This is a genomic window from Paenibacillus sp. EB106-05-06-XG162, from assembly GCF_058791655.1.
In genome coordinates this window covers 57,672-115,342 of record NZ_JBYTDT010000010.1, presented here as the reverse complement: position 1 = coordinate 115,342, position 57,671 = coordinate 57,672, and the positions used below count along the sequence as shown (strand labels likewise).

General features: G+C 47.7%; 42 protein-coding genes (2 of these 42 cut by a window edge). 35 read left to right on the top strand and 7 right to left on the bottom strand.

Annotated elements, in window-relative coordinates; genetic code table 11:
- A protein-coding gene (locus AC3WU2_RS20200; protein WP_492456862.1) for a carbohydrate kinase family protein crosses the window boundary here: on the top strand, positions 1-299 show its final stretch. It extends 661 nt beyond the left edge of the window; 299 of the gene's 960 nt are visible here — the last part of the coding sequence; the start codon falls outside the window, past its left edge; it ends in the stop codon at positions 297-299.
- 346 nt (positions 300-645) lie between these two features.
- Entirely contained in the window at positions 646-1,761 is a 1,116-nt protein-coding gene (locus AC3WU2_RS20195) for an aminopeptidase (RefSeq protein ID WP_492456861.1), read from the top strand.
- Positions 1,762-1,840: 79 nt separating this feature from the next.
- Here the strand turns inward: AC3WU2_RS20195 and AC3WU2_RS20190 are convergent, their stop codons facing one another.
- Positions 1,841-2,815 carry a C40 family peptidase gene (locus AC3WU2_RS20190; protein ID WP_492456860.1) on the bottom strand — a complete coding sequence of 325 codons (975 nt, stop codon included), beginning with the start codon at positions 2,813-2,815 and terminating at the stop codon, positions 1,841-1,843.
- A gap of 181 nt (positions 2,816-2,996) precedes the next feature.
- On the opposite strand from AC3WU2_RS20190, the gene AC3WU2_RS20185 reads away from it, so the two are divergent.
- The 5 genes from AC3WU2_RS20185 (at position 2,997) to AC3WU2_RS20165 (ending at position 8,438) form a co-directional block, all read left to right on the top strand.
- Positions 2,997-4,058, top strand: coding sequence for an alpha/beta hydrolase (locus tag AC3WU2_RS20185; RefSeq protein WP_492456859.1), 1,062 nt, complete (start codon positions 2,997-2,999; stop codon positions 4,056-4,058).
- 165 nt (positions 4,059-4,223) lie between these two features.
- Positions 4,224-5,852 (top strand): spore germination protein, encoded by a 1,629-nt coding sequence (locus AC3WU2_RS20180; protein ID WP_492456858.1) that lies wholly within the window; start codon positions 4,224-4,226, stop codon positions 5,850-5,852.
- 22 nt (positions 5,853-5,874) lie between these two features.
- Complete coding sequence (locus AC3WU2_RS20175; RefSeq protein WP_492456857.1) at positions 5,875-6,972, top strand: GerAB/ArcD/ProY family transporter; 1,098 nt, start codon at positions 5,875-5,877, stop codon at positions 6,970-6,972.
- Position 6,973: 1 nt separating this feature from the next.
- On the top strand, positions 6,974-8,188 hold the full coding sequence (locus AC3WU2_RS20170) for a Ger(x)C family spore germination protein (RefSeq protein ID WP_492456856.1): 1,215 nt from the start codon (positions 6,974-6,976) through the stop codon (positions 8,186-8,188).
- A gap of 13 nt (positions 8,189-8,201) precedes the next feature.
- Entirely contained in the window at positions 8,202-8,438 is a 237-nt protein-coding gene (locus AC3WU2_RS20165) for a hypothetical protein (RefSeq protein WP_492456855.1), read from the top strand.
- A gap of 17 nt (positions 8,439-8,455) precedes the next feature.
- On the opposite strand, the gene AC3WU2_RS20160 is transcribed toward AC3WU2_RS20165, so the two are convergent.
- The 3 genes from AC3WU2_RS20160 to AC3WU2_RS20150 form a co-directional block, all read right to left on the bottom strand.
- Complete coding sequence (locus tag AC3WU2_RS20160) at positions 8,456-9,337, bottom strand: SPL family radical SAM protein (RefSeq protein ID WP_492456854.1); 882 nt, start codon at positions 9,335-9,337, stop codon at positions 8,456-8,458.
- 24 nt (positions 9,338-9,361) lie between these two features.
- Positions 9,362-9,631: a zinc ribbon domain-containing protein gene (locus AC3WU2_RS20155; RefSeq protein ID WP_492456853.1), complete on the bottom strand. Its 270-nt coding sequence runs from the start codon at positions 9,629-9,631 to the stop codon at positions 9,362-9,364.
- A gap of 68 nt (positions 9,632-9,699) precedes the next feature.
- Positions 9,700-10,590: a helix-turn-helix transcriptional regulator gene (locus AC3WU2_RS20150; protein WP_492456852.1), complete on the bottom strand. Its 891-nt coding sequence runs from the start codon at positions 10,588-10,590 to the stop codon at positions 9,700-9,702.
- A 178-nt stretch (positions 10,591-10,768) separates the two neighbouring features.
- Here AC3WU2_RS20150 and AC3WU2_RS20145 point away from each other — a divergent pair, with 178 nt between their 5' ends.
- The 26 genes from AC3WU2_RS20145 (at position 10,769) to AC3WU2_RS20020 (ending at position 49,504) form a co-directional block, all read left to right on the top strand.
- Complete coding sequence (locus AC3WU2_RS20145; RefSeq protein WP_492456851.1) at positions 10,769-11,185, top strand: HIT family protein; 417 nt, start codon at positions 10,769-10,771, stop codon at positions 11,183-11,185.
- 12 nt (positions 11,186-11,197) lie between these two features.
- Entirely contained in the window at positions 11,198-11,587 is a 390-nt protein-coding gene (locus tag AC3WU2_RS20140) for a hypothetical protein (protein ID WP_492456850.1), read from the top strand.
- A 139-nt stretch (positions 11,588-11,726) separates the two neighbouring features.
- Positions 11,727-13,112: an Ig-like domain-containing protein gene (locus AC3WU2_RS20135; protein ID WP_492456849.1), complete on the top strand. Its 1,386-nt coding sequence runs from the start codon at positions 11,727-11,729 to the stop codon at positions 13,110-13,112.
- Between the two features lie 211 nt (positions 13,113-13,323).
- The gene (locus tag AC3WU2_RS20130; RefSeq protein ID WP_492456848.1) at positions 13,324-14,301 is read left to right on the top strand and encodes an aldo/keto reductase; all 978 of its coding nucleotides are present in this window, start codon (positions 13,324-13,326) and stop codon (positions 14,299-14,301) included.
- Between the two features lie 348 nt (positions 14,302-14,649).
- Positions 14,650-16,464 carry a sensor histidine kinase gene (locus tag AC3WU2_RS20125; protein WP_492456847.1) on the top strand — a complete coding sequence of 605 codons (1,815 nt, stop codon included), beginning with the start codon at positions 14,650-14,652 and terminating at the stop codon, positions 16,462-16,464.
- Position 16,465: 1 nt separating this feature from the next.
- Entirely contained in the window at positions 16,466-17,986 is a 1,521-nt protein-coding gene (locus AC3WU2_RS20120) for a response regulator (protein WP_492456846.1), read from the top strand.
- A 148-nt stretch (positions 17,987-18,134) separates the two neighbouring features.
- Entirely contained in the window at positions 18,135-19,601 is a 1,467-nt protein-coding gene (locus AC3WU2_RS20115) for an ABC transporter substrate-binding protein (protein WP_492456845.1), read from the top strand.
- A gap of 81 nt (positions 19,602-19,682) precedes the next feature.
- Positions 19,683-20,621: an ABC transporter permease gene (locus AC3WU2_RS20110; RefSeq protein ID WP_492456844.1), complete on the top strand. Its 939-nt coding sequence runs from the start codon at positions 19,683-19,685 to the stop codon at positions 20,619-20,621.
- A gap of 27 nt (positions 20,622-20,648) precedes the next feature.
- Positions 20,649-21,566, top strand: coding sequence for a carbohydrate ABC transporter permease (locus AC3WU2_RS20105; protein ID WP_492456843.1), 918 nt, complete (start codon positions 20,649-20,651; stop codon positions 21,564-21,566).
- Between the two features lie 204 nt (positions 21,567-21,770).
- Complete coding sequence (locus AC3WU2_RS20100; protein ID WP_018757451.1) at positions 21,771-23,090, top strand: glycoside hydrolase family 125 protein; 1,320 nt, start codon at positions 21,771-21,773, stop codon at positions 23,088-23,090.
- Complete coding sequence (locus tag AC3WU2_RS20095) at positions 23,087-26,194, top strand: beta-galactosidase (RefSeq protein ID WP_492456842.1); 3,108 nt, start codon at positions 23,087-23,089, stop codon at positions 26,192-26,194. The genes AC3WU2_RS20100 and AC3WU2_RS20095 overlap by 4 nt, the downstream gene beginning before the upstream one ends.
- Before the next feature lie 11 nt (positions 26,195-26,205).
- Positions 26,206-28,941, top strand: a complete 2,736-nt coding sequence (locus AC3WU2_RS20090) for an alpha-mannosidase (protein WP_492456841.1) — start codon at positions 26,206-26,208, stop codon at positions 28,939-28,941.
- A 292-nt stretch (positions 28,942-29,233) separates the two neighbouring features.
- Positions 29,234-30,592, top strand: coding sequence for an ABC transporter substrate-binding protein (locus AC3WU2_RS20085; RefSeq protein WP_492456840.1), 1,359 nt, complete (start codon positions 29,234-29,236; stop codon positions 30,590-30,592).
- A 467-nt stretch (positions 30,593-31,059) separates the two neighbouring features.
- A complete protein-coding gene (locus AC3WU2_RS20080) occupies positions 31,060-31,761 on the top strand; it encodes a response regulator transcription factor (RefSeq protein ID WP_492456839.1) in 702 nt (233 codons plus the stop codon).
- Positions 31,761-33,125 carry a sensor histidine kinase gene (locus AC3WU2_RS20075; protein WP_492456838.1) on the top strand — a complete coding sequence of 455 codons (1,365 nt, stop codon included), beginning with the start codon at positions 31,761-31,763 and terminating at the stop codon, positions 33,123-33,125. The genes AC3WU2_RS20080 and AC3WU2_RS20075 overlap by 1 nt, the downstream gene beginning before the upstream one ends.
- Positions 33,126-33,152: 27 nt before the next feature.
- On the top strand, positions 33,153-33,935 hold the full coding sequence (locus tag AC3WU2_RS20070) for a hypothetical protein (protein ID WP_492456837.1): 783 nt from the start codon (positions 33,153-33,155) through the stop codon (positions 33,933-33,935).
- Between the two features lie 707 nt (positions 33,936-34,642).
- Positions 34,643-35,761, top strand: coding sequence for an ABC transporter ATP-binding protein (locus tag AC3WU2_RS20065; protein ID WP_018757458.1), 1,119 nt, complete (start codon positions 34,643-34,645; stop codon positions 35,759-35,761).
- Positions 35,762-35,774: 13 nt separating this feature from the next.
- Positions 35,775-38,741, top strand: coding sequence for an extracellular solute-binding protein (locus AC3WU2_RS20060; RefSeq protein WP_492456836.1), 2,967 nt, complete (start codon positions 35,775-35,777; stop codon positions 38,739-38,741).
- Positions 38,731-39,726, top strand: a complete 996-nt coding sequence (locus AC3WU2_RS20055; protein ID WP_018757460.1) for a carbohydrate ABC transporter permease — start codon at positions 38,731-38,733, stop codon at positions 39,724-39,726. Before AC3WU2_RS20060 ends, AC3WU2_RS20055 begins: the two co-directional genes overlap by 11 nt.
- Positions 39,726-40,640, top strand: a complete 915-nt coding sequence (locus AC3WU2_RS20050) for a carbohydrate ABC transporter permease (protein WP_018757461.1) — start codon at positions 39,726-39,728, stop codon at positions 40,638-40,640. The genes AC3WU2_RS20055 and AC3WU2_RS20050 overlap by 1 nt, the downstream gene beginning before the upstream one ends.
- A gap of 24 nt (positions 40,641-40,664) precedes the next feature.
- Positions 40,665-42,776 (top strand): YIP1 family protein, encoded by a 2,112-nt coding sequence (locus AC3WU2_RS20045; RefSeq protein WP_492456835.1) that lies wholly within the window; start codon positions 40,665-40,667, stop codon positions 42,774-42,776.
- The gene (locus AC3WU2_RS20040; protein WP_492456955.1) at positions 42,776-45,133 is read left to right on the top strand and encodes a DUF5696 domain-containing protein; all 2,358 of its coding nucleotides are present in this window, start codon (positions 42,776-42,778) and stop codon (positions 45,131-45,133) included. Before AC3WU2_RS20045 ends, AC3WU2_RS20040 begins: the two co-directional genes overlap by 1 nt.
- A 4-nt stretch (positions 45,134-45,137) precedes the next feature.
- A complete protein-coding gene (locus AC3WU2_RS20035; protein ID WP_492456834.1) occupies positions 45,138-46,007 on the top strand; it encodes a carbohydrate ABC transporter permease in 870 nt (289 codons plus the stop codon).
- Between the two features lie 17 nt (positions 46,008-46,024).
- On the top strand, positions 46,025-46,987 hold the full coding sequence (locus tag AC3WU2_RS20030) for a carbohydrate ABC transporter permease (RefSeq protein ID WP_018757465.1): 963 nt from the start codon (positions 46,025-46,027) through the stop codon (positions 46,985-46,987).
- 88 nt (positions 46,988-47,075) lie between these two features.
- Positions 47,076-48,434, top strand: a complete 1,359-nt coding sequence (locus AC3WU2_RS20025) for an ABC transporter substrate-binding protein (RefSeq protein WP_492456833.1) — start codon at positions 47,076-47,078, stop codon at positions 48,432-48,434.
- 146 nt (positions 48,435-48,580) lie between these two features.
- On the top strand, positions 48,581-49,504 hold the full coding sequence (locus tag AC3WU2_RS20020) for a helix-turn-helix transcriptional regulator (RefSeq protein ID WP_492456832.1): 924 nt from the start codon (positions 48,581-48,583) through the stop codon (positions 49,502-49,504).
- Between the two features lie 176 nt (positions 49,505-49,680).
- Here the strand turns inward: AC3WU2_RS20020 and AC3WU2_RS20015 are convergent, their stop codons facing one another.
- A complete protein-coding gene (locus AC3WU2_RS20015; RefSeq protein WP_492456831.1) occupies positions 49,681-51,075 on the bottom strand; it encodes an ABC transporter substrate-binding protein in 1,395 nt (464 codons plus the stop codon).
- A 270-nt stretch (positions 51,076-51,345) separates the two neighbouring features.
- Here AC3WU2_RS20015 and AC3WU2_RS20010 point away from each other — a divergent pair, with 270 nt between their 5' ends.
- Positions 51,346-52,323, top strand: a complete 978-nt coding sequence (locus AC3WU2_RS20010; protein WP_492456830.1) for a metallophosphoesterase family protein — start codon at positions 51,346-51,348, stop codon at positions 52,321-52,323.
- 54 nt (positions 52,324-52,377) lie between these two features.
- On the opposite strand, the gene AC3WU2_RS20005 is transcribed toward AC3WU2_RS20010, so the two are convergent.
- Positions 52,378-52,683: a hypothetical protein gene (locus tag AC3WU2_RS20005; RefSeq protein WP_492456829.1), complete on the bottom strand. Its 306-nt coding sequence runs from the start codon at positions 52,681-52,683 to the stop codon at positions 52,378-52,380.
- Between the two features lie 412 nt (positions 52,684-53,095).
- Here AC3WU2_RS20005 and AC3WU2_RS20000 point away from each other — a divergent pair, with 412 nt between their 5' ends.
- The gene (locus AC3WU2_RS20000) at positions 53,096-57,409 is read left to right on the top strand and encodes a DEAD/DEAH box helicase (RefSeq protein WP_492456828.1); all 4,314 of its coding nucleotides are present in this window, start codon (positions 53,096-53,098) and stop codon (positions 57,407-57,409) included.
- Between the two features lie 44 nt (positions 57,410-57,453).
- On the opposite strand, the gene AC3WU2_RS19995 is transcribed toward AC3WU2_RS20000, so the two are convergent.
- Positions 57,454-57,671 carry the 3' portion of an NUDIX hydrolase gene (locus AC3WU2_RS19995; RefSeq protein ID WP_492456827.1) on the bottom strand. The gene runs 268 nt beyond the window's last position, so only the last 218 of its 486 coding nucleotides appear in the window; the start codon falls outside the window, past its right edge; the stop codon is at positions 57,454-57,456.

Here is a 57,671-nt window from a genome sequence, read left to right as displayed (position 1 = left end):
TGCTGCTCGTTACGCGCGGTGGTGCGGGGAGCTTCTATCGCGCAGGCTTACGGATGGGTGGGCGAGCAGGATTCGCGGTTCAAGCCATCGATACGACTGGCGCGGGCGATGCGTTCATGGCCGGTGCACTGTACAGCATTCTGCTAGCGAACCAGCCGATATCTGCGTGGACCTCGACAGAGCTGGACGCGCTGCTGACGTTCGCAAATGCAATGGGCGGACTAGCGACAACCCGCAAGGGTGGGATCCCAGCAATGCCGACGCTTACGGAAGTGCAAGCATTCATACAGTCGAATTAATAAGAAGTGTCTCTGAAGCATGTGCTGAGCATGAATCAGGGACCTTTTTTTGATTTGAGCTGTTGCAACGGACTCACGTTCCGCTAATGGATCAAAAGAGGTATCCACAGGGGGTTCCGCGGACAGTAGATCCGTTAATTGATTAATAGGACGCAGAGAAGGATGTAATTCTAGCAAATAGCGACTCCTAGGTCCGCGTCTGCATAAATTCTAGTAGGTTAAGTGAATTTAGCGGAACCAATGTCCGTTAGGCAGTGAAGGGACTCCGAAAACAATTAAAGGAAATGAGCTTAACGTTCGCGAATATGGATAACGTTATGAAGCACTCATCAAGAGGATGTCAACCATGAAAGATCCAAGAATCGAGCAGCTTGCTAGAAACCTGATCCAATATTCCGTGAGGCTTGAGCCCGGAGAAAAAATATTAATCGAAGCGGATGGGCTTGAAGTTCCACTCGCGAAAGAATTGATTAAACAAGCGTATGCTGTGGGCGGCGTCCCATTTCTCATCATTCACAATCATGAGTTATGGCGAGAAATCATCCTGAATTGCACCGAAGAACAGATGGCCGCCATGGCTTCGTATGATGTAAATCGAGTGAACGATATGCAAGCTTACATTCTCATTCGAGCAGGGGAGAACATGAGCGAGTACAGTGGGATTCCAGCAGAGAAAATGGCAATCTACCGCAAACATTATGCGCAGCAAATCAACGGTAAACGGTATAACGATACCAAATGGTGTATTGTCCGTTATCCGAATCATGCGATGGCGCAGCAAGCGAACATGTCGCTAGAAGATATGGAGGATCTATACTTTAATGTTTGTAATTTGGACTACGCGAATATGGACCGTGCGATGGATCATTTGGTTGAACTCATGGATCGAACGGATCAAGTCCGAATTGTAGGGGAAGGGACGGACTTAACCTTCTCTATTCTAGGCATGCCATCGTTCAAGGATTCGGGGCAAATGAATCTTCCTGATGGTGAAGTATATACGATGCCGGTGAGAGATTCCGTAAACGGTGTCATCACCTACAACACCCCTTCGCTCAAAGAAGGTTTTGTCTATGAGAACGTGCGCCTAGAAATCAAGGACGGTAGAATTGTGCGTGCCACCGCGAACGATTCCGAGCGAATCAATAAACTGCTAGACATAGATTTCAATGCAAGATATTTCGGAGAGTTCGGCATTGGCGTGAATCCTTATATCGAGAAGCCGATGAAAGACACCTTATTCGATGAAAAGATATGGGGCAGCTTCCACTTCACACCGGGATGTGTTCCAGCACGATCGCCGGGCAACGAGAACTTGTCGGAGCTGCATTGGGACATCGTGCAAATCCAGAGACCAGAGTATGGCGGCGGGGAAATATGGTTCGATGATGTATTAATTCGTAAGGACGGGATGTTCGTTCTTGAATCGTTAGAGGCGTTAAATCCAGACAACTTAAAGTGACTTGGGAGTGAGTTTCGGTATGCAAATTGGTCGAACGACGCGTACTAACGAGTCCTGGGGATCTGCGGTTCTGATTTTGTTATAGAATTTCTCTAGCGGTTACATATCGGCGGAGCCAGTACGGCGTTCTCCATTTCGTAATCGTGACGCCCGGGGGAGATTGATACGTATTTAACATTCTACCGTTGCCAATATCTATGCCTACATGCCCAATTCGATTATCTGAGTAACGGTCACGCCGAAAGAAGATTAAATCGCCCGGTTCAATGTTGCGGATCTTAAGTGCTCGACCCTTGCGCGATTGTAATTCACCGGTGCGAGGCAAGAAAATGCCATTTCGTTTAAAAAGATATTGCGTGTAGGAGGAGCAGTCGAACTTCTTACTCTGCGGATACGGTGCAGCACCAAATTGATAAGGGGTTCCGATCAGCTTCCGACCGAGTGCGATGATTTTGGGAGCAAGCTCGACGTTCTGCTTGATTCGAACGGATCTGGATCGCTTTCCCGTCCGTTGTGAAGGCGAATCAAAATCTAGGGTTGGAATGACGATCTTTGTTCCGGGAGGAATGGGCTGGCGTAAATTTTTATTTTTGGACAACAGTTGCTTGACAGAGGTGTTAAGTAATTTTGCAATACTGCGCAAAGTATCACCTTGCAGTGCGATGAAAAAACGTCCTGGTTGCCGCATGTATACCTGCTGTTTATTTGTATTTGGCGTCACATCCACATTGAACAAACGGTTGATTGAGCGAAGGCTTATGAACTCCCGCTTGTTGAATGTAATAATAGGGTCGATACGAAACTTAACGCTTTCACGTATAGCTGTGGTACCCTTAAGCGGAATTGTAACAAACTCAGAACCATCTGTAACAGTTAATTGGAGGCGATTGGATCTGTAACGATCATATTCTAAGATCTCCAATACATCATTTAACGATAGATAGTAGATACAATTGTTGTTAAGGAGTGTAGTTGCCTGAAAGACCCTTTTTTTTGTGTTAAAGAAATCTTTCTGAAATAGCACCATCCTGACTTTGAGTTTCTTCGTGCCCATTTCGTAATCACCTCTTCACAGTTTACATGACTATAATATGTTCCATTGATCAACATGGTTGTTTAGACGGATAAATAGGCTCATTAAGGATGATTTCATATAGGGCTCCAATAGCGGACAACAGCATGAATATGGTTTGATGATGAATTAATTCGATTAGACGGGTGGGGGTGTTTTCAGAATGCAAATCGGTCGAACAACGCGGATCATGACAGATCGAGATCGGGAGAATCCTTTTGAGCAGGATGGAAGTAAACGACGATTTATGGTGAGTTTGTATTATCCTACGGCAGTCTTGGACAGCCCCATTGACCCAGGGTATCTGGCGCTATTTCATCCGGGTGAGGAGATTGCGATTGATTTTTTCAAGCGCTTCGGTGCAGATACCGACTATTTAACAGCATTAAGAACAGATGTGCATGAGAATGCTCCAATCATTGAAGGGGTGTATCCTGTCATTGTCCTCTCACCTGCCTTTGGCATCGAACGGGATATGTACTGGTGCCACATCTACAATCTTGTTGTGAAGGGTTTTATTGTGATAACCGTTGGGGCTACCTATGATGCGGTGTTCACCGTATTTCCGGATGGGGAACATATTCCACAATTGGAGGCATTGTCTAAACTTCAAAGTTCGGATGTCGAGGAGTGGGAGGCGCTGGTCACGATCCGAACGAAGGATCTATATTACGTGCTTGACCGGCTTCCTGAGCTCAATGACACAGATGCGTTACTTCGAAATAAGCTTGATCTAGAGCGGATGGGCCTGCTGGGACATTCCCTTGGCGGTGCGGCAGTATATCGGGTTCTGAAGGAGAATGCTTCGATCAGAGCAGGGATTCTATTAGACCCGAGTCTTCATCTTCTTGGAACAGACACTTCCCCGCTGACTACACCTATCTTACTGATGCGCCAAAATTCTTCGACTTACGAGATGCTGATCCAAAATGGATGGGATGAGGCACTTGCTCGTGACACGATGAAAGGTCAAGCATGTCTGGATCGAACTCTAGTAGGGTACAAATCCTTTATCAAAATCGATGACGCGAATCATGTTACGTTCAGCGACGTGCCAATCCACTTCAATGAGCCTGGTATCAAGGCCAAGCATCAAATGATGAGTGAGTTGATAGTGTCATTTATGCAAGAATTCGTCTGCGATCAGACTGGCGCGTATACGAAGCGCGTTGGAGCAGTATCGGGAATCAGCCTGATTGATCGGGATGGATATGAAATCAATTGAACCATTGTTGGCCCTTTCTTATGCACTAGAACCGTTCGGTAAGTTCTCCGGGCGGTTTTTTCGTGAGCTTAACCATGGACTATCACCAAATTTATGCATTAAATAGATGGATTTGGAAACGATAAGGGTACTTTTGCACACTATATCTGTTCATATGAGGGGATTATGGATATTCTCAACAACCAAGAATCGAAGGGCCAATCTGCTAACGGTGTCAATAATAACAAGACAGAGGGAAGCCAAAGCAATACTTCAGGGGAAAAACAGGCTCAATTGATCTCGTCGGATCTGCAATCCAATCTCGATATGCTTCATACCCGACTGGGGAATAGTCCGGATATTGTTATTCGGAGGCTAGGGGATCCGGCGGATGGTATGAATAGGAACAGCCAGCAATTTGCGCTTGTGTATGTCGATGGGTTAGTCAATGGTGCAAGCGTCAATGAGCTGATTGCAGAAATATCGAAGCAAACCGAACGCGACATGTTCAAGCTGCAGAACGGTGAAAAGTTCTATCAGTTCTTGAAGAATCATGCGCTTGCGGCTGGGGGAGTTACGGAGACCGATCAAGAGGACAAAGTGCTGCTCTCGATTTTCAACGGAAACGTGGTTGTTCTAGTCGATGGCTGCGCCACAGCACTCCTCGCGGATATGGCAGGCGGGAATTTAAGATCAGTCGAAGAGCCAAGCTCGCAGACGGTTATCCGTGGGCCGAAGGATGGCTTCACGGAAAGCTTGCGAACGAACACATCGTTGATTCGGCGCAAGATCAAATCACCCGATCTTCGCATCGATGCCAAGGTCATAGGGACGCAGACAAAGACCAATATCGCTGTTGTCTATCTAAAGGGTGTGGCGAAAGAAGAAATTGTACAGGAAATCCATCGCCGGCTCGATTCGATCCAGATCGATGGCGTCCTCGAGGGCGCATATATCGAGGAATTTATTCAGGATGCGAAGATTACCGTGTTTCCAACGATGATCAATACCGAACGGCCAGATGCCGCATCCGCGGGGATTCTCGAAGGACAAGTGGTCATTATCGTGGACGGATCACCGTTTGTGCTGCTTATGCCCGTCACGTTCTTTAAATTCTTCCAGTCTAGTGAAGATTATTATCAACGTTACGATATCTCCACGTTCTTACGGATGATTCGTTACGTATCGTTTCTCGTATCGATGCTGCTGCCATCCCTGTATATTGCCATCACGACGTTTCATCAGGAAATGCTGCCAACCACGTTGCTCATTGGTCTAGCCGCACAGCGGGATGGGGTCCCGTTCCCGGCGCTGCTCGAAGCCTTGTTGATGGAGATGACCTTCGAGGTACTCCGTGAGGCCGGCGTTCGAATGCCTCGCGTCATTGGTCCCGCGATATCCATCGTAGGGGCGCTGGTCTTGGGTCAGGCTGCTGTACAAGCTGGTCTCGTCTCGGGAGCGATGGTTATCGTCGTGTCGTTTACTGCGATTGCAAACTTCGTTATCCCGGCGATCAATATGGCCATTGCAGCCCGTCTAACCCGGTTCTTGCTTATGCTTCTTGGTGCGACGTTAGGGCTATTCGGTATCATATCGGGTCTGATGTTCTTACTGATTCATATGGCGAGTCTGCGCTCCTTCGGCTTTCCATACATGGCACCGTTAGCGCCGCTGAGTTATAACAGTCTCAAAGATATCTTCATTCGTGTGCCATGGTGGAAAATGAATACGCGGCCTGAAGCGGCTACGGACAATATCGCAAGGCAGGAGAACGCAGGACAATCGAATCCATCTGATCATCCATCAAACTCATAGAAGAAAGGAAGGGGGGGGACTCATGATCATCAAAATGACGAAGCTGCAGGGGATCTTGTTAATGATGAGCACCATTGCCCCAACAGCAATCTTGTCGGTTCCGAGTGTGGTCGTCCAGTTGTCTGAGCAGGATGCCTGGGTATCCATCATCATTGCAATGGTGGCGGGGGTCTTGTTCTCCCTTCTCATCGGGTCCATCTGTAGACAGAATACACAGACAACGTTCCTAGATTGGCTAAGAGTTCGATTAGGCAGTAAGGCAGGAACGGCTATCGGTATTCTACTCACGTACTATTATTTGATATCCGTCGTGATCGAAATGCGCGAATTTGTTAATTTTATCGGCGAGAATGTATTGTCTAGAACGCCTGTCTATTTCCTCTTAATTATTACGGTAGCCGTTGTCATGTATGGGGTCAGCCAAGGGATCGTCAACATTGCTCGTGTCAATCTGATCGTCCTTCCGGTGTCATTGCTCGTATTTATCGTGACGGGGATTCTGCTACTCAAGAACATTCATATCGAGAACCTGCTTCCCTTGTGGGACCATCCGCTGCGCAAAGTCGCGCAAGGCAGTATGACGCCAACCACGTGGCTCTTGCAAGTGTCTATCCTCTTGTTGATAGCGCCCTTCATGAGTAAACCCGCAGAAGCAGGAAAAGTTGGTATGTGGGGGATCGTATTAACGAGCATCGAACTAGGTATCATTGTTGTTGCGGCGATTACGATTATCGGATCACGTCTTATCTCGATTATGTCGTATCCGACGTTCTATATGATTGGGATCATTCAAATCGGAACCTTTCTAGAACGCATTGATCTTCTGTTCATTTCGATCTGGATTTGCATGATGTATGTCAAAATGTCCATCGTGATGTTCGCGACCTTCCATTGCTTCATTCATACGTTCCGTATCCGCAATGAGAAGCCGTTTCTGCTATGTCTTGGACTTTTTACGATATTAACGACCTTGTATACTTGGCCGAAGTCTGTAGATTTAGCTTATTTCTCGAAAACAGCACTGATCCCTTATGCCATAACGTTTAATGTCCTTATTCCTGTTGTCATTTGGCTTCTTCTTCGCTTTATTAAGCCAAATCCGATGAAAGCAGGGAAATAACATGAAGAAAATAACGGGAATTATCGTGCTGCTCCTTGCATGCAGTCTCATATCGGGTTGTTGGAATCGAATTGAGCTTAACGAGTTGTCGATTGTCTCGGCGTCATCCTTCGATTTTAATGGCAACAAATGGGTGAATTCTTATCAGGTCATCATTCCGTCGGCGATTTCGTCGGGTACAGGTCTTGCAGGCGGCGGCGGCTCACAATCCCCTGTTACGGTATTCTCTTCAGAGGGGAGAACAATTCGAGAAGCCGTCGGCAAGAGCAGTATGGAGACGCCGCGGCAGATGTTTTTTGCCCATAATAGTGCCATAATTATTAGCGAAGAAGTCGCTCGGCATGGGATTAATCAGATTCTCGATTTGCATTTCCGGAATACTGATGCCAGAGAGACCGTCAATGTCCTGATTACGCAAGGCAATGCAAGATCGATTCTGGAACGATTAATCCATACGGAAAAAATACCAGGTCAAGGGATTCGTGAGATCCTGAGTAATGAATCACGTAATACGTCGATCGTTCCAAGTGTCATGTTGTACGAATTGGCGATGGCAATCACGAGTGACGGGAAAGGTGCTGTGATACCGGAAATTGTCTTTGCGGGTAACGACGAGGACGGTAGATCACTGGATGTCCTGAAAAAAACCTATGAGCAGGCGAAGTTAAGAATAGGAAGGCTTGCCGTAATGCGTGGGGATAAATTTGCAGGCTGGTTGACGCGGGAAGAAGGGCTTGGCGTCTCTTTTATTGCGAACAAAGTGCGTTCCAGTAATCTGACATTTCGATGCAAACCAGGGGACAAGACCTATAATATGACCTTTCGCCTCCAGACTTCTGCCACGAAGTTGAAACCCACGTTGCGTAACGGCAAGATGACCATGGGGATCGATATTAAAGGCGCGGGGTATCTCTTGGAGAGCAACTGCGTGACGGACCTCACTCAACCTGCAGCGGTCAAACAATTGGAACAGCAGCTGCAAGAGGAAGTGAAGCAGATGGTGATCCGATCTTGGGAGGCGGCGAAGCGGCTGAAAGTAGATGTATTCGGGTTCGCTGATGCCGTTCATCGCAAATATCCGAGGGAATGGAGAGGAGTAAAGAAGAATTGGGAAGAGACTTTCAGTAAAATCCAAATTGAGCCCCATATTAAGATTTCAATGGATCGCGTCGGGCTCTCCAGCAAAACATTTAAGAGTACAAATTCTGATGAATAGAGATGATTCTACCATGAAAACGGGTTTATGGATTTTGTTCTATGCCATGCTGTTCTACATCGGCACCCGTACGATGCGAAGTAAGGGCTATACCAAAGAACTTGTCTTGTACGTTTGTGTGGTCGGATGGTGTATGTATCTCAGTCTAGCGGATATCTACACATGGACTAAGCTGACCATTGCTTCTCCGATGAATGCCGTTTTTACGCCTGTAGGCAAATGGATCGATCAACTGTGGAAGGCTGGGTAAGCCCACACTGATTTTTGTTAGAATAATTCAAGCTGCTCGGGTCCTCGCTCCCACTTGTAAGCAGCGATGATCTCCGGCATGCGATAAGTTATTCCGCGTTTCTCACATTCCTCTTGGAAGACCCATTCTAGCTGCTGCCGACGCTTCGACATGCAGCTGTAGCGAATCCCGTATGTGCGAATATATTGCGCTTTGAGTCCTGGATACAGCTTGTCCAGCCAACGAAAATAATGATCTCGTTGATTCTCCCTCAGTGTCATTCCAAACGACGGGTAAATGTATTTCGCCCCAGCCTCATAAGAACGACTTATAATCTCACGAATATTGGATGCATGATCCGTAATGAACGGTAGGATAGGCATGAGCAATACCCCAGCATAGATTCCGGCTTCGGATAATTCCTTCAAGGCTTGGAAACGATCCGAAGCCGGAGAGACACGCCGTTCAATTCGCTGACTGAGCGTATCATCTGCTGCGGTGATCGATAGACTGACATTCACAGGCGCCTGCATCTGGGTGAGGGCGAGACGTTCGATATCCCGCGTAACAAGCTTACTTTTGGTCGCAACCGACACGCCGAACCCATACTGATGAATGAGCTTTAGTGCATTTCTTGTGAGCTGATGATCCGGTTCATCATGATTGTAGGGATCGCTCATCGAGCCCATGCCAATGACACCTTTATGGCGCTTGCTGGCGAGCTCTCTGCGGAGGATGTCCTCCGTGTTGGCTTTACCACGCACGATGTCAAAATGCTCAATCCCGTAACAGCTGCTCCTGGAATCGCAGTATATGCAGCCATGGTGACAACCACGGTACAAATTCATCGTATAGTCATGTCCGAACCAATCGTAATGCTTATTTTTGATCAGCAGGCCTTTGGTATGTGCCCATTCCATCTCGCTCACCTATTATGTTTGAATTTATTGAGCTGCCCAGCGCTTCAGCTGTGGGAAAAAATCCTTCATACTGTGCCTCGCGGCTTCTTCGGTCATTCCCGGATTCCCATCGACCATATGTGGCACACAGGATTCAATCATTTCTTCCATCGACATCTCCGCTGTAAAATTGCCCTCTTGGTAGCAATACGTACAATATGTTTCGTTCTTGCTTCCATCCGCATTGGTCCCGAGCAGCTGCTCGTTCCCTCCCATTGGCATGCCACAGCTCTGACAAAATGTTGTTGATCCCATCTCATATCTTCCCCTTTCGCGTTGTTAGGTTCATTGTACGAGATGTAATGTGACAACTGAATGTCATATTATAAATATCGCTTCGCGGCGAGTTGGAGCCGTTCACTAATGAGGGTACGAAGGTGTACAGGTTCTAACACCTCGGCATAATGGCCGAAGGACAACACATGGCCATACACCCATTCATCCTCGGGGTATTCGGCTATGACGATGAAGTTACCGTCCTCATCTCTCGTGAGCTGACGCTCGTCATATTCATCGTAGAGCCGATAGGCTTGCGAAGCATCGATGCGTAGAACTAGCCGCACGGCTGCGGCTTGACTTGCCTGTTGCTCATGGAACGACGGAGGAAGTTCGCGATCGAAATGCTCCTCGAGCAGCTCGATGTGCTTCATGCGCGTCAGCTTGAACAGTCTCATGGCTTGCTTTTGCCGGCAGTAGCCTTTGATGTACCAGGTTCTATGTTTGAACCATAGCTGAAGCGGCTCGACGGTTCGAATGGAGTTCTCGCTGCTGCTGTTGAAGTACACGAACCGAATGACCAAGCGTTGTAGGATCGCGGTACGCAGCAGCTGGTAATGGTCTGAATTGTCCTCACCCCAATGGGACAGATCGACCTCGATCCAACTGGGCATCGTCTTATTGAAGAAGCCGCTGAGCTTCGCGAGCACTTGCTCCATATCGCCCGTGACGGCATTCAGCCCGGATAGCGATGAGAGAATTTCCTCTTGCTCTTGTTCGGATAACATCGACTTGTTCAGGACGAAGTTATCGAGGAGCCGGATGCCGCCTCCTTTACCTTTGAGCGTATAGACCGGTATGCCGGCTTCGCACAAGGTATCGATGTCCCGGTATACCGTGCGCGGAGACACTTCAAAATGGTCGGCAAGCTCCTTGGCGGTGACCGTCTTCTTATGCATGAGGAGATAGACGATCTCGAACATCCGATGGATTTGCATGGGTTACATCACCTCCACGTCACTATATCATAATTCATCATTTGGAAGATGGTGGATTTATGCAGATAGATCATATAATAGTGGAAAAGGTACATCGAGTATGTTATTTAGACAGCAAGGAATATGAAAATACTAAATCGAATAAGAAATTACCCTTTAGGAAGGAGTGATGGTGTACATGGAATGTTTAGGATGTAGAATTGCTAACGGTATTGAACCCAACTTGAATATTGTTTATGAAAACGGACTTATTACTTGTGTGCTTGATATTGCTCCGTTTAATGAAGGACATACTCTAATCCTTCCCAAAAAGCATTATAGGGATGTCGAAGAGATGGATTCAGAGACTGCCTATGCTATCATGGATGCTTCGAAAAAACTTTCAATTGCCTTGAAGAGCTTGTTTAAACCTGACGGTATAAGAATTTGTCAAGATGGAGGGAAATTTAACGACCTTACCCATTACCATATGCATCTCATTCCAAGGTACGAAGGCGATGGATTTACCTGGGGTGAGCCATTACACCCGCATGGTGCTGAAAAACGATTAAGCCAAACCAAAGATAAGATTCTAAAGGCATTAAGTGAGGAATGAAGGAGTCGATAAATGAACGATTTCATAGCGCAGCAGTATCGTAGAGGTCGTCAGCTTGCAAGAGGGTTAACGCTATTAAATTTGGCATTAATCTTGATTGTTGAGATCTTAAGCTTAAGAGAGGGCGTATATTCGAATCTCCTCGGGAGCATTGTGTGGATTGTCATTTGCATAGGTATCTATCTCGGTAGTGTAAAAGCGAAATGGGTGTTTATCGTGTTTTCTATCCTGAACATTCTTTTATTCATCTGTGGACTGTTGCTGGGCGCGATTAGCGGGCAGTTCACTACAGGTCTATTTATTGTCTCCATATTAACGTTAGTCTGCCAGCTCGTGACTTCGATTCTGCTCATTTCCTCTTCGAGTGTGAATGATTTTCTCTATAGACAAGCGAATGGATAACGCATCAGGTGTACTCGGATGGCATCCAATTTTATTTAAAAGCAACAATTTTTCTCATTAACAGCCGTTATATGAAGTAGAGCCTATTCGAATAAGGCATCGAAATGATATAACCAGGCAGTTGTGAGAGGAGAAACTTATGAAGTCAGTATTTGAAGTAGGAAAAGGCCAATTTCGTATTGGAGTGTTAGTTGTATGTTCTATGCTGATGCTGATCCTTGCCATATCATGTCCGGCAAGCACACAAGCCAAGAGCAATGCTGTGGCGGCTTCATTTAAATTGATAGCTGCGCCCCAGTCGCTAAATCTCGTCATTGGACAGGAAGCCAATCTTCCAAAAGTAAACGCCTTGTATAAGGACGGCAAAATCGAGGACGTGACGGGATCCATCACGTGGCAGTCCAGTTCGGATGTGCTAAATATCAGCGGAGGCAAGGTGAGCGGCAAATATGCAGCCACAGCTAAGCTGAAAGGTACATACGGCAATCAGACGGTTACCGTTCCCGTTCAAATCCAAGAGGATTTCGTGAAATATGAAACGGAGCCATCTTCCGTCACATTAAGTGCAGGTTCCTCTAAGCCGATTAAAGTAACGGGCTACTACGCAAGTGGGAAAAAAGTAGCGATCACAACGAAAATCAAGTGGAGTTCTGGGAATGATCAAGTTGCGAAGGTTAGCGGTACGACGATAAAGGGAATAGCGGAAGGTAGCACGACCGTGACGGGCGTTATGGGCGAGAAAAAGTTCGAGATTCCCGTGCAGATTACGCCGAAGATTATCAAACTAACCGTAACCCCTGCGAAGCTGGTTCTGACGCCCGGTAAATCGGCCACGTATTCCGTTCAGGCGGTTTATGAAGGTGGACGCACGGTGGATGTCTCTTCCCAGGTGACGGCTAAAGCAGACGGCAAAGGCATTCAAGTGAGCAACGGCACAGTATCGGCGACCGGTCAGTCCCAGGGACAGGCCAGCGTCAAACTGTATTATGGAGGAAAAGGCGTGTCGCTTCCAGTCACCTTGCAGGAGAGCTTGGTGAGTATCGAAGTGCAGCCTGCCTCTCTCGTGATGGAAGCCGGCTCTTCTAAGCCCATCAAAGTGATCGGCACCTATTCCAGCGGTAAAAAGGTGTCGCTTGCAAGCAAGGTGGCATGGACATCCGCAAACGCGCAAATTGCCAAAGCCACAGGATCAAACGTAAAAGGATTGGCAGAAGGTACGACAACGATCGTCGGCAGGTACGGTGATCGCACATTCGAGATCCCGGTCCAAGTCACGCCTAAGCTGCAGAAGTTGAAGGTCACGGCATCGACATCAAAGCTTGCTCTAAATCAGACAACAACTTATCAAGTACTAGCCGTGTTCAGCAGTGGGAACAGCACCGATGTATCGTCGCTCGCAAAGGCAAAGTCGAATGGTAAGGCGACTGCCAATCAGGGCACGATTACCGCGGTGAGCAAAGGCAAGGACGTCATCACATTTAGCTATGGCGGTAAAAATATATCTTTGCGTATAACGATAGAGTAGCATCGAGACGTTATAAATAATCCTCGAATCCCCCAATTTATGCCCTAGTGCCCTTAGTGTACTAGGGTGTTTTTCTCGAGTTAAAATTTGTCCGGACTGTTTAAGCGAAATATCGCGAGCATGTAAAAAATTCGTATGATTGCATCCAACCTGTGTATAATGGATGTGAATATCGTCATATTTCTCACATGCACAGGAGGCTATACAACTTATGAAGATCATACCTTTACAACAACGCGGTATTGCTGCAAGCCGAGTGATTATGGGATGCATGCCGTTCGGTGGCGGTTGGAACCGTGACCCACTCTTGGCGGAAGATGTATTGAAGGCGGAGAAGGCGTTGGATGCAGCAATGTCTATCGGCATCTCCATGATCGATCATGCGAATATCTATACGATGGGTAAAGCAGAAGAGGCCTTCGGCCGCATTCTGAAGAACAGACCTGAGCTGCGTGAACAGCTCGTGATTCAGACCAAATGCGGCATTCGATTCGGAGAAGGCGACGTTCCTGGACGATTTGATTTCTCCAAAGAGCATATCCTAGAATCCGTCGATGCTTCACTTAGTCGTCTTAGCGTTGATTATCTGGATGTGCTGCTGCTGCACCGTCCAGACCCTCTAATGGAGCCTGAGGAAGTGGCAGAAGCGTTCGGCAAATTGAAAGCATCGGGCAAAGTGAGATATTTCGGCGTATCGAATATGAGTGCGGCGCAAATTCGTTTCTTGCAGAGCGCATTACCTGAGCCGCTTGTCGTGAATCAGTTGGAAATGAGTCTTGCGAAGCTCGATTGGCTCGATCAAGGGGTTCATGTGAACCAACAAGCGGGCGTGAATGTGAACTTCTCCGAGGGGCTGATGGAATATTGCCAGATGGAGAAAGTTCAGATTCAAGCTTGGGCACCGCTTGCGCAAGGTCGATTCACAGGTCGCAGCGTGGAAGGCGAACCTGCGAATATTCAAGCAACAGCAGCGATGGTTCAGCGGGTGGCAGCGGAGAAAGGTACGACGCCGGAAGCGATCGTGCTGGGTTGGCTGATGCGTCACCCTGCGGGGATTCAACCGGTGATTGGATCGTCGAATGTGGAGCGGATCTTGGCGACCAAGGATGCTGAGCGCCAAGCACAGCTGATGACGCGTGAAGAGTGGTATTCACTCTATGTTAGTTCACGTGGCGTGAATATGCCTTAAGCTTTCGAATTCGAAAGACATATGGTTTATAGGTAGTGAAGTGAAAAGTGCGATCCAAGGGAGAAACCCCTTGGATCGTTTTTGTGTTGGTGCTGCGTCGGTGATCGATGTGGGTAGGTCTGCCGTGTGTACACGCATCGTCCGGTGTGCTATTCAAAAAGTTCAACTCAGCACCGATGTAGAACTGAAAGGGGATTATCAGAGGATGGAGAAGCGTCAGCGACCGGAACCTCCAGCCATTCCCCACCTATGCGCTAAAGAACGGGGTTCGACCCGTGGTATTATTTCGACTTCTATGCAAGTCGTGATATAATCAACTACTGACTAACGTATGAAGGGATGTACAGGATGAAATTAGGCAGCCTCTACCGCACACATTTTCAAAACAACTTGTTCATGAAGCTGATTCTTCTGTTCTCCTTCATCACGATCGTGACCATTATTACATTCTCTTATTTGATGTTCCGCTCCATGTCCGAGACGGTGATTAATCGGGAGCTGGAAAGTCAACAGCAAGCGATGCAGCGCGTCAATAGCTATATTTCGTCGAAATACGATGCCGTGCATATGATGGTTGAAGGCGTGTACCGAGATTCGGTGTTGTCGGCTGGCGTAACGTATTTCCTGGAGCATCCATTCCAAGAGTACATCCAGTATAATCTGGATCAATATTACCGAAATTCGAACAGTGTATGGTCGGAGACGCTCCAATATTTCAAGAACAAGATGGAAGACGACGAGGATATCAGCAACCTCATCCTATACAGCTCGGGACAGCAGACGATGTACGAATATAATCAGTACCAGCAGCTCAAGGTACGGAAGACGGATGTCGTACATACCTATATCCCCAACGTGATGGCACTGGAAGGCGGCAACATCACGCTCCCGAATCCATGGGTGCGCAAGGCGCTCGATCAGTGGAATACGCATTTGTTCTCGCTTCGGTTGCAGCTCAATGATAAACAGTCCCTGACGAATATCGGCCAACTGCTCGTGTTCTACAATTCGGACAGCATTTGGAAGACACTCATCGATTTGAAGGATACGCTCAAAGGCCGGATCCTCGTGCTCACGACCGATGGCGGCGTATTGTTCGATTCACTCGGACAGATGTACGGGCAGACCTACCCGGATATGACGGCGATTAACTCTTTCTATGAGAGCAGTGAGCTGGTGAATAATCAGTATATGACCAAGCTGACGCAGAATAAAGGTGGCTATATGGTCCTCGGCATGATCTCACAGGAGGAGATGCAGGCCTCCTATAACGGCGTACGCAATACGATTCTAAGCGTCAGTGCCATTTGTATCCTTGTCGCAATCCTGTTCCCATCGATCTTCATCATACGGTTCGCTAGACGGACGAACGAGATTATTCGCTTCACCCAAGAGGTGAAGGAAGGGAACTTGACCGCCCGTATTCATGATCCGAAGGAGGATCAACTTGGACAGATTGCGCATAGCTTCAACGATATGCTATTGGATCTGAATCAATACATCGATCGGGTTTATAAGGCAGATATTAAGCAAAAGCAGACAGAGCTTATGGCCTTGCAAGCGAGGATCAATCCACATTTTCTCTATAACACCCTAGAAGTCATTCGGATGCGGGCGATCTCGCAAGGAGCACAAGATGTTGGTGAGATGATCTACAGTTTATCGGCGCTATTCCGCAGCTTCGTGCACCAGAAGGAGATTTATTTACTGAAGGATGAGCTTGAAGCGTGCCGATTATATTTGGAATTGTTCCGAATCCGCTACAAAGATAAATTCTCGTACACGATTGAATGCGACTTCGAGCTTAGTAACAAAAAAGTATTGCAGATGTCGCTTCAACCGATTATTGAGAATTATATTGTCCATGGGCTTCGCAGCGATCAGATGGATAATGTTATTCATATCCGCGCGATGCGCTGTGACGAGGGGATTCTCGTACAGATTGAGGATAACGGTCATGGGATTACCGTGGACCGATTAGAACAAATTCGTGCCTCGCTGCACCCTGATGCGCCAGAAGGCCAATCGTTCGGACTTCGCAGCGTACATGATCGGCTTCAGCTTTTGTACGGCAGTCCCTATGGGATTGAACTTCAGAGTCGGGAAGGGGAAGGCACGATTGTGAAGGTGCTCCTACCAGACATCGAAGAGAAGGAGAGTTAAGATGTATAGAGTATTTATTGTCGATGACGAGCCCTTTATTATCGAGGGCCTATACGATATTATCGATTGGTCCGGGCTGGGTCTCGAGATTGTCGGCCATGCCGAGAACGGACGTAAGGCACTGGATGCGATGAAGCAGACGCTCGTCGATATTCTGATTACGGACATTTCGATGCCCGTGATGAATGGCCTTGAACTCATTCGCGGAGCGAGAGAATTCCACGATGAGCTTAAGGTTATCGTGCTTAGCGGGTTTAATGAGTTCACGTATTTGAAAGAAGGTATGCGTCTCGGGATTGAGAACTATCTGCTCAAACCGATCAATGTCGAGGAGCTGCGTGCAACGCTGCTGAATACCGTTGAGAAGCTGAATACGTTCCGGGAAGAGCGAATGATCACGGAATTCAGCACGCAAATTCTGAAAGACAATACGCTCCATCGCTGGGTCACGAATCAGATTGGTCCCGTGGAATTCAAGGAACGGATGGATCTGCTCGATATCACGTTCAATGCACCTTATATTGCAGCCGTCGTATTCAGTCCGGAGAGCAAGCAGCCTGAGGTGTTCGAACTCGTTGCAAGACAATTGAAGCATCACAAGACGTATACCTGCTTCCGCGATATAGACGGGGATCTAATTTTGCTTGCGTGCATCCAGGACCCTGACCAAGGATTTGCAGAGCTGAAGGCGTGGTTGCAAGAGCTGCATGATCGACTCAGTAACTACCATCCGCTTCGGATCTCAATCGGCAGTATGGAATCTCTTCCTCAGAACGCAGGAACAAGCTACTTGAATGCGAAGAAGACGCAGGCCTATTTCTGGATTTATCCGGACCAAGATATGATGGATTATAGTGAACTTCCGATTCGACAGGAGCTTGAACGGGTTGATTTTACACTGGATTGGGCACAGTATACCAAGCTGCTTATTGCCAAGGACCACGAAGCACTGCACCAATTGATCCGAGAGGATTTCAGTCGAATTCAGAGTCTCCCCGGCATCATGCCGCACGATGTGCAGAACATTGCGCTTGAAATGATCGTTCGGTTCAAGGTGGAACTGAAAGCGATACGCCATACTGAAGAGACGGATCTGTTCCATGACGCATTCGATCAAGTTCGGACAGCAAGCACGATTGACGATTTGAGTGAAGCCATTCATAGCGTGTGCGATACGGCGGTCGAATTTCTTATCTCCGATGTGAAGAGTCCCGTTGTGCAGCAGGTGCTCAATTACATTCACAAATCGTACGCCGAAGAATTGTCGCTCAAGCTAATGGGTCAGCAATATAACATCCATCCCGTGTATTTAGGGCAGTTGTTCCACAAGGAGACGGGCGAGACTTTTACCGAATACATTAATAAATACCGGATCGATAAAGCGAAGGAAATGCTCAAGACAACGCACTTGAAAGTCCACGAAATTGCGCGGAATGTGGGCTATTGGGAGACAGGATACTTCTACAAACAGTTTAAGAAATATGTGGGAATCTCCCCAACGGAATACAAAGGACTGCTCTAATCAATAATTAGAGTAGTCTTTTTTTTCTTTAGTTTGGACATAGATCATTTACTTTGTCGCCTATTTGAAAATGCTTTCATGAGGTACTGTAAATATATCCCCAAACGGGGGTCAGTCATTGAGAAGTACAACAGGAGGGAAACAAAAAATGAGTAAAGTGAGAAAAAGTTTTGTAACGACTTTAGTGCTGATGTTAGCGCTATCATTATCCCTAAGTGCATGCGGGGGCAAAAAAGAAGAGAGCACTGGAACACCTGAGAAACCCGTAGAACTGATCTGGTACACGATCGGTACACCACAAAAAGATGTGGATCGTGTGATGGAAGAGGTTAGCAAATATACAAAAGAGAAAATCGGCGCAACTGTAAAAATGAACATGATCGACTGGGGTGACTACACTCAGAAAATGCAAGTTATGACGGCTTCGGGTACACCGATGGACCTCATGTTCACGTCATCATGGGCATTCGACTATGTACAAAATGCACGTAAAGGCGCATTCCTGCCGATCGATGACCTACTGAAAAATCAAGGAAAAGGCATCGTAGACACACTTGATCCGGCATTCCTTGAAGGCTCCAAAGTTGACGGACACAACTACGGTGTTCCTGCGAACAAAGAGCTTCCAGCACAATCCGTATGGCGCTTCAACAAAAACCTTGTTGATAAATACAAATTGAACCTGGATAACGTAGGTTCCCTTGAAAGCCTAGAGCCTTTGCTTAAAACAATCAAAGAAAACGAGCCAGGTACGTATGCACTTGCAGTAGACAAAACATTTAACCCGATCGTTCCTTTCGATTACATCATCGAGAACATGCCGATGGCGGTTAAAGTTGGCGATAAAGATCTGAAAGTCGTTAACATCCTTGAAACACCTGAGATGAAGCAAACGCTTGAAACCATGCATAAATACTACAAAGCAGGTTACATCCCAACAGAAGCTGCAACATTGACTTCCTTGTCTGATGTACAAGCTACAGGTAAATGGTTAACAGATAAAGCAACGAACCAACCGTTCGCAGATAACCTTTGGTCCCAAAGCCTTGGCTACCCTGTCGTATCCAAAGCTGCTAGCCCAGCGTTGATCTACAACTGGTCCGTTATGGGTTCGATGCAAGCGATCTCTGCGAACTCGAAATACCCTGAGAAAGCAATGGAATTCTTGAACTTACTGAATACAGACCCTGTACTTCGTAACATGATTGACTCTGGTATCGAAGGCGTTCACTACAAAAAAGTAGGCGACGATGCCATGGAAAACTTGCCAGAATCCAAGAACTACGATATGCCGACATTCTCCCTTGGTAACGTAATGCTCACATACCGTGACAAGAACGACCCTGAGAACAAATGGGATGAGTTCAAAAAATTCAACGATTCGGGTGAAAAAGCACCTCTTCTAGGATTCAACTTCGACCCATCCAAAGTAACAACGGAAATCGCAGCAGTACAAAACGTTAAAGAAGAATTCTGGGCATCGCTTATGACAGGAACTGTGGATCCAGATAAATTCATTCCACAAGCAACTGCGAAATTCAAAGCTGCTGGCTTAGATAAAATTATTGCTGAAGCACAAAGTCAAGTGGATGCTTGGAAAGCTTCGAAGAAATAAACGTCACAAGATATAAATGAATTGGGCGGATGTTGATCATTCGCCTAATTCATTCTCAACTTTGATTCGAGAGGTGATCGTATGAAAAGGATCGGCGGATTCTTCAAGGATATCAATAAGAATAAAGTACTTCTGCTGATGGCTTTGCCGGCGACCTTATGGTTCCTGTTCTTCTCCTATTTGCCAATGGCCGGGGTTGTTATTGCATTTAAGGAATACCGTAACAGCCGTGATGGGTTCTGGGCAAGTATTATAGATAGCAAGTGGGTAGGATGGGATAACTTTAAGTTCTTATTTAGTACCAATGATGCCTATATCATTACACGTAACACGTTATTATATAACATCTTTTTCATTATTGTCGGTCTAGTGCTTGCGGTAACGATGGCGATTATCCTCGCTGAGATTACGAATAAGAAGCTAGCTAAAGTCTATCAGACCGGTATGTTCCTGCCTTATTTCTTATCTTGGGTTATTGTTGGTTATTTCGTGTTCAGTTTCTTGAGCTTTGATAAAGGGATGATCAATCAAATCGGCAGTTGGTTCGGCGCAGAGCCAACGCAATGGTATACCGAGAAAGCATACTGGCCATTTATCATTATTCTAGTCTTCCTATGGAAGTCCGTTGGGTATAACAGCGTTGTGTATTTAGCGGCGATCATGGGGATTGATAAATCACTCTATGAGGCGGCAATGATCGACGGGGCTAGCAAATGGCAGCAAATTCGCAACATTACTCTCCCAATGCTTAAACCGCTGATGACCATTCTAACATTGCTTGCAATTGGACGTATCTTCTATGCAGACTTTGGTCTCTTTTATCAAGTACCAAGAGATTCGGGTGCACTCTACTCTGTCACGAACGTTATCGATACGTACGTATACCGTGGTCTCAAAGCAACAGGTGAGATTGGCATGAGTACAGCAGCAGGATTATATCAATCAGTGATCGGATTTACGCTTGTTATTGTCTCGAACTGGATCGTTCGCAAATGGGACAAGGACAACGCATTATTCTAAGGATCGCCTTGGAAGGAGGAAATGGTTATGTCGACAAAAGCGCTTAAATCGCGTGATTTCCATAAATTACCCACCGGGTTAAATGTCGTGTTTAATGTTATAGCTGGGTTGTTCGCCTTTGCCTGCGTCTTCCCGTTCTTATTCGTTACCATCATCTCGTTCACGGACGAGCAATCTCTTGCGGCGAACGGGTATAGTATCTTCCCAGAGAAATGGAGCCTTGACGCTTACCGTTATCTATTCAAAGCAGGAGATCAGTTGTTTCGTTCTTACGGGATTACCATTGCCGTTACGATTATAGGTACACTCGTCAGCTTGATTCTAACGGCAACATTTGCTTATGCGATTTCCCGCAAAAGCTTCAAATATCGTAATTTCTTCGGCTTCTTCGCCTTCTTTACGATGTTATTCAACGGTGGACTTGTTCCGACGTATATCGTTGTAACGCAATTGCTTGGCATGAAGGATACATTGCTTGCGCTAATCCTGCCGATGGCAGGGAACGCCTTCTATATTATGATTATGCGAACCTTCTTCGTCACCTCGGTGCCGGAAGCCATTATTGAATCCGGGAAAATTGACGGTGCAGGCGAGTTCGGAATTTTCTGCCGACTTATTCTGCCGTTGTCCTTACCGGGTCTTGCAACCATCGGACTATTCAGTACATTAGGATACTGGAATGACTGGTTCAACGCGTTGCTGTATATTGATAATCCGGATCTTGTACCACTGCAATCGATGCTTATGCGGATCGAGAACAGTATGCAGTTCCTTCTACAGAATACGAATAATCCATCCTTGGGTGTGGGCATAATGCAATCCTTGCCAGCGGATACATCACGGATGGCGATGGTCGTACTCGCGACTGGGCCGATTATCTTCGCTTATCCTTTCTTCCAACGTTATTTCATTCAAGGTCTAACGATTGGTGCGGTAAAAGAGTAAAATTGTGTGTTCAAAAAGTCAACTTTTCAGTACCAAGAAGGTTGCGAGAACCCGAAGAAGGAGGAACGGAGTTTAGGCGAAACCTAAATGAGTACCGGACTTCAAGGGTGAACGCAAGATTCGATGTCGATTTACTACTTGCAACACTTCGTAATCAAAAGATGACTTTTGAACAACCTCTAAAAAGACTGGGGGAAATTGATCATGGAACAATTCAGATTGCCTAAAATTCCGATGCCGGAGCTAAAGCTACCGCAAGCGATTCAAGAAGTGATTCAAGAAGCGGAAGAGAAGCTTGCGCATCGTCCGAAGCTTTTGCAATTATTCAAGAACTGCTTCCCGAACACACTGGAGACGACAACGAAATTAATGGAAGATGGAACGACATTCGTTATTACGGGTGATATTCCAGCTTCATGGCTGCGGGATTCCGTTGAGCAAGTGATCCATTATGTCCCGTTCGCGAAGGAAGATGCGGATCTACAACGCATTTTGAGCGGCTTGATTAAGCGCCATATCAACTACATTCACATCGATCCGTATGCGAATGCATTCAACGAATCAGCGAATGATTGGCATTGGAACAAAGCAGACATCACAGATATGTCCCCTTGGGTGTGGGAGCGCAAGTTCGAGATTGACTCCCTTTGCTTCTCGATGCGTCTTGCTTATATGTACTGGAAAGAAACAGAGCTGACGGACATCTTCGATGCAGGCTTCAAGTCGGCGATGCGTAAGATTTACGACTTGTTCAAGACGGAACAACGCCATTTCGAATTGTCGCCTTACCGTTTCACGCGGGATAACGGGATTCCTGAGGATTCCTTGCGTAATAACGGGCTTGGCATGCCGGTGAACTACACAGGTATGGTATGGTCGGGCTTCCGTTCGAGCGATGATGCGTGCGATTTCCACTACAACATTCCAGGGAACATGTTCGCAGTAGTTGCCCTTCGTCATATGCAAGAGTTCGCGGAGTGGGTATTCCGCGATATGGACTTCTTGAAAGAACTGAAAGACCTGGAAAAGGATATCGACCACGGGATTCAGCTGTACGGTATCTACCGTCATCCAGAGTTTGGACCGATTTATGCTTATGAGACAGACGGTTTTGGCAACCATTGCCTGATGGATGATGCAGGTACGCCGGGTTTGATGTCAATCCCTTACCTTGGATATGTCGGTGCAGATGATCCGATCTACCAGAATACAAGAAGATTTGCATTATCCAAAGAGAACCCGTTCTACTTCGAAGGAAAAGCGGCGAAAGGGATCGGAAGTCCGCATACGCCTAAAGATTACATCTGGCATATGGCTTTGTCGATGCAAGGGATTACGGCAACGACGAAGGAAGAGAAGCTCGAGATGATCGCGATGTTAGAAAACACAGATGCAGATACAGGCTACATGCATGAAGGATTCCATGCGGATGATCCTAGCGTCTTCACACGTAAATGGTTCGCTTGGTCGAACAGCTTGTTCTCGCAACTGGTGTACAAGGCGATGAAAGAAGGCATTCTATGAGCCGTCAAGTCATCGTATTTTATGATCCAACTTTCCCAAGTCCGTCTGCGCTAGAGGAAATTAGCGCAGCGGAGCTCGGTCAGGTCGGAACGGTTGTAGATAGCGAGGGGCTTGCTGAAGCCCTTCGTTCATCTGCATCAGGGTGCTTCGTGAATATGCACGCACCTTATTTCCCGAAAGCGGCATGGCCTGCGATTCTTGAATTTTTACGTCAAGGTGGCGGGCTTGTTAGCATTGGAGGCGCGCCGTTCAAGCTTCCGGTACGGAAAGAGTCCGGCAGCTGGGTCGTCGAGGCCGAGCAGACCGCTTATCATCAGCAGTTATACATTCATGAAATGCTGCGCGTCGATGCCAAGCAGACAACGCTTACGGCACTTCAATCCATTCCATTGCTGGGTGGTCAGGAATCTTTATTCGAAATCGATCAGACTTGGAATCTCGTGCCGCATACGACGAAGAATGCCGACTTGCCTCAGCAAATGGGCTCTGCTGGTACGATGAGTACGCAGATTTATCCGCTCCTGAAGGCGGTTAGCCAAGAGGGACGCGAGATTGCGGCACCTGTTGTCCTATGGGAGAATGTTCGCGGCGAGTTCGGTGGATCACGTTGGTTATTCGTGAATGCACCATTAACGGAACGCTTCTTCGATGAAGGTGGATTGGCAGCACTCGCGACGTGGACGCAATTCTGTGCGAAGGATGTTACAGAATTTTGGATCAAACCGAATTATGCGACATATGAGCCAGGTGAGCACGCGGTGTTAACCCTGCAAGCACAACGTATTGAACGTTTCGTTCATTTTGACAAGCGTTTTGAATCCATGAAGGTTGATCTTGTAGTTGAACGCGAAGACGCAAGTGATCGCTGGGAGAATTCGCTTATATTAGAAGTAACACGTGAAATTGAGTATCTTCGCATTCCAGTTCCGCTCGAAATCAGCAGCGGACATTATCGTGTGACTTGTACCATTACAATGGAAGACGGCGAAGTACGCGTGCTTCGTCAAGGCTTCTGGGGTAACGATGAAGCGTTATTGACAGCTGGCAGTCCAATCAAGAGCGGAAGAGATTATTTTGAGAAGGACGGGCGACCGCTACCTATCGTCGGAATGACATACATGACGAGCGATGTGGCGCGAAAATTCTTGTTCCTGCCGAATACCGATGTATGGGATCGGGACATGGGACAGATGGCGAAAGCCGGCATCAACTGGATTCGTACGGGCATTTGGACGGCATATCGAAACGTGATGCAAGTGGACGGACACGCTTCGGAGGAAGTGCTGCGTGCGATTGACGCCTTCTTCTTAACGGCGAAGAAACACAATTTACAAGTTACATTTACTTTCTTCTCGTTCACACCGGAGACGTGGGAAGGGGCCAACCCTTATCTCGATCCACAGAGCGTGGAAGCACAGAAACGCTTCATTCGTTCGATCGTATCGCGTCATAAGGCGACGACGCATGTGGATTGGGACCTGATCAACGAGCCTTCCATGTTCGAACCGGAATTGATTTTCTCCGAAGGACCGCGTTCTTGCGGAGACCGCTTCGAGAAGGAAGCCTTCACCCAGTGGCTTGAACAGCGTCATGAGCGGATTGAAGATTTGCAGAAGCGCTGGAATATGACGCCGGAGCAGCTTCCGAGCTTCGCGGCTGCGGTCATTCCAGGTCCGAAAGAGATTAACTTCGACGTACAAGATATGCATCAAGGCAAAAAAGGAACGCGTTGGCTCGATTATTGCTTGTTCTCGATGGAGATGCATAATCGTTGGGCGAAGGCGTTATACGATACCATTAAGGACATCGTGCCGGATCATCTTGTGACGGTAGGTCAGGATGAAGCGCTCGGCGCGCAGCGTCCATCTCCATTCTTCTACGAAGAAGCCGTGGATTATACAACGGTTCACTCCTGGTGGTTGAATGATTATCTCATCTGGGACGGTATCTTCGCGAAGACCGCGAATAAGCCGAATGTCATTCAGGAGACAGGCATCATGTATGTCGAGAATCCAGATGGCCGTGCGAAACGCAGTGAACAAGAACTGCGTAGTTTGCTGGAACGCAAGTATGCTTATGCATTCGCGACAGGAGGTGCAGGTGCGATTCACTGGATCTGGAATACGAACTTCTACATGGATAATGCAAATGAATCCCATATTGGTGCCCTCCGTGCAGATGGTACAGAGAAACCGGAAGCGGATGTATCGTATCATTTCGGACAATTCATGGGCGAGATTCGGGACTTGTTCCAAGATCGCGCATTGGAGGAGATTGTTGCGGTATTCCCGTATTCGAATGACTTCTCGAATCGCAAACTCGCGTTCGATGCGACGACACGGTTAACGCGTGTATTGTCTTATCAATTGAATTTGCCATTCCGTGCGGTATCCGAATACCATTTAGAGGCACTAGAGCAGAACCCGGCAAGATTAATTATCCTGCCAAGTGCGCATAACTTCGAGGATGCGGCATGGGCGAAGCTGATCGACATGGTGGAGAACACAGGTGCAACGTTGCTTGTTACGGGTCCGATTGGCCTTAATGCCTACTGGCAAGAATCCGATCGTTTGACGGATTTGCTCGGTAAGGGCGAGTTGCGTAATGTTCGCCGCGAAGAGATGCTCCATCTCGGTAGCAAGGCAATTCCGGTATCCTTCGGTCATCGTCGCATTGCGGAAGTAAGCAAGGAAGTACGCGGCGAAACGGGCAACGATGCCATTATCGATGTACAGCTTGGTCAAGGCCGCTTGATCTGGAGTCCACTCCCGATTGAATTGAATGAACGTACAGATTCCATTGCTGAGCTCTATCGATACGCGGTGGAAGCTGCGGGCTGCAAGCAAGACATGGTGTGGCTGCAAGGCGGAGATCTCGCAGGTGTCTATGGACGCAAGCTGCGGTTCAAGGACGGCTTCTTATATATTTTCGTATCGGAATATGCCTTGGATACGACGATCCAAGTGAAAGATACCTACACGAGCAAGACTTATCAATTTACATTAGCACAGGAAAGATCCGTGCTGTTCGCGACGGATGCGGCAGGACAGATCATATCGGTTTACCGTCCGCATGAGGTGGATATTCAGGTAAGCGAAGAATAGGGGGAACAGCCATGACGAAGAAGAGAACAGCCCATATCGTATCGCATACGCACTGGGATCGGGAGTGGTACTTGCCATACGAGAAGCATCATGTGCGTCTTGTTAAATTAATGGATACATTGCTCGATAAACTGGATCAAGATCCGGAATATCGCAGCTTCTTCTTGGACGGACAGACGATTATTATTGAAGATTATCTGCAAGTACGACCAGATCAGAGAGATCGTCTTGCGAAGTTCATTCGCGATGGACGTATTCTCATCGGTCCTTGGTACATCCTGCAGGATGCGTTCTTAACGAGCGGTGAGGCGAACGTACGCAACATGCAAGTCGGACATCAAGACGCGTTACATTATGGAAATGTATCCAAAGTGGGTTACTTCCCAGATACATTCGGCCTTGTTGGTCAGACACCGCAATTAATGCAGCAATCGGGTATTCAGAACGCGTTCTTCGGGCGCGGTGTGAAACCAACGGGCTTCAACAATACGGTTGCAGACGGCAATTATGAATCGTCCTTCTCGGAATTGCAATGGGTTGGACCGGACGGTTCGAAGGTGCTCGGCATCTTGTTCGCGAACTGGTATTCGAACGGGAACGAAGTTCCTGCCGATCCGGAAAAAGCTAAAGAATACTGGGATAGAAAGCTCGCAGATGCCGAGAAATATGCATCGACGAACGAGCTGCTCTATATGAACGGATGCGATCATCAGCCGATCCAATTGGATCTGCCAGAAGCGATTCGCGTCGCTCGCGAGCAATACCCAGATACTTCGTTCATTCACTCGAATTTCATCGATTATCTCAATGCGCTGGAGCGTGCGGTAGACCGTGATCTCTCCGAGGTTCATGGCGAGCTTCGCAGTCAACGTACAGACGGCTGGGGTACGCTTGTTAATACAGCGTCTGCACGAGTCTATCTGAAGCAAATGAATCAGCTTGGTCAAATGATGCTGGAGAAAGTGGCAGAGCCGCTTGCATCGATGGCACATTTGGCAGGCGTGGGTGAAGCCTATCCGCATCACTTGTTCACTTATGCTTGGAAGACTTTAATGCAGAATCACCCGCATGACAGCATTTGCGGCTGTAGTGTGGATGAGGTGCACCGCGAGATGGTGACGCGCTTCGATAAGAGCCGTCATGTCGCAGAGTCGATTGTAGACGATGTGAAACAAGCGATTGCCGACAACATCGATACATCCAGCTTCGTGAAGTATGGCGAAGAAGCACGTCCAGTCGTCGTATTCAATACAACGGGCTGGGAACGCACAGGCGTTGTGACGATTACGGTGGATGCCGAGCGTCTTTACTTCCGCGAAGGCTATACCTTGGAAGAAGCGACAGATCGGATTCGCAATCTGGATATTACAGGCCGTGTACTCGTGGATACGGAAGGGAATGTCATTCCTTGCACGGTTGAAGATCTTGGCCTTCAATTCGGCTATGATCTACCGGATGATGCATTCCGTCAGCCGTACATGTGCCGCCAAGTGAAGCTGACATTCGAAGCTTCGAAGGTGCCAGCGATGGGCTTAACGACCTATGCTTGGGTTCGCCAAGCCGGGGCAGTCGTACCAGCAGCATCGTTATTAAGCGGCGAACGGACCATGGAGAATGAAGGACTTAAGGTCGAGATCGCTGAGGATGGTTCGTTCACATTAACGGATAAGAAATCGGGTCGTACGTACCGTGATCTGGGTGTGTATGAGAATACAGGCGATATCGGTAACGAATATATGTTCAAGCAGCCAACAGGCGAGACGGCTCTAACGACGAAAGGCTTGTCCGCAGAGATTCGCGTTGTTGAAGATACACCATTCCGCGCGTCTGTTGAAGTAACACATCATTGGGAGATTCCGGCATCTGCGGATGAATTGCTCGATGTTGAACAGCATGCATGCGTGTATTATCCGAATCGTAAGTCACAGCGTTCTAATGTGATGGTTCCATTCATGATTCGCACGGTCATTAGCTTGAACAAGAGCGGTAAAGGCGTAGAGATCGAAGCTTCCTTCAACAACCAAGCGAAGGATCACCGCGTACGCGCATTGTTCCCGACCGACTTGAGCACGAATGTCCATCATGTGGATTCCATGTTCGAAATTCCGGTTCGTGACAATGAGCCGGCTGAAGAATGGGACAACCCAAGCAATACGCAGCATCAGCAAGCTTTTGTTGATGTATCCGAGGCTGGAGCAGGCCTTACGGTTGCGAACTTCGGACTCAACGAATACGAAGTATTGCGTGATGGTCGCAACACGATTGCGGTAACATTGCTTCGCTCGGTTGGCGAGCTTGGCGATTGGGGTTACTTCCCGACGCCAGAAGCGCAATGTATTGGTGAGCATACCGTGCGTATGGAAGTGATTCCTCATAACGGCGACGGCATCAAATCTGGTGCATATGCAGAAGCATACCAGTTCCAAGTGCCTTGGACCGTAGCACAGACCGGTGTTCACGACGGAGCGATGACTGCGACGTTCGCACCATACTCATTCGAGAACACAGAGCTTGCGTTCTCCTCGATGAAATTGCATGAAGGCTCGGGCAACTTGATGCTGCGTTGGTTCAATATGAGCCGCGAAGCAACAACGCTTGATCTTGCGTACCACTTGCCGTTCGACAACGCGTTCAAGAGTAACATCTTGGAAGAGCGCGGGGCTCGGATCGAGCAGAATGATGCAGGACAATTGTCCTTAGCTGTAGGTCCATGCGAGATTGTTACCGTAGGTATCACAAGCAAATAACGGATTATATTCGTAGATCAAAGGTCGTATTTCACTCCTATTTCAGGGTGAAATGCGGCTTTTTTGATTGCACATGAATGGATGTTCAATATTACGACATGCCCGGTATGACGCGGTCTCTTTGCAGAATTTCCACCGAAAACACACACCATCTTCACATCGGTTTTGTTATGATTTTCTCTGAATTCAGTTCCATAAAATTCAAATTGTTAAGGGGAAACAGACAAGAGATCATCGAGAGAATCGCTAGCTAACATGGATTCACAATACTACCTAGGGAGGCCAATGTCGTATGAAAATGAAACATCCATTCGTTCTGTTGCTTGTTTTAACTATGGTCATCACATTGTTTACAGGGTGCGGTTCATCAGCTCCAAGCGAGCAGAAAGAAGCGGCCGAGACGACGGCTTCGGAATCAACGGATGACGGAGCGCAAGGGGATACAGCGACTACAGGGGAAGAAGTAACGGTAAAAATTTTGTATCCATGGGGACAAGGCTTTTTCGATAACTTATTCAAAGATATTGATGAGAAGCTTCCCAATATTAAGATTGAATTAGTCGATGCGCAAGCGAAGCTGGAGCCGCTGCAGGAGCTGAATGCGAAGCAGATCGTTCCGGATATCATCTTTGCGAACTGGGGAATTGAGCCGTTAGAGGAGCTTGGCATGATTGAGCCGCTCGATGATCTGATGGCGAAGCATAACTTCGATGAGAGCGCCATTGATCCTTCGATTCTAGCCTACTGGCGTGCTGTTAACCCTGAGGGCAAACTAACAGGCATGCCTTCGAGCAGCGATAACTATACGATGTATTACAATAAAGAAGTGTTCGATTTGTTCGGCGTGCCGTATCCATCCGAGAACATGACTTGGGAGGAAATGGTTGATCTTGCGAAGCAGTTAACGGGTGAGCGCGATGGCATCCAATATCGTGGTCTGGAGATGGGGCCGGGGTTCACAGGTTATGAAGCGCTCGTGCCTCTGCTTGAATTGAATACGAACTTGACGGATCCGAAGACCGGTGAAGTCTTGATCGATAAGAAGCCTGAAGTGACGAAATATCTGGAGCTGATGAAGAAATTCTACAGTATCCCCGGTATATACGATCGCGACCCTGAGGCGAGAAAAGATTATGCCTTCGGGAAAAAGAATGTTGCGATGATCGTATCGTGGCCTGGGTACATCAAATGGGGAATTGGTGATCCTGAAGTCGCCAAAAATATGGACTCAGTCCCTGTGCCAGTATGGTCGGATTTACCTAACATCGCGCCTCCATCTGGTTCCCATCCGTATGTGATTAATAAATATAGTGAACATAAAGATGCCGCATTCCAGGTTCTAGCCGAATACGTGTCGGCAGAGAAGCAGACGAAATTGGCGAAGGCAGGAGATCCGCCGGTACTTATCGATCCGAAAGTCTATGAAGCGTTCGGTGCCGATCTGGATATCTATAAAGGCAAAAATATTAAAGCCTTCTTCTCACGCGAAGCGACTGTGCCGAAGACGGTCAGTAAGTGGGATCAATATGTGGATATCGTCGGAAGTCTGTCCAAATTCGCAGAATCCGATATGAATATTCAAGAGTTCCTGCGGGTCCTGAAGGAAGAATCGGAGACGAAAATTAAAGAGGCGATGGCGAAGGCGCACTAAGTAGTGTGAAACAGAGCACTCGATCATTTCTTGCGTAGAAATGGTCGGGTGTTTTTGTGCAAATCTGGTATTTGAGGAAAACCTTGAGCCGAGTAGGGTTCGATGCTATATTAATAGAGTCCTTTCTAGGCTACATCTTCAGCAGCCAATATGAGCCATGCGCTCTTATAGAGGATGTTCAAAAAGTCATCATTTGCCCACGAAGACATTCAAGAAGCATAACCGACATCGAATCTTGCGTTCACCTTTGAAGAGCATATGCTTACGAAGTATGTTTCCTCCGGAAACATTTCAGGTACTCATTTAGGTTTCGCCTAAACTCCGTTCCTCCTAAAGTTTTTCGAAGAAAAACTCACTTCGGAAGCCTTCTTCAGGTTCTCGCAACCTTCTCGGTGCTGAAATGCCGACTTTTTGAACACGATCTTATAGATAGATTCACAACAACTATAGTTCTGAGGGGTGACAGCATGAATATTCTCATCGTAGAGGATGATGATTCGATTCGCAATGTATTACAGTCGTATCTCATTAACGAAGGTTGGGCGGTACATACTTCCGAAGATGGCAATGATGCGCTTCAGAAAATTTACAATTTTAAGTTTGATCTGCTGCTGCTGGATTTGATGATACCAGGTGTATCGGGAGAGGAAATTTGTAAGCAAATTCGCAAATTTTCGAATATTCCGATCATTATGATCACATCCAAGGCGCAAGAAATGGATACGATTAACGGTCTGAACCTAGGGGCAGACGACTACATTACGAAGCCGTTCCGAATGAAAGAAGTGATCGCGCGAATCCGTGCCATCCAGCGCCGAATGAATATGTTCCCCGTGAATAATCAGACCGTGATGCGGTTCAATCGGGGCAATCTCGTGATTAACTTCGAATCGAAGGAAGTCTATGTGAATTCCAAGCCTGCCAATCTGACGATTACCGAGTTCAAATTGCTCAGTGTGCTGGTAAAGAACCCAAACAAGCTCTATACGAGGCAAGAGCTATCTTATGAAGTTCAAGGATATCGGGATATCGGAGACGGACGCACGACCGATACGCATATTAAGAATATCCGCAAGAAGATTGAAGAGGATCACAAAAATCCGGTGTATATCGTGACCAAAATTGGCGGGGGATACAAGTTCTCCTATCACTCGGATGAGGGTTTCTAATGGGGAAATACGGTATCTTACGGAGAACGCAATTCATGCTGTTCTTCACGCTGATGATGACATCGATCCTGCTGATGGTGATCGCGGGGCTATTCCTGAGCCTCACCTGGAATGAATCGTTAACGGCGTATAAGAAGCAAGTGATTCGAGATCAGACGCATAAAATGGCTTTCACTCTCCGATCGAATCTCGAACCAGGGATCCTCTCGAGGGAACAGACGGAATGGATGCGGAAGGCTGTCAATATCTATGCCATGCATGTGCGCTACTACGGACCGGACCATCAGAGTCTTCTCTTTGATTCAGTCCCCAAATCGCATAAATGGGACGTGCCGTACACGGTGAGTGTACCGATTTCGGTTAATGGGGTACTGCTGGGTTATTTGGATACGTTCGTTGATTTGAACAATGTACAGCATATTCCTTATTTGGCTTTTCTGGCGAATAATCTTGTTCATCAGAATAAGGGAAGCGTTTTCTTCGTGATCCTCATATCGATTCTTGTTAGTTATGGTGTGGCACGATGGTTATCGAGGTCCTTACGGACAAGCGGGAAGATGGCGGAGCTCATTACGAGCGGAGATCGCGACATTGTCATCCCTACGGCGGGTATGAAGGAGCTTGATCAGCTCACGCATGCCATCAATACGTTATCCGCAGATTTCACGAAGCAAGAGACGTGGCGCAAACAGTCGATGCAGGATCTGACACATGAATTGCGGACGCCTCTCACTTCAATGCTTTCACGTATGGAAGCGTTGATCGACGGCATTTATCCGGTGAATGAAGAGAATTTGAATCGGATTTATGCAGAGATTGACCGTCTATGCCGGTTGGTGGATGAGGTGGAGAAGCTATCGGAGGCCGAAGGCGCGAGATTCCAACTGGTCATGCAGCAGGTCGATTTGCGCGAACTCGTGAAGGATGTTTATGAGAACATGATCTTTCTCGTCAAAGATAAGGGCATTACGTTCCATCTGCATCACTTGCATGTTCCATGTCCAGTCCGCGTAGATGCAGACCGCCTCATCCAAGTGATCACCAATGTCATATCGAACGCGATTAAATATACACCGACGGGCGGAACGATAGCGGTAGGCCTCTCGGTAAAGGATGCGCATACTGTTACGATGTACTGTACCGACAGCGGGATCGGCATTTCGGAGCAAGACCTTCCGCTTATTTTCAATCGATTCTATCGTGCGGACAAAGCCCGTTCACGCGGTACGGGAGGGATCGGCGTCGGCTTAAGCATTGCCAAAGCGTTGATCGAAGCCCACGGGGGAACGATTGATGCGGAGAGCGAGCTGGGTGAAGGTTCAACGTTCCGGCTGCATTTACCGCTTGCGAAGTCGATTCATTAACACATCATCTTGTCATGGAGGTAGATTATGCTGCTTCAACGTGCATTTGTCCAGATCCTTCGATATCCGATGTTGATTCTATGTCCTATCATTTTGGATCTTATCGCTTATTTGCTCGGCGGGGCGTTGGTAGGTTTTATCGGTACATCGTCTCTATCGTATCGACTAATTCTTGAGATGGGATTGCCATCGGTCAGCCATTTGATCAATATTCCATTGCTGCCGAATCAACTACAATTTATGAACATTCCTGGCGTACCGACCATCGGCTGGGCTGCTGTGGTGCTGATGCTGCTCTTGATGACCTTTGCGCAGGGCGGATATATTGGCATACTTCGGCAAGCATCGATCGGAGAGCCGGCATCGATCAGGGGATTTATACGGGAGGGCAAGGTCTACTGGATCCGGTTTATTTTCCTTTATCTGATGATCATGTTCGCCAAGACGGCAGTCACGACACTTCTCGTGATGTTGTTCCAAGGGATTGGATTGTTCCTATCGTTATTGGTCTTCATCGTGCTTCGCATTCTATTTATCTATCTCGAATTTACGATTGTGGTTGATCGATCCCAGCTGGATGCAGCTTTACGCCGCAGCAGACAATATTTCAAGCAATCCAGACTGAAGACGGTGGTGCTGGTGTTTTGTTTATTCGTCGTATCGGGGCTGTTAAGTACGCTCATTCACCAGCTGTGGAGCCCGTATGCGATCCTAGCTGGCATCGTGATCAGCGCTTACGTGGTATCGGTGATTCAGCTTGCATTGATGATGGTGTTGAGTCAGGTGCGAGCGCAATTGGAATCTGAATAGGATTGCATGTAAAGGTTGTCCCCCCTGTAAGCTATGGAATATCGCGGGGGCGGCCTTTTGTGTTGTCTTTGAGAAGGTTTTGTAAGAACGCTTATCGCGCTACAGGGTGATGAAGTCGTTCTTCTGGGTAGGTATCTTGCCCTTCGTTTCGGCCAGCTAGCGCCTCACGTCTACAGTGGATCTATGCAACATAGAAGCTCCTTTTCCACTCCATTACTCTGCTATGTTGGATTATAGCAGGATAGCTGGCCGAAATGGCTCGTTGTTCCCCTCAAGCACGAGAAGTTAGTGTGAAAAATCCAGTATAGAAGTTGTATTGCAGCCAATTCGAGCTTCTATGCTGCGAAAATCCACTGTAGCCCTTCTCACCCCCCAGGCATAACGACGAGAGGGTGTAATGAGGTCGAACCCCGCACCAGCGTAGCAAGCAAGGGGATGGGCAGGGGGAGGAGAAGCAATAGCGTCCGCCTTTAAAAAACGTGTGAACTCCGCTACATATCGTTCAATCCACACGTTTTTTAACAGCGGGTGGAGCCCCCTGCCCATCCCCCCTCCCGTGCTCCAATGTAACGGGTTTGCTCCCACTCTCATCCCGCTCGTTGTCCCATCTTCACACGAAATCCACAACAATCACACACTACGCTCACAGTAAAATTGTTAGTATCAAGTTATATAGATATGCACATCTATAGCCTAGGAGGGGTATCATGTCGAGAATCGTGTTTAATCATGTACACAAGCGCTATGGAAAATATCAGGAATATGCGGTGAAGGATTTCAATCTGGATGTGAAGGATCAAGAGTTTCTCGTCTTCGTAGGTTCTTCGGGATGCGGGAAATCAACAACCTTGCGTATGCTCGCAGGGCTTGAGGATGTATCCGAAGGTGAAATTTATATTGGTGATACGATTGTGAACGATATACCTCCCAAGGAACGGGATATTTCGATGGTGTTCCAGAACTATGCGCTATATCCGAACATGTCCGTATATGAGAATATTGCCTTCGGACTACGGATGCGGAAGCTTCCGAAGCATGAGATTGACCTCGCAGTGAAGCGGGCGGCACGCGTACTCGAAATCGAGAATTTCCTCGATCGTAGACCGAAGGAATTATCCGGGGGTCAACGCCAACGGGTTGCGCTCGGGCGAGCGATCGTTCGAACCCCGCAAGCCTTCTTGATGGATGAGCCGTTGTCGAACTTGGATGCGAAGCTCCGCGTATTGATGCGCTCCGAAATCGTCAGCTTACATAAGAAAATCGGCGTGACGACGATCTATGTCACGCATGATCAGATCGAGGCGATGACGATGGGCGACCGGATCGTGGTCATGGAGAAAGGGATCGTGCAGCAGGTGGATACCCCAGAGCGCGTCTATAATCACCCGGCCAATCTATTCGTCGCTAAATTTATCGGGAACCCGCCGATGAACTTTATTCAGGGCAAATTGCAAGAGAATAATGGTTTTCTCGAATTCCACACGAACCGATTTTCACTGCAATTGACGGAGCGCCAGGCGTCGCAATTAAGAAAACTTAACCTTGTCGACCGTGTGGTGATTCTCGGAATTCGCCCAGAGAATATCAGCTTCGAGGAAATTATGCTCGAGACGTATCCACATTCGATCGTGAACGGCATTATGGAGCTAAGCGAGTTCGTCGGGTCAGATCGTTATTATCATATGGATATCGGAATGGATAAACGGTTCGTAGCAAGGGCGCATCCACGCTACCACTTCGATGATGGCATGCGCGCATCGGTAGCGGTGGATATGAACAAAGCGCTATTTTTTCACAAAGAGACTGAGATTTTATTAACGGATTAATGGAGGGAGACAGATGGCAAAACGATGGTACAAGGCTGTTAGCTATCCCTTGATCATCATGATTCTTTCTGTGGCTGTACTTGGTGTAGCAGGTTTTCCGCGTCATTCGGACGGAGAACAAGCACAAGCCGACCCCTCAGAAATCATGAGCAATAGCCTTTCACATGATCCTTACTTCTATGAAGTGAAGAAGCAATGGGAGAAAGATCAGGTTCCAGTGGGAACGAAGGAAATATCAATCGATTTGAAATCGATTGCGAACCAATCGCCAGATGCATCCATTCAGATCGGCTCCTATCAAGGGGAGAATGATGTGCTGCTGTGGTCTAAGCCAAGAGGCTGGATCGAGTATGAAGTGGATGTGGTGCAGGAAGGTCTCTACGAAATGGCAGCCGAATACTTCCCATTCACGGAGGAAGACGGTGGCAGCAAGCAGCCAGTCATGATGACAGTCCAGCTCAATGGCAAATTCCCTTATCGGGAAGCGCACTCGATCTCACTCGAACGTGAATTCGTCGACCAGAAGCCGGAGAAGTTCGATGCAGACGGGAATCAGCTGCGTTCGCTGCTGAACGAGATCACAGGCTGGAAGAGCAAGGTGATACGGGATTCCCAGAATGCTTATGCGACACCACTCTTATGGCATTTGCAGAAGGGGAAAAATACGATTCGTATCTCGATGCTTCGTCAGCCGATGGCATTGAAATCGATCCGTTTGCAAGCGCCTTCAACCCTTCCATCTTACGAAGAGGTAAGTAAAGCATACCCGTCCAGAGCAACGACCGCGCAGAACATCATCGCTCTTGAAGCTGAGAACTTCACAACCAAAAACTCATCATCCATTCAAACGCAATATGACAGAAGTCCATTAACAACGCCGAAGTCATTAGACCTCGTGAGCTTTAATACAATCGGCGGAACGGTCTGGTACAAAGGAGGGCAAGCGGTATCATGGGATATCGATGTGCCGGAAGATGGCCTCTACAAGATCGCTTTCCGTGTCAAACAGAACTTCCGCAAAAACCTGTCAGCATTTCGAACGATCTCCATCGACGGTCAGATTCCATTCAAGGAGCTCGCGAACTATCCTTTCGCCTATCACTCGGATTGGTATGGGGCTACGCTCGAGCAAGAAGAAAATAAGCCGTTCACGTTCTATCTGACGAAAGGCAAACACGCGATCAAGCTTGAAGCAGGCTATGAGCCTTATGTACCGATGCTTGCCCTAATCGATCAAATGTCCGCGGAAATTCGAGATATTTCGCAGGAAATTCGCATTGCTACAGGCAACAGTGAAGATGAATATCGGGTATGGGATGTCGCACGGGATATTCCGGGCATCACCGATCGCTTGCAGCGGCTGAAGCAGCAATTCGAAGCATTAACCGCACAGATGGATCAGATCAATCATGAGACCAATAGTGTGTCGCAGACGTTCCGAACATCGGTGCAGGATCTGAAGGATTTGCTCGATAAACCGAACGAAATTCCATACAGCCAACTAACCATTGGATCACTGCAAGAGAAGCTGGAGTCGCAGCGGTCGCAATTGATGGATAGTCAATTACAAATCGATAAACTGTATATCGCACCGCTTGAGGCGGAATTACCGCGCATGGAAGCGGGGTTCTTCGAGAAAGTAGGCGGCATGTTCGCATCGCTATACTACTCGTTCACAGCGGATAACCAGATAAGTAAACAGAATGATCAAGAGCTTAACGTCTGGATGTTCAAAGGACGAGATTACGTGGATGAGATGCAGCAGCTTGCAGACGAGAAATTCACACCGGAGTCTGGTATTCGCGTGAAGGTGAATCTTATCCAATCGGCAGACCTGCTCGTTCTTGGTAAAGCAGCGGGCATCCTCCCGGATGTTGCTATCGGGGTATCGAATACTTCGATCTTCGATTTGGCCTTGCGTCACGCAGCGCTTGATCTGAATACGATGCCGGGGGCCGACAAGCTTGTCTCCAGCTTCCATCCAGGCGCGATGCTTCCATACCGCTATGACGGCGGGGTCTACGGGATTCCGGAGACGACCAACTTCAAAGTGCTGTTCTATCGCAAAGATATTCTGAAGCAGCTCGGGCTTACCGTTCCGAACACATGGGATGATGTCTATGCGATGCTTCCTACGCTGCTCCAGAACGAGAGTAACTTCTATGTCGATCCGGCAGACTTCTCCTATCTGTTCTTCCAGAACGGGGTAGAGCTCTATAAGCAGGATGGGCTATCGACCGCACTCGGCGAGCCGCAGGCTTTCGAAGCGTTCAAGAAGTGGACGGATCTATTCAATGTGTATGGATTAGAACGCCAAGTTGCCAGCTTCTACAACCAGTTCAGAGATGGAACATTGCCGATTGGCATAGCCGATTTCAACCAATACATGCAATTGCTCGTCGCTGCTCCGGAAATATTGAACGAATGGGGCATCGCGCCGATTCCGGGTACGAAGCAAGCAGATGGCACAATCGCAAGATGGTCTGGGGGTTCAGGCATCACCCCAACCGCCAGTGTCTTGTTCAACGATACGCCCAAAGAAAAACAAACCTTGGCATGGAAGTTCCTTGAGTGGTACATGTCGGATGAAATTCAGACCGAGTATGGTCTGAATCTGGAGCAATACCGCGGCGAGGCGTTCCGGTGGAATTCAGCGAACGTGAATGCTTTTGTCGATATGCCATGGAAGACGGAAGATTTGCAGGCCATTCTTGAACAGTGGAAATGGATCAAAGATATTCCGAACGTTCCCGGTGGATATATGACGCTGCGAGAGCTCGGGTTTGCTTGGAACCGCGTCACGATTGACGGTGAGAATGTACGGATATCCCTGGAGAAAGGGATCAAAGAAATCAATCGGGAACTGAAGCGCAAGCAGCAGGAATTCAGCTTCATCGATAGCGACGGCAATATCATTAAGAAACTAGATCTTCCCACAGTGATGGAACCATGGAAGGGAGCGGAAGTACATGTCGACTAGAACACCGATCCTTTCTGATCATCCAAGTCCAGCACCGGCTGGACTTGGCGAGACGAAGAGCAAATTATCGCAGAAGCTGCGTTATTTATTAAGTGAGATATGGAAGTTCCGGCTGTCCTATTTGTTCATCCTTCCATTCCTTGTGTTGTTCGTGATTTTCATCCTGATCCCGGTTGTTGCCGGCGTCCTGCTCAGCTTCACATACTTCAACGCGATTGAGTTCCCAACGTGGAGAGGTTGGATGAACTATCAGAATCTCTTCTCGCAGGATATCGTATTTTTGCAGCATGTCCTGCCTAACTCATTTAAATTTGCGTTGTTCGTCGGCCCGATCGGTTACATCTTCGCCTTTGTTCTGGCGTGGTTAATCGCTCAATTGCCATCTACGCTCAGAACCTGGTATGCCTTAGCCATGTATGCTCCTTCTTTATCCGCAGGGGTAGCGATGACGGTTGTATGGACGGTAATGTTCACGGGCGATCGGTCCGGTTATATCAATAGCTTCCTGCTCAAATGGGGACTTATTGATAAGCCGGTATACTTCCTGATCGATAAGGATTATTTGCTCAATATTATGATCGTGATCTCGATCTGGTCCAGTATGGGGATCGGCTTCCTCGCGATCCTGGCGGGTATTCTTAATGTAGATAAACAATTGTATGAAGCCGGGAGAATTGACGGCATTTCGAGTCGATTGCAGGAAGTGTGGTACATCACGATCCCGATGATGAAGCCGCAGATGTTGTTCGCAGCCATCATGTCGATCGTTCATACACTCAAATCGGGGGGCCTAGGCTCGACGCTGACGGGAAGCAATCCAACACCGAACTATGCCGGACAGCTTATGATTGATCACATCGGGGACTTCGGCTTTATACGTTTTGAACTGGGTTACGCCAGCGCCATTTCCATCGTGCTGCTCATCATGTGCTTCCTGCTGAGCAAGCTGTTCTGGAAGCTGTTCGGACCGAAGGAGGATGAATGATGCAAGAGATCCAAATGATGACGACCAAGCGGACGTGGTCTGCGAAATGGCAGGATTTTGTCTTCGCAGTCCGGCAGGTGGACCGAACACAGATTGGGATCGCGATCGGCTTAACCCCACTGGCTATCTTCATGCTGCTGCCGCTCTTTTATATCTTTAACCATGCGTTCAAGCCGCTGCATGAATTGTTCTTATTCCCTCCGACCTTCGTGGTGAGAGAACCGACCATCCAGAACTTCTCGGAACTGCTTGCCTTGACGGAATCGACGGTTGTGCCTGTCGCGAGATATATCTTCAACAGTATCGTCGTGACGTTCTTAGCTACGCTTGGAATGGTAATCTTCGGAGCGATGTGCGCCTATCCGCTTGCCAAACATAAATTTCCGGGTTCCAAAATCGTCTTCGGCTTGGTGCTGACCTCGCTCTTATTCGCGACGGAAGCGATTGCGATCCCTCGATTCGTCGTCGTACAGAGCCTTGGGATTATGAATACCTATTGGGGGCATGTGCTGCCGATGATTGCGATGCCTGTCGGGGTATTCCTCCTGAAGCAGTTCATGGATCAGGTTCCGAATGAATTGATCGAAGCAGCCAAAATTGACGGCGCATCGGAATTTTTCATTTTCCTGCGCATCGTTATTCCAATTGTGTCGCCAGCAATGGCTACGATCACGATCCTGGCGTTCCAATCGGCTTGGGGAAATGCAGAGACTTCAACTTTGTTCATGCAGGATGACGCAATGAAGACACTTCCTTTCTATATGGGGACGTTAACGTCGAACTTAGCCAATTCGGTGGCAAGGCAAGGAGCGGCGGCGGCTGGTGCATTGATTATGTTCATTCCATCCTTGCTTGTGTTCTTAGTCTCCCAACGGAAGGTCATTACAACGATGGCGCATTCGGGGATTAAATAAGCGATAGGAGAAGGGGGTTCCGACATGAAAAGAAATCACAGCAGACGGAAGTTTGCGATTTGGTTCGTTTGCTTGATGACGATAACGCTATTTCCAACAGCTGCATTCGCGGATGTGCCGTATCGAACATTTACGAAGGATAGCTATGGTCGTACGATTATGACCCAACCTGCCTATGCACCGAAAGGCGTTATCGCAAGGGATATCCCTACGCTGAACCAGCAAGGGGAGGTCAGCTATACGCCCTTGCAAAGACCTCAAGACTTGTTCATTGATCGTCAGGACCATATCTATATCGCCGATACAGATAACAATCGAATTATTCATTTGGATCCGAGCGGAGAGCTGGTACGGATCATTACGCTGCCAGAGAGTCCGCTGAATCAGCCACAGGGGGTATTTGTGACCGAAAATGGGGACCTCTTCATTGCGGATACCGGCAATAAACGAGTCGTGCACACGGATAAGGAAGGTCGGCTCGTTCAAGAGTTGAAGCGGCCGAAGTCGAGCTTCATGAATGATCAATTTGTGTATGAACCGACGAATATGGTCGTCGATAAGCGTGGATTCATCTATGTGGTATCGAAAGGGAGCTACAACGGTATTATCGAATTCGATCCGGAAGGCAATTTCCTCAAGTTCTTCGGAACGAACAAAACGGAAGTCAATCTGATGGACAAAATTCGTAGACAGTTCTATACGAAGGAGCAGCTGAGTCGACAAGTTCGATTGCTTCCCGTTACGATCCGTAACATTGAAATTGATGACCAAGGTTTTATCTATACCGTCTCGGGTTCCAAATCGGAGCAAGTGAAGAAGTTGAACATTCGCGGCGAAGATTTATGGAAAGAGAAGGATATCGATTTTGATAAAAATAAGGCATATCGGCGTACTAGCAGTGAACCGATTGAGCCACAATTGACCGATGTTTCCGTCGATCAGAACGGGAATATTCTCATGATCGACAAGTCACGCAACATCATTTCGCAATATGACGAGAATGGCGAATTGTTGTTCTATTGGAGTGGCAGTTCAACAACGGGAAATTCATTAATCGGGTTAACCAAAGCACCAACGGCTGTCGCGACCAATTCTCGGAACGAAGTGTTCATTCTGGATGAAGCGCTCAATCTCGTACAAGTATATAAGCCGACGGAATTTGGATCGACGGTACAGGCAGCATACAAGTTCATGCAGGATGGCAAGTATCTTGAAGGCGAGAAATATTGGACCAAGGTGCTGAAATTAAATGCGCATTTCTCCCCTGCTTTTCAAGGGATTGCGCAAGCGGCCTTCTATCGTGAGGACTATGAGTTAGCGCGTGACATGTTCAAGCTCGCTGGGGATGAGGGTGGATTCTCCGATTCCTTCTGGCAGCTGCGACTCGTGTGGTTCCAGAAGAATTTCTCGATCTTTGCGAATGTACTCATTGTGCTGGCCGTCTTGATCTGGATTCTCGGACTTTTGAAGCGGAAGTATAAATTCAGGATTCTACCGAAGACGACCCTGCTCGATCGGCAGCGCTGGTATCAGCAATTCAAGCATGTGTTCTATATTCTGAAACACCCGATTGATGGCTTCGGCGATCTTAGGTATCGGCAAAAAGGCAGTTATATCAGTGCCTTGTTCTTGCTCATCCTGACGCTTGTCATGATTCTGGTGAAGACGTTCTACTCCAGCTTTACATTCAATCCAGTCCCGGATTATGAGAAAGGTGCCAGCTCGATGCTGATCATCTTCATGTCGGTCTGGTTGTCTTGGGTCGTCTGCAACTACTTGATCGGCTCCATTCGCCAAGGGGAGGCCAGATTCAAGGACGTATTCATGGGCAGCTCTTATGCGCTGTTCCCTGTTGTATTGTTCGGCCTACCGCTCGCGTTGATCTCGAACGGGCTTACGCTCAGCGAAGCATCCATTTATCATTCGATTGAATGGGCGATGCTGCTCTGGAGCGGGCTGCTGTTCTTCTGGAATATCCAGGCGATGCAGAATTATGGTGTGGGAGAGACGGTCGTCAACATTCTGCTCACCGGAGTGACCATGATGATCCTATGGATTATGATCTTCATTCTGGTCGGCCTGTCTTCCGAGTTCAGTAACTTCATCTATACGATTTATCAGGAGGTATCGATGTGATGCGATTATTTCGTTCGAAGAAATTACTGCTATCGGTGACTGCATGCATCATATCTGTATTAACGGTTGTCGGGTTTATTTTCGCAGCATCGGGCTCAGATTCGCAATCTAAGCAACAATCGGCTGAACAGTCTAGCGAGCCATCAACAGCTCAACAAGCGACGGCGAAGCCGGCCAGCGTGAAGGTTGCCGCAGCGGGTACCCCAGTTGCGAGTGGGTTGCCAGATGAACGTACATTCAAGCCCTTGGTAGAGAATCAGCGGTTGCAGTTAAAGGTCGATGCGAGTACAGGACATTTCCTCGTGGTGAATAAGCAGACAGGAGATGTATGGCGTTCCTTCCCGAACCCGAAGAATTGGAAGGAAAAGTCCAACACGGCAGCCTGGAAGGACCATCTCGCCTCGCCCTTCATGTTCCGTTATGTTGAATTCAATATTCGGAAAGACTTGCTCAAAGAGTCGAACCTCATTGCACAGAAGGGAACGGTCTCGCAATTTGAGGCGACAGAGCACGGATTCAAAATTCAATATGAGCTCCCAGAGCTTGGCTTCTCGATTCCCGTGGAAGTCACCCTCGGAGATGATTTTGTTGAGACGAAGGTGCTATCCGAAGGATTGAAGGACGAGAGGGTATACACCGCGGAAGAATTGAAGACGAAGAAAAAAGATCCGCTGGCTAGGCTCGTATCGATTCGTCTCTTCCCTTTCCTTGGGGCGCAGACTTCAGATGAGGAGGATGGTTTTCTGCTCATTCCAGATGGATCAGGAGCTTTAATCGATTTCAAGAAATATCGTGCAGGTACCCAGAACTTGTATACGGAACGCGTATATGGCGATGACTGGGCTTATAGCAACCGCAATATCATGTCCGAACGCAAAGCGATCAAAATGCCGGTCTTTGGCATCAAGTCAGCGAACCAGGCGATGGTTGGCGTCATCCGTGAAGGGGATGATTATGCGAACGTTGTTGCTGCACCTTCCGGCTCATTCAGTCAATACAATTGGGCGACGGCAGAATTCCAATATCGCTTCAAGTTCTTCCAACCAACCGATACGAAGAAGAAGAACGGTTATCTGATGTACAGCAAAGAAATAACGAAGTCTGATCGTTCCGTCAGGTATTACTTTATCGATCAGCCTGAGGTTGATTATGCGCAGATGGCAGATCGGTATCGTCAATATTTGATCGATGAACAGGGACTGAAGCCGCTTCAAGGCAAGAATGCAAATATGAAGCTTCAGCTCCATGTCCTGGGAGCTGACACGGAGAAAGGCTTCTTATGGGATTCCGATCTGCCGCTGACGACAACCGCGGAAGCCAAAGAAATTGTGCAGGAGCTCGGCGCGCTTGGCGTCGATGACATGTCCATTACGTACTTAGGCTGGCAGAATGGCGGATTCAGCAAATTCGGAGGGGCATTCCCGGTCGGTTCAAAGATTGGCGGGGATGAAGGTATGAAGCAATTCGTTGATTTCGCCCATACGAGTGGCTTTCCGGTTTATTTGGATGCCTCATCGTATACGTTCAACAACACCGGCAAAGACGGCTTCCGCGTGAGGCGGGATGGACTTCGGGACCTTGGTTCATCCGTCATCGAATTCTATTCTTGGGATGATCAGCGTACGACGTTCGTCAGTCCGAAATTCATGCAGAAGGTGATACAGGATGATTTGCAGGACGCGAAAGATCTGATGGTGGACGGTTATATGTACGGTCAAGGGGTCGGCAATCAGTTAAATACCGACTATAACGAGGATCACAAGGTATCAAGAGAGGAATCGATGCACATTCAGCAGGAGATCATGAATCAGACGAAGCAGTCGCTCGGGAACGTGCAAGTCGCGGATGGGAATTTGTACACCTTGCCATATGTGAATCATATGCACAATATGTTCGCGAGTAACTCTTATGATCTGTTCGTGGATCGCGCGATTCCTTTTGCGCAGATGGTTCTGCATGGTCTCGTTACTTACTCATTTGACTATGCCAATTTAAGTGATGATTATGAGGAGAGTTTCTTGAAAGGAATTGAGTACGGGGCTGTTCCATCTTACATCGTCACGTATGCCAAACCACAGGAGCTGCTCAAGTCCATTCATTTGGATCAATTCTACAGCACGTATTATAAAGACTGGATTCAAGAAATCGTATCGCAATATCAGCGTTATACGGAAGCGCTGGGAGATGTCCAAGGTGAGTTCATCGCGAATCATCGCGAGTTAGCGCATGGGGTGTTCGAGACGACATACGCGCATGGCAAGCGCATTATTGTCAACTACAATGAGACGCCGTACAACCTCGACACACAGCATGTGGTGAAGGCGAGAGACTTTATTGTCATGAAGGGAGGTGCGTGATGGAATGAGTCGCAAACGCGTGCTTACCGCTCGGTCTTTACGGAGGCTTGAAGGGACGCTGTTTATCGCCCCTTGGGTGATTGGATTTATCGCGTTCTTAGGGTTTCCGCTTCTTTTCTCGTTGTACATGAGCTTTCACACGGTGAAGATTCTACCGAATAAGGTCGCCTATGATTTTGTCGGTCTGAAATTCTACCGCGAGATTATCCTGAACAGTTCTGCGCTTTATGATAAATTGATCCCTTATTTTCAAGAAGTAGTGCTTATGGTGCCGGTGATCGTTATTTTTGCACTGATGATCTCGATTCTGCTCAATCAGAAGCTGTACGGTAGATTCCTGTTCCGCGCAATTTTCTTCCTGCCAGTAATCTTCTCGACCGGCGCGGTACTGCTGCAGTTTATTAACCAGGGGGAGGGGAACCTCGGGTTCCTGGAGCGGTTCGAACTTGGCGGCTATCTCGATACCTTCCTCGGGGACAGCTCTTGGGCGAAGCCTGTGAAGGAGGTCCTGAATCACTTTGTACTCGTCTTGTGGTACTCCGGGGTACAGATTCTGATCTTCCTCGCCGGGCTGCAGACCATCTCCACCTCGGCGTATGAATCGGCACGAATTGACGGGGCAACCCCTTGGGAAGTCTTCTGGAAAATTACGCTTCCTGCGATGTCGCCGTTTATTCTGCTTAACTTAATCTATACCGTGGTCGACATGTTCACCTTCCCATCGAATCCGGTCATTGAGCTGGTGAACACAGGGAATTACGGGTTTAACAGCGCACTGGCCTGGATCTATTTCTTCATTATCATCATTTTCTTGGGGCTTGTGATGTTGATCTATTCGATCATGAATCGTAGACATGCTAAAAATTACGTCTAGAGGGGAGGGAATCGCAGATGCGGACCATATTATCCGATGTGAAGGGTCGTCGATTTCTAACGAAGCGACGGATCAGGCAAGCACGTAATTTGGTGCTCGGGAAAGAGATTAACCAAGGGCTTGTATTTAAGCTGATCTTGTACGCAGTCCTTATCATTACTTCATATATCTACATGAATCCGATGCTGAAGATGCTCGTGAAGATGGTTATGAATGTGAAGGATCTCGTAGATCCGACAGTAACATGGGTGCCATCCTCCATTTATTTGGGTCATGTGGCAGAGGCGTGGAAGCTGCTGAATTATGAGAATTCATTAATGATCAGCTTGTTCATCGCCGTGAGTGTAGCCGTGCTGCATTGTATCTCTTGCGGATTGGCGGGATATGCACTAGCTCGATTAGATGTACCATTTAAACGAACGATCTTCTTCCTATTGATGCTTGCGTTCATTATTCCACCGCAGGTTATCATTCTGCCAACGATTATGGTCTATACCAAATTAGGCTTGAACGGTCATCTCATTACACTGATTTTACCGTCGATCTTCGGGTTTGGGGTCAAAGGCGCCTTGTTCGTCGTCATCTTCAGACAGTTCTTCATGACGCATTCGAAATCGCTCGAGGAGGCTGCGAGAATTGACGGGGCGACGGCGCTGAAATTCTACTTCCGCGTGATGTTCCCGCTCGCAAGACCAGCGATCTTGGTCGTCTTCCTGTTCTCCTTCGTATGGACGTGGAATGACACCTATTATCCGCGGATGTTCCTCAGTCCGACCGGCGATATGCCGCTTGCGATGAAGATGACCTTCATCGATACAGCCTTAGGGCAATTTATTCAGAACGGCGGATTCCCGGAATATATGGCGGAGCCGATTAAGATGGGTGCCAGTTTCTTGACGATCCTGCCGCCCGTGCTGATCTATTTATTCGCTCAGCGTTATTTTATCGAAAGTGTGGAAAGAACGGGCTTGGTCGAATAGATCTGTACTTTCTAAAGTGTTGGTGAGTTGTAATCCTTGATGTCAATTAACGGAAAATAAATATTGAATGACGCTGAGGAGGATGAAAATGAAGAAAAATTCAATCTCTCTGATCATTGCTTTTGTTTTCTTGTTAACAACGATTCTGTCAGGTTGCAGTGGCAGTAATTCGGAATCAAATAACGAAACGAACCCGAATGATGATCCGAACAGTAAAGCCGTGACGGATTTCAGCAAGGAAACAATAATTACGATTCAACATGAATGGGGTTTGGACCAGATCTCTGCCCTTATGCAGCCCATTGAAGATAAACTCCAGGCAGAAGGCAAGAACATTAAAGTTAAATGGATTCAAGGTCAGGCGACTTCGGAGGCTTTGCAAGAATTGAATGCTAGCGGTGTCGTCCCGGATATTATTTATACATCCAAAGGAATTGACGCCTTGAAGGATCTGGATATGGTTGAGCCGATTGATGAATTGTCGAAGATTTACGGAATGGATATCAGCAGTATAGACCCATCCATCGTTTCACTGTTTCGTTCGTTCGATGATAAGGGTTCTATGATTGGCGTGCCAACGTTCGCTGATACATATACGTTGTTTTATAATAAAGAAATTTTTGATATGTTCGGCGTTCCTTATCCGACGGACCATATGACATGGGATGAGACGATCGAGTTAGCTAAGAAGATGACAGGGGAACGAGACGGTGTTGTCTATCGGGGTCTGGAAATGGGATGGCAGAACAGTGTCACGGACGATACGCTCGCCCCGCTAAAAGAGCTTGTTACGAATGTCGTTGATCCTGAAACGGATCAAGTATTACTTACGAGTGAGCCGGCAATAACAAGATATTTCGAACTAATGAAGAAGTTCTATAGCATCCCAGGGTTATATGAACGCGACCCGAAGAAAGCAGGAAGCTTCTTTGCAAACGGTACGGCTGCGATGTTAGTCTCTTGGCCGACATATATGGAATGGGGAATTCCTGAGAATGTCCGAGCGAATACGAACTCAGTACTTTTGCCGATCTGGGGAGGCGCAGATCAATATGCACCGACAACGACAGCTCATATGTATGTATTGAACAAGTACAGTGAGAACAAAGACGCCGCTTTCCAGTGGATGAAAGAAGTCGTAGCAGAAGACATGCAGAAGAAGTTTTCCGCTGCGGGATATCCGACGGTATTGAAGAATTCGGAAGCCATCGCGGTATTTGGCAGTGAAAAAGATATTTATGACGGGCAGAATGTAAAATCTTATTTCCCGGATAATGCAAAAATATTAGAAGGTAAAAGCTCGAAATGGAAAAAAATAGCTGAGAGTATGATCGTTGAAAGTTTGCCCGACTTTGCGAGTTCAGACATGAATATTTCGGAATATTTACGTAAGCTGCAAGAAAAGTTGCAAATGAAGATCGCGGATGAGAAAGCAAAGAAAGAATAAGGGAAGTAATAACGCAAACAAACCCTCGAACGAACGGGTTTGCAGATTGATTTTGATAGAGCCTGAGGCATAGTCTCAGGTTCTATAAGTTTATATGTTCAAACCTCCAATGGGTTGAATGATAGGCTTTGAAAGGAGAATGTCCCATGTTGTCTTTTCCAGCGCCAACGAATCAACCGGCTTATTTAATCAGCAACTATCTTCCGTTCAATCTGTTTCAAGCGCAACCCTATGGGAATGCCCTTTTCGTCTCTCATTGGCATGATCAAGTGATGGAAATTATATATATCATGAAGGGTCGAATGCAGCTCTTTATTGGAGGCTATTCGTATATTGGAGTAGAAGGGGATATTTTCTTTATTGAGGAGGGACAAATTCATGGGGCGTATTTAATAGAAAATGAAGGAGCCCCTGAGTACTATGCTGTCTTGATCAACAAATCCATTTTGTTAGCTGCGGAATCGATGCACCTCGTTCATGAACCGCAATTACATGATAAGCTGTCTTTACCTAGGATTTTACAATCTGGGGATGATCACTATCGTTACTTTAAAGAAGTTATTCTAAATATTGCTGCTGAACTGAAAACGAAACAGAGTGGGTATGAATTAGTCATTAAATCTTATCTGTATCAGCTTGTCGTAGCACTGAAAAGAGCCTGTGGTTATGTGGCTGCCGAGAGTCCTGCTGATCGTGCAAATCGAAGGAAGATCGAGGATCTTCGTGACGTGATGTTGTTTGTAGAGGAACATTACGGCGAGGAATTCACACTGAACGATATATCAAGGATGGCTAGAATGAGCCCCTTTCATTTTTGTAGGACATTTAAAAAGATAACAGGACAAACATTTATAGAGTATGTTAATTTGTGTCGGATCAGAAAGGGGGAGGAGCTGATTATGAATTCAAGTTTACCGATTACACAAATTGCTCACCTGGTGGGATTCAATGATATTAACTATTTTAACAGAGTATTTAGAAAATATAGGCAATGTTCACCTTCCAAATTCCGCAAACAAGCTGCGCAAGGTATAAACATTCATTCACCGAATTCTACTGAAAAACCGTAAGGCGCCTAGTCATACCCTCGTCAAGTAGACATATTCTTCTACAGACCACACAAAATATCCCCTCCAAGTTCACTCTACTCATCTCTCAGGATAGCATGAGGTTTTTTGAGTGTCTGCTTAAAGGGGATAATTTTACTCGCGAATGGTCTTTACGGATCTTTTTTAGGTTTTTCCCATTACTTTTTCGTGGTTTCTTGTTGCGTTTTGGCCTCTTTAATTGCCGTTTCAGCTTCTTCTTTTGTTATTCTTAGAAATTCTTGTATATTCAGATCGGAATCAGCAAACTTTGCAAGGTCCAGGTTGACATATTGATCCCATAAGCTTTGTCTGCCTTTATAGGTTGCAGGTGTTAACTTGAACACAGACGTAACATCCTGCCCGACATAATTTTCGATATCCGAGCCATACTGATCGGCAACCTCGGTAAGCACAGGACCGGATGCCATTGATTTTGCGATTTTGGTCTGATTCGTTACAGATACATATTCCTTCAACACGCTGAATGCCGCATCTTTATGCTCGCTTTGATTGGAAATGACCATCGGTGTTGTCCCTAGCGCAGGACCAATATCGGGCTGATCAGCCCATACAGGTACAGGCAGCATGGCGATATTATTTTTTAAATATTCAACATCTTCAAACGGATTTCCATGAACGAAATAGGCGGTCCAAGTCACTGTCATCGCAGCTTGTTTTTTTGCGAACAAATCGACGTTCTTTGCTTCTTCAGATCTTACTTCAGGTATGCTGTAATACTTCTTCATCAGCTCTAAATATTTCGAGAATGAAGGATCCTTCGTAATGAGCACTTCGCCGGTATCCGGATCTGTCTTATTCACGGCCAATTCTCTGAGCGGTACGGCAGCACCATCGCCAACATTTCCCCAGCCGCCCAGTTCAAGTCCAAGATAGGAAACGCCGTTACGCTGTCCTGTCATTTTTTTAGCCAAGTCGAAGGCCTGATCCCAAGTCATCTTCTCTGTAGGATACGGTTCGCCGAATAAATCAAATATTTCTTTATTATAGAAGAGGGACATGTAGCCTGTTCCGTCTGGAATACCGATTAATCTTCCCTCTGAATCTAATGAACGAATACTGGACACGAGACCTGGGTTTAACGTGTCTACGTCAAAATTGTTGCTTTTGGCTAAATCATCAAGAGGGTGTATGATTCCTAGACTTTCGACGTGAGAAATTCCGTAGTTCGGAAAGATGATGTCAGGATTGATACCGCTTGCAAATAATTCCTGCAGCGACGTGGATTTACATTCGCAGGCAACCATTTTGATATCGATATTGGGCAATTTCTCATCAATTTCTTTGAATCGATTGTTAAATATCTCTTCTCCCCATGGAAATGCCACGGTGATTGTAACGGGATCCGTGGACGTTCCTTCTGATTGCGGCGAGTCGTTCGGAGTATTGGTTTCTTGGCTAGGTGTTGTGCTTTCTGTTGCATTAGCTTCTTTATTGCTGTCAGTGTTTTCGTTCGTTTTTCCACAAGCTACGAAAAGGGTGCATACCATCACAAATAGTAACAATATTGTCCAACTTTTCTTTGCTAATTTCATTTAGTGACCTCCAATTAAAATTTTTATGGATTTAATACGTTTGCCAAAATGAATGAATTGCCATTTATGGAAATCCGGATACTCTAATTCTAAATTGATAAAAAGATGGAGTCTCTATATAGCATTGCGCACTTGTTGGATTATTTTGCTGATTAATCTTCACCTAACCATTGCCGCATATGCTATATTTGGATTGACATGGAAGATTCAGGAACCTATCAAAATGCAGCTGTCTATCGGTAAGAATAGGCTGACAAGGGGAATCGAAAGATGAAGAAACAACTCAAGTTTCGTGAAGATGGTTCGTTTGTCATTGTGCAATTTTCGGATGTAGAATTTCTAGATGAATTTGATTATGACCCAGAGACACCACGTTATGATGCAGAGACGAGAGCTTTAATGGAACGTGTCATGGACGCAGAGAAGCCGGACCTTGTCGTATTCGCTGGGGATGTGGTAGCGAGTAACCGGGCAAGAGATCCGCTCGAATCGTTCCGCCGTGCGGTTGAATCGGTAGAAGCGCGCGGGATTCCATGGGCCGCCGTGTTCGGCAATCATGATTCCGAAGGCGTGGTGCCGCGGAAGCAAATGCATGATCTGCAATTGCAGTATGCGCACAATGTAGCGGAAGAAGATCCTGAAGGCGTAGATGGTGCAGGGAACTTCGTCGTTCACGTGACAGGTGAAGATGGTCATACAGCAGCGGGGCTCTATTTCCTCGATAGCGGTGACTACGCGCAGCAGGGGCATCGGGTTGGTGGCTACGACTGGATCCGTCGAAGCCAAATCGATTGGTACATCGGCAGATCGCGTGAGCTGACCGCGCAGAACGGCGGCGAACCGCTGCCTGCCCTTGCGTTCTTCCATATTCCGCTCCCGGAATACAACGACCTGTGGGATTTCCATACCTGCTATGGACATCGATTCGATAACTGGTGCTCGGCGCCGAATATCAATTCGGGCATGTTCTCTGCGATGGTCGATATGGGCGATGTGATGGGGACATTCGTTGGTCACGATCATGGCAATGATTTCTGGGGAGAACTGCACGGGATCCGTCTTTGCTACGGCCGTTCGACACGCTATGTGAGCTTCGTGGACGGGGTGCGTCATGACCTTGTGCCGACAGGTGCACGCGTGATTCGCCTGCAGCAGGGTGAGAAGCAGTTCGAGACTTGGATTCGCCAGACGGATGGCAGCGTGGTCCATGAGCAGCCGGAGCATAAGCCAGAGGGGCGGAAGGTATAGTGAGATGAAGAAGCGCAAACGCCGTTTAAGGCGTTTGCGCTTTTATTTGTAGATTCATCGCGTTCGTTCGAGGTTAAGGAAGAAATCCGTTACACTCACAAGATATTCTACGCTTAGTATGGATAATAATAACCAATCCAATAGAATCACCCAGATCGGGATGTAGCGATGGAGTCCGAACAGGAATGAACAAAAGGTACCGATTAGAAAGACCAAAATGGGAATGCTGACGAGACCATCAGGAAGGATAAAACCGTCTAACCAGTAGGTTGGATAGAAGAAAAACAAGATATTAATAAAGGTAAATGGTATTAAGAGATTTAAGCTGATATATAACGTTAATCGTTGTGCTGTGCTCAAGATCGTCGACTCCTTATGCAATGGGATATGACGAAGAACATTCGACAGCGAGATGGTATTTCCTTTTTATGGATGAATGTCTTCGTGGATTAACAGAGATATCTAAGAACCCTAGGAACCTTTGTCGAATGTATTGCGAAGTGCATATAGATCTATGCAAGCACACTGCCCCTTGCCTGCAATTGCAGGCAAGAGGCTTATTTTATTTGGAATGTGAGGAGGAAAGAGGAGATGAAGGAATCTACCATAAAGATACTGCTGATTTTGGGTGGAATTATCCTCGTTCTAATGCGACGGATACGAGGAGTACAGACTTGATTTGGTGTAGGCTTTATTGGCGCAGCCATTGGATAATGATGTAAATATCTTTATACTAACAACATATGACTTTGTTACGATGGAGGGGTTGTTGTTGCTGGAATTTGATCTAACATCTTTTCACGCGGTACTGGCGACGTGGTTTCGTGAGCAATTTGGTGAAGCAACCGAGGTGCAGCGAAGCGTATGGCGTGAAATTCAGCATCACGATCACCTGTTGATCGCAGCACCGACGGGTTCGGGCAAGACGCTGGCCGCACTGATGCCTTGCCTGGAACGGATTATTCGAGGGAAAGAACAAGCCCATGGGAAGCCCGCCAAGGGTGTGAAGCTGCTCTATGTGACGCCGCTGAAGGCGCTCAATAATGACGTGCATCATCATATGCTGCAGTTCGCGGCCGAGATGGAGCAGGTCGCGGCGATGTCGGATCTGGCATGGCCAGGACTACACGTAGGCATTCGGACGGGCGATACGCCGCAGCGGGTTAGGGCCGCGATGCTGCGTCAACCACCCGATGTCTTGATCACAACGCCGGAGTCACTCTATTTGCTGCTCACCTCGCCGAAATCTCGAGAAATGCTGAAGACGGTGGAGCAGGTGATTATTGACGAAATTCACAGTCTAGCCGGGGATGCTCGCGGCATGCATCTATCCGTTACGCTCGAACGGCTCGTCGAGCTGACAGGACGTTCACCGCAGCGTATCGGCGTCTCCGCGACGCAGCGGCCGATCCACCTCGTCGCGCAATTTATGGGTGGATGGGAGCGATCGACAGAGGGAGTAGAATCATTAGAAGCGATCTATCGACCGCGCCCGGTCGGGATTATCGAGAGTGAGATGGACAAGACTTATCACGTGTCCGTAATGCTGCCTGATCGTACGCTGATGACGAACAATAAAGAAGAGATATGGGCTCCGCTCGTGGAGCGCCTTCAATCGCTCATGAAGGAGAACCGGACAACCCTTATTTTCGCCAATAATCGCAGACTCTGTGAGCGGCTGACACGGCATTTGAATTTGGAAGCTGGCACCGATCGCGCGAGAGCGCATCACGGGAGCATGTCACGCGAAAATCGACTTGAGGTGGAGCGGGCGCTGAAGGCTGGGGAGCTGTCATGCCTCGTTGCTACGTCTTCGTTGGAACTCGGGATCGATATTGGCCATATAGATCTGGTGATTCAGATTGATGCGCCACCAAGCACAGCATCCGGCATTCAGCGAATCGGACGGGCAGGCCATGCCGTTGGGGATATTAGCCGAGGGACGATGATCGCTCGTTCACGTGGCATCCTCTCGGAATGTGCAGTGCAAGCGTATCTGATTGCCCATCGGCAGATCGAAGCCATCCAGATTCCTTCGAATGATCTAGCGATACTCTCTCAACAAATCGTAGCGATGGTTGCGAGTGAGGCGTGGTCTGTGGAGCGTCTTTATGCGGTTCTGAGACGTAGTGATACGTATCGCAGCTTAACCCATGAACGGCTGCACGATGCGTTGCGCGTGCTATCGGGTTATTTTCCGTTTGTTCGGCCTTTATTTGAATGGGATACGGCTTCAGGGATACTAACGCCAACCCGAACGACCTTGATGTCCGCGATTATGGGTGCCGGGACGATTCCGCAGAGCACCAGCTACCCGATCCACCACGCCCAGTCTCGACTGAAGCTCGGTGAGCTGGAAGAGGAATATATTTATGAGAGCCGCATCGGCGATGTCTTCCAGCTCGGGACTTCCTCTTGGCGGATTCAATCGATTAAGAATGATCGCGTCTATGTGGTCGAGGCGGCGAATGAAGTGAGCGAAATTCCTTTCTGGCGTGCGGAAGCGTCCGGGAGATCCTTCGAATTGTCATGTCAGATCGGTCAGTTCCACCAGTCGATTGCGATACGGTTAGAGACGGAGACGAAGGATGCAGTCAAAGACTGGCTGATGCGAGATTATGGGATGGACTCGAGTGCCGCAGAGCAGCTTGTTGGCTATATCCAATCACAGCTTGAAGCAGGACCGATTCCTACGGATCGGCGCATCATTGTGGAGCATTATCAGGACGATCATCTACGGCATCATATGGTCATTCATAGCTGGTTCGGCAAAAGATTAAATCGAACCTGGCAGCTTGTCCTGCAGATTAGTCTGGAACGTCTGTTCAACGTGCATGTGAATACATCGCTCAAAGACAACGGCATTGAATTCATCCTGCCAGACTGGGATCTGCGTGTTGTGCAATCCTTGTTCAGTATGCCGCTGCATAAAGTGGAAGAGCTGCTGGTCGATGCAATTCCTGCATCCCCTTTATTCGGCATGACGTTCCGCCGCGTCGCGGAGACTTCCTTGCTGCTGCCACGAAGCTTCACGCGCACACCGGCATGGAAGCAGCGGCTGCGCAGTCAAGAGCTGCTTCGTGCGGCAGTCCCGCATGCGGCTCAATTTCCGTTCATCGAAGAGACGATGCAGATTTGTCTGTATGAGCTGCTGGATCTGAAGCGATTGAAGCAGCTGCTGACAGATATTCAAGCAGGAACTCTTGAATTTGTCATCGATGATCGCAAGACGCCGTCCCCTTTCGCATGGCAATTCGCACTCGATTCTGCCAATAGTCAGATGTATGAATCTGATGCGATCGGCAAAGATATTCAGCTTCATCTGCTCAGCATTAATCGAGAGCTTGCAGGGGAGATGTTCCCTGCTTCGCTGCTCCCCGCCAAATCTGCGGGGCTACCGAAGGAAGAAGAACATCACGTCCAGTCCTCGCAAGATCTGTGGACCTATTTGAAGCGTAAGGGTGATCGCAGTACGACAGAGCTCATTCATGGGATGCAAGATGCGGAAGAGACCTTACGGCTGCTTGATGAGCTCATCCAGAGGCAACGGATTCAATCGATATCTCTTAATGGAGCCAAACGCTGGATTTGTGCGGACGAGGCAGATACGTATGTACGGCTGCAGGAAGATGCACAAGCAGCGGCATTCGTACTGGAGCGATATATCGAGCGAGAGCTCTATTTTACACCGAGTCAGTTGATCGCCGCATATGGTCTGTCGGAAGCACAGGTAGACAAGTTCATCGAAGAGTTGTTGGAACGGGAGCGGATTGATCCTGCGCCATTCCAAGAATCCGAAGAAACGACCTGGATGAGCCGAACAGCAGCTGAACGGGCCATTCGCCGGACTACGGGGCAATTGCGCAAACAGATTGAGCCTGTGGAGGCATCACGGTATGGTCATGATGTATGCAGTCGGCATTATTTGTATCGTCAAGATCAAGAACAAGGCGCGGAGGGGCTTCGGAAAATTATTGCTCGCATGCAAGGGGTGTTCCTCCCGTTGTCGCATTGGGAGACGAGTCTATTCCCGGCTCGGATGCAGCTGTATCGGAAGGAATGGCTCGATCAACTATGCGCGGAAGGCGAGATTATCTGGGTGGGACGCCGAGAAGAGGGGGAGAAAGAAGGACGTGTTGCTTTTTTTCTCGCGGAGTCCAAGGCGCTGTATGCACCGCTCTGTAAGTCGACTTCACTCGAGGTTCACCCGCAGCTCGTAGAACTACTGCGAAGTAAAGGAGCGAGCTTCCTGACCGCATTAAGCCGAGAGATGGCATGTGCTCCTTCAGAAATGATGGACCTGCTGATCGATCTGGTCTGGGCGGGTCTCGTCTCGAATGATCAGTTCTCACCTCTGCGATTGCATGGCACGAAGCCAAGTAAATCCCAAGGTGCTTTTAAATCGGGGCTAGGACGATGGTATATGCTTGAGTCGCTTGCGGACCCGGAACTGCCGCTTGAACGAAGTGCTGCAGCTTGGATTGAGCATTTATTGGATACGCATCTGATCTTGACAAAGGAGACGGTTGCGACGCAATCGCTATTCACATGGGAGCAGATGTACGATGCTTGCAAGCAGCTGGAACAGATGGGGATGCTGACGCGTGGGTTCTGGATTGAAGGGATTCAGTCGCTTCAATTCGCCAAGCCGGAGACTATCGAACAGCTTCAACTACCTATAACGATGGCGAAGGATCACATTGCGGTGATGACAGCAGTCGACCCGATGAATCCTTATGGCATCCTACTAGACTGGCCGGATATGTCAGAGATTCAGTTCACGAGGAGGCAGGGGAATTGTGTTGTGCTCGTCAATGGCCGCTGTGCGTTGTGGATCGAGAATAAAGGGAAACGAATCATGACGCTTAGCGCAGAACCTTCCACCATACTCGCGACGTTACTCGACAAGTCGGTGATGCAATACGTTGTCCAGCGAGTCATTCGACTGACAGGTGCACGCAAATGGGTGATTGATACGTGGGACGGTACAGCTATTGAAACATCTCCTGCCGCGCCAATATTGAGAGAGCTTGGGGCCATCAAGGATCGAAATTCTTTTGTGATCTGGTCAAGCAGTGTAAATTAATCGTTAGAAAATAGAACAGCGTTTCTGACTGCTACATGAGCAATTTACGTTAGCGCACAGTCCAAGATTTCCTGATACACTTCATGCCAGCCGCTATAGTAGTCAGCAACATCGCTGGGGTTGATCAGCTTCCTGTGGGACGATTCGTATTTGGCCGCAAAAGTGTGCAAGACATGGATATCCATCCGATAGAATACCTGATACCCGATCTTCGGATAGGGACTGGTATCATTCCACTGCGAGTTCTCACTGTGGTCGATGA

Excerpts from the sequence above, each read along its gene's own strand:
- AC3WU2_RS20195 (WP_492456861.1), top strand. The coding sequence starts at position 646 with ATGAAAGATCCAAGAATCGAGCAGCTTGCTAGAAACCTGATCCAATAT.
- AC3WU2_RS20190 (WP_492456860.1), bottom strand. The coding sequence starts at position 2,815 with ATGGGCACGAAGAAACTCAAAGTCAGGATGGTGCTATTTCAGAAAGAT.
- AC3WU2_RS20185 (WP_492456859.1), top strand. The coding sequence starts at position 2,997 with ATGCAAATCGGTCGAACAACGCGGATCATGACAGATCGAGATCGGGAG.
- AC3WU2_RS20180 (WP_492456858.1), top strand. The coding sequence starts at position 4,224 with ATGGATATTCTCAACAACCAAGAATCGAAGGGCCAATCTGCTAACGGT.
- AC3WU2_RS20175 (WP_492456857.1), top strand. The coding sequence starts at position 5,875 with ATGATCATCAAAATGACGAAGCTGCAGGGGATCTTGTTAATGATGAGC.
- AC3WU2_RS20170 (WP_492456856.1), top strand. The coding sequence starts at position 6,974 with ATGAAGAAAATAACGGGAATTATCGTGCTGCTCCTTGCATGCAGTCTC.
- AC3WU2_RS20165 (WP_492456855.1), top strand. The coding sequence starts at position 8,202 with ATGAAAACGGGTTTATGGATTTTGTTCTATGCCATGCTGTTCTACATC.
- AC3WU2_RS20160 (WP_492456854.1), bottom strand. The coding sequence starts at position 9,337 with ATGGAATGGGCACATACCAAAGGCCTGCTGATCAAAAATAAGCATTAC.
- AC3WU2_RS20155 (WP_492456853.1), bottom strand. The coding sequence starts at position 9,631 with ATGGGATCAACAACATTTTGTCAGAGCTGTGGCATGCCAATGGGAGGG.
- AC3WU2_RS20150 (WP_492456852.1), bottom strand. The coding sequence starts at position 10,590 with ATGCAAATCCATCGGATGTTCGAGATCGTCTATCTCCTCATGCATAAG.
- AC3WU2_RS20145 (WP_492456851.1), top strand. The coding sequence starts at position 10,769 with ATGGAATGTTTAGGATGTAGAATTGCTAACGGTATTGAACCCAACTTG.
- AC3WU2_RS20140 (WP_492456850.1), top strand. The coding sequence starts at position 11,198 with ATGAACGATTTCATAGCGCAGCAGTATCGTAGAGGTCGTCAGCTTGCA.
- AC3WU2_RS20135 (WP_492456849.1), top strand. The coding sequence starts at position 11,727 with ATGAAGTCAGTATTTGAAGTAGGAAAAGGCCAATTTCGTATTGGAGTG.
- AC3WU2_RS20130 (WP_492456848.1), top strand. The coding sequence starts at position 13,324 with ATGAAGATCATACCTTTACAACAACGCGGTATTGCTGCAAGCCGAGTG.
- AC3WU2_RS20125 (WP_492456847.1), top strand. The coding sequence starts at position 14,650 with ATGAAATTAGGCAGCCTCTACCGCACACATTTTCAAAACAACTTGTTC.
- AC3WU2_RS20120 (WP_492456846.1), top strand. The coding sequence starts at position 16,466 with ATGTATAGAGTATTTATTGTCGATGACGAGCCCTTTATTATCGAGGGC.
- AC3WU2_RS20115 (WP_492456845.1), top strand. The coding sequence starts at position 18,135 with ATGAGTAAAGTGAGAAAAAGTTTTGTAACGACTTTAGTGCTGATGTTA.
- AC3WU2_RS20110 (WP_492456844.1), top strand. The coding sequence starts at position 19,683 with ATGAAAAGGATCGGCGGATTCTTCAAGGATATCAATAAGAATAAAGTA.
- AC3WU2_RS20105 (WP_492456843.1), top strand. The coding sequence starts at position 20,649 with ATGTCGACAAAAGCGCTTAAATCGCGTGATTTCCATAAATTACCCACC.
- AC3WU2_RS20100 (WP_018757451.1), top strand. The coding sequence starts at position 21,771 with ATGGAACAATTCAGATTGCCTAAAATTCCGATGCCGGAGCTAAAGCTA.
- AC3WU2_RS20095 (WP_492456842.1), top strand. The coding sequence starts at position 23,087 with ATGAGCCGTCAAGTCATCGTATTTTATGATCCAACTTTCCCAAGTCCG.
- AC3WU2_RS20090 (WP_492456841.1), top strand. The coding sequence starts at position 26,206 with ATGACGAAGAAGAGAACAGCCCATATCGTATCGCATACGCACTGGGAT.
- AC3WU2_RS20085 (WP_492456840.1), top strand. The coding sequence starts at position 29,234 with ATGAAAATGAAACATCCATTCGTTCTGTTGCTTGTTTTAACTATGGTC.
- AC3WU2_RS20080 (WP_492456839.1), top strand. The coding sequence starts at position 31,060 with ATGAATATTCTCATCGTAGAGGATGATGATTCGATTCGCAATGTATTA.
- AC3WU2_RS20075 (WP_492456838.1), top strand. The coding sequence starts at position 31,761 with ATGGGGAAATACGGTATCTTACGGAGAACGCAATTCATGCTGTTCTTC.
- AC3WU2_RS20070 (WP_492456837.1), top strand. The coding sequence starts at position 33,153 with ATGCTGCTTCAACGTGCATTTGTCCAGATCCTTCGATATCCGATGTTG.
- AC3WU2_RS20065 (WP_018757458.1), top strand. The coding sequence starts at position 34,643 with ATGTCGAGAATCGTGTTTAATCATGTACACAAGCGCTATGGAAAATAT.
- AC3WU2_RS20060 (WP_492456836.1), top strand. The coding sequence starts at position 35,775 with ATGGCAAAACGATGGTACAAGGCTGTTAGCTATCCCTTGATCATCATG.
- AC3WU2_RS20055 (WP_018757460.1), top strand. The coding sequence starts at position 38,731 with ATGTCGACTAGAACACCGATCCTTTCTGATCATCCAAGTCCAGCACCG.
- AC3WU2_RS20050 (WP_018757461.1), top strand. The coding sequence starts at position 39,726 with ATGCAAGAGATCCAAATGATGACGACCAAGCGGACGTGGTCTGCGAAA.
- AC3WU2_RS20045 (WP_492456835.1), top strand. The coding sequence starts at position 40,665 with ATGAAAAGAAATCACAGCAGACGGAAGTTTGCGATTTGGTTCGTTTGC.
- AC3WU2_RS20040 (WP_492456955.1), top strand. The coding sequence starts at position 42,776 with ATGCGATTATTTCGTTCGAAGAAATTACTGCTATCGGTGACTGCATGC.
- AC3WU2_RS20035 (WP_492456834.1), top strand. The coding sequence starts at position 45,138 with ATGAGTCGCAAACGCGTGCTTACCGCTCGGTCTTTACGGAGGCTTGAA.
- AC3WU2_RS20030 (WP_018757465.1), top strand. The coding sequence starts at position 46,025 with ATGCGGACCATATTATCCGATGTGAAGGGTCGTCGATTTCTAACGAAG.
- AC3WU2_RS20025 (WP_492456833.1), top strand. The coding sequence starts at position 47,076 with ATGAAGAAAAATTCAATCTCTCTGATCATTGCTTTTGTTTTCTTGTTA.
- AC3WU2_RS20020 (WP_492456832.1), top strand. The coding sequence starts at position 48,581 with ATGTTGTCTTTTCCAGCGCCAACGAATCAACCGGCTTATTTAATCAGC.
- AC3WU2_RS20015 (WP_492456831.1), bottom strand. The coding sequence starts at position 51,075 with ATGAAATTAGCAAAGAAAAGTTGGACAATATTGTTACTATTTGTGATG.
- AC3WU2_RS20010 (WP_492456830.1), top strand. The coding sequence starts at position 51,346 with ATGAAGAAACAACTCAAGTTTCGTGAAGATGGTTCGTTTGTCATTGTG.